This window comes from Mycobacterium sp. (assembly GCF_035314905.1).
Lineage (GTDB): Bacteria > Actinomycetota > Actinomycetes > Mycobacteriales > Mycobacteriaceae > Mycobacterium.
This window is the reverse complement of sequence record NZ_DATFYW010000099.1, coordinates 1-43,391: the sequence shown is the minus strand read 5'-3', so window position 1 is coordinate 43,391 and position 43,391 is coordinate 1. Positions and strand designations below refer to the sequence as shown.

31 protein-coding genes and 4 pseudogenes are annotated in these 43,391 nt (G+C 69.2%); 14 read left to right on the top strand and 21 right to left on the bottom strand.

Features of this window, described 5'->3' with window-relative positions; genetic code table 11:
• Positions 1-6: 6 nt before the first annotated feature.
• Positions 7-563: pseudogene (locus VKG81_RS08355) on the top strand (pentapeptide repeat-containing protein).
• Between the two features lie 160 nt (positions 564-723).
• Here VKG81_RS08355 and VKG81_RS08350 read toward each other — a convergent pair.
• Positions 724-1,116, bottom strand: coding sequence for a hypothetical protein (locus tag VKG81_RS08350; protein WP_324395378.1), 393 nt, complete (start codon positions 1,114-1,116; stop codon positions 724-726).
• Positions 1,117-1,296: 180 nt separating this feature from the next.
• Here VKG81_RS08350 and mobF point away from each other — a divergent pair, with 180 nt between their 5' ends.
• A complete protein-coding gene (gene mobF, locus VKG81_RS08345; protein WP_324395376.1) occupies positions 1,297-5,475 on the top strand; it encodes a MobF family relaxase in 4,179 nt (1,392 codons plus the stop codon).
• A 91-nt stretch (positions 5,476-5,566) separates the two neighbouring features.
• Here the strand turns inward: mobF and VKG81_RS08340 are convergent, their stop codons facing one another.
• Positions 5,567-5,953, bottom strand: a complete 387-nt coding sequence (locus VKG81_RS08340; RefSeq protein WP_414685199.1) for a hypothetical protein — start codon at positions 5,951-5,953, stop codon at positions 5,567-5,569.
• A gap of 127 nt (positions 5,954-6,080) precedes the next feature.
• Between VKG81_RS08340 and VKG81_RS08335 the strand changes: the two genes are divergently transcribed.
• Positions 6,081-7,475: a type IV secretory system conjugative DNA transfer family protein gene (locus tag VKG81_RS08335; RefSeq protein WP_324395374.1), complete on the top strand. Its 1,395-nt coding sequence runs from the start codon at positions 6,081-6,083 to the stop codon at positions 7,473-7,475.
• 239 nt (positions 7,476-7,714) lie between these two features.
• On the opposite strand, the gene VKG81_RS08330 is transcribed toward VKG81_RS08335, so the two are convergent.
• Genes VKG81_RS08330 through VKG81_RS08320 form a run of 3 tightly spaced genes read right to left on the bottom strand, consistent with a single transcriptional unit; the run spans position 7,715 to position 9,087 of the window.
• A complete protein-coding gene (locus VKG81_RS08330) occupies positions 7,715-7,918 on the bottom strand; it encodes a three-helix bundle dimerization domain-containing protein (RefSeq protein ID WP_324395372.1) in 204 nt (67 codons plus the stop codon).
• A 19-nt stretch (positions 7,919-7,937) separates the two neighbouring features.
• Positions 7,938-8,708: a hypothetical protein gene (locus tag VKG81_RS08325; RefSeq protein WP_324395370.1), complete on the bottom strand. Its 771-nt coding sequence runs from the start codon at positions 8,706-8,708 to the stop codon at positions 7,938-7,940.
• A complete protein-coding gene (locus VKG81_RS08320) occupies positions 8,698-9,087 on the bottom strand; it encodes a helix-turn-helix transcriptional regulator (RefSeq protein WP_324395369.1) in 390 nt (129 codons plus the stop codon). Before VKG81_RS08320 ends, VKG81_RS08325 begins: the two co-directional genes overlap by 11 nt.
• 184 nt (positions 9,088-9,271) lie before the next feature.
• On the opposite strand from VKG81_RS08320, the gene VKG81_RS08315 reads away from it, so the two are divergent.
• The 9 genes from VKG81_RS08315 (at position 9,272) to VKG81_RS08275 (ending at position 19,331) form a co-directional block, all read left to right on the top strand.
• Positions 9,272-10,183, top strand: a complete 912-nt coding sequence (locus tag VKG81_RS08315) for a hypothetical protein (RefSeq protein WP_324395367.1) — start codon at positions 9,272-9,274, stop codon at positions 10,181-10,183.
• A complete protein-coding gene (locus VKG81_RS08310; RefSeq protein ID WP_324395365.1) occupies positions 10,183-11,094 on the top strand; it encodes a conjugal transfer protein in 912 nt (303 codons plus the stop codon). Before VKG81_RS08315 ends, VKG81_RS08310 begins: the two co-directional genes overlap by 1 nt.
• A 2-nt stretch (positions 11,095-11,096) precedes the next feature.
• Complete coding sequence (locus VKG81_RS08305) at positions 11,097-11,378, top strand: hypothetical protein (RefSeq protein WP_324395363.1); 282 nt, start codon at positions 11,097-11,099, stop codon at positions 11,376-11,378.
• Positions 11,379-11,384: 6 nt separating this feature from the next.
• Entirely contained in the window at positions 11,385-11,762 is a 378-nt protein-coding gene (locus VKG81_RS08300; protein WP_324395360.1) for a hypothetical protein, read from the top strand.
• Positions 11,752-14,268 carry an ATP-binding protein gene (locus tag VKG81_RS08295; RefSeq protein ID WP_324395358.1) on the top strand — a complete coding sequence of 839 codons (2,517 nt, stop codon included), beginning with the start codon at positions 11,752-11,754 and terminating at the stop codon, positions 14,266-14,268. The genes VKG81_RS08300 and VKG81_RS08295 overlap by 11 nt, the downstream gene beginning before the upstream one ends.
• Entirely contained in the window at positions 14,265-16,220 is a 1,956-nt protein-coding gene (locus tag VKG81_RS08290) for a hypothetical protein (protein WP_324395357.1), read from the top strand. Before VKG81_RS08295 ends, VKG81_RS08290 begins: the two co-directional genes overlap by 4 nt.
• Positions 16,217-17,995 (top strand): AAA family ATPase, encoded by a 1,779-nt coding sequence (locus VKG81_RS08285; protein ID WP_324395355.1) that lies wholly within the window; start codon positions 16,217-16,219, stop codon positions 17,993-17,995. Before VKG81_RS08290 ends, VKG81_RS08285 begins: the two co-directional genes overlap by 4 nt.
• Positions 17,992-18,693: a DUF2637 domain-containing protein gene (locus VKG81_RS08280; RefSeq protein WP_324395354.1), complete on the top strand. Its 702-nt coding sequence runs from the start codon at positions 17,992-17,994 to the stop codon at positions 18,691-18,693. The genes VKG81_RS08285 and VKG81_RS08280 overlap by 4 nt, the downstream gene beginning before the upstream one ends.
• A gap of 149 nt (positions 18,694-18,842) precedes the next feature.
• Positions 18,843-19,331 carry an SRPBCC family protein gene (locus VKG81_RS08275; RefSeq protein WP_324395353.1) on the top strand — a complete coding sequence of 163 codons (489 nt, stop codon included), beginning with the start codon at positions 18,843-18,845 and terminating at the stop codon, positions 19,329-19,331.
• Positions 19,332-19,754: 423 nt separating this feature from the next.
• Here VKG81_RS08275 and VKG81_RS08270 read toward each other — a convergent pair.
• The 3 genes and pseudogenes from VKG81_RS08270 to VKG81_RS08265 form a co-directional block, all read right to left on the bottom strand.
• Positions 19,755-22,223: pseudogene (locus VKG81_RS08270) on the bottom strand (ATP-binding protein); the annotation flags it as partial.
• 72 nt (positions 22,224-22,295) lie between these two features.
• A pseudogene (locus tag VKG81_RS21500) lies at positions 22,296-22,874 on the bottom strand (adenylate/guanylate cyclase domain-containing protein); the annotation flags it as partial.
• Between the two features lie 344 nt (positions 22,875-23,218).
• Positions 23,219-23,422 carry a hypothetical protein gene (locus VKG81_RS08265; RefSeq protein ID WP_324395351.1) on the bottom strand — a complete coding sequence of 68 codons (204 nt, stop codon included), beginning with the start codon at positions 23,420-23,422 and terminating at the stop codon, positions 23,219-23,221.
• Positions 23,423-23,832: 410 nt separating this feature from the next.
• On the opposite strand from VKG81_RS08265, the gene VKG81_RS08260 reads away from it, so the two are divergent.
• On the top strand, positions 23,833-24,318 hold the full coding sequence (locus tag VKG81_RS08260) for a hypothetical protein (protein WP_324395350.1): 486 nt from the start codon (positions 23,833-23,835) through the stop codon (positions 24,316-24,318).
• Between the two features lie 109 nt (positions 24,319-24,427).
• Here the strand turns inward: VKG81_RS08260 and VKG81_RS08255 are convergent, their stop codons facing one another.
• Positions 24,428-25,348 carry a universal stress protein gene (locus VKG81_RS08255; RefSeq protein WP_324395380.1) on the bottom strand — a complete coding sequence of 307 codons (921 nt, stop codon included), beginning with the start codon at positions 25,346-25,348 and terminating at the stop codon, positions 24,428-24,430.
• Positions 25,349-25,534: 186 nt separating this feature from the next.
• On the opposite strand from VKG81_RS08255, the pseudogene VKG81_RS08250 reads away from it, so the two are divergent.
• Positions 25,535-26,436: pseudogene (locus VKG81_RS08250) on the top strand (NAD-dependent epimerase/dehydratase family protein).
• Between the two features lie 49 nt (positions 26,437-26,485).
• Here VKG81_RS08250 and VKG81_RS08245 read toward each other — a convergent pair.
• The 12 genes from VKG81_RS08245 to eccB all read right to left on the bottom strand — a co-directional run bounded on the left by VKG81_RS08245 (position 26,486) and on the right by eccB (position 42,890).
• The gene (locus VKG81_RS08245) at positions 26,486-27,025 is read right to left on the bottom strand and encodes an XRE family transcriptional regulator (RefSeq protein ID WP_324395349.1); all 540 of its coding nucleotides are present in this window, start codon (positions 27,023-27,025) and stop codon (positions 26,486-26,488) included.
• A gap of 191 nt (positions 27,026-27,216) precedes the next feature.
• On the bottom strand, positions 27,217-28,761 hold the full coding sequence (eccE, locus tag VKG81_RS08240) for a type VII secretion protein EccE (RefSeq protein ID WP_324395348.1): 1,545 nt from the start codon (positions 28,759-28,761) through the stop codon (positions 27,217-27,219).
• Positions 28,758-30,413, bottom strand: a complete 1,656-nt coding sequence (locus VKG81_RS08235; RefSeq protein WP_324395347.1) for a S8 family serine peptidase — start codon at positions 30,411-30,413, stop codon at positions 28,758-28,760. Before VKG81_RS08235 ends, eccE begins: the two co-directional genes overlap by 4 nt.
• Entirely contained in the window at positions 30,413-31,933 is a 1,521-nt protein-coding gene (gene eccD, locus VKG81_RS08230; RefSeq protein WP_324395346.1) for a type VII secretion integral membrane protein EccD, read from the bottom strand. Before eccD ends, VKG81_RS08235 begins: the two co-directional genes overlap by 1 nt.
• A complete protein-coding gene (locus VKG81_RS08225; protein ID WP_324395345.1) occupies positions 31,930-33,417 on the bottom strand; it encodes an AAA family ATPase in 1,488 nt (495 codons plus the stop codon). Before VKG81_RS08225 ends, eccD begins: the two co-directional genes overlap by 4 nt.
• A gap of 109 nt (positions 33,418-33,526) precedes the next feature.
• Complete coding sequence (locus VKG81_RS08220; protein ID WP_324395344.1) at positions 33,527-34,465, bottom strand: ESX secretion-associated protein EspG; 939 nt, start codon at positions 34,463-34,465, stop codon at positions 33,527-33,529.
• A 14-nt stretch (positions 34,466-34,479) separates the two neighbouring features.
• Positions 34,480-34,776 carry a hypothetical protein gene (locus tag VKG81_RS08215; protein WP_324395343.1) on the bottom strand — a complete coding sequence of 99 codons (297 nt, stop codon included), beginning with the start codon at positions 34,774-34,776 and terminating at the stop codon, positions 34,480-34,482.
• Between the two features lie 40 nt (positions 34,777-34,816).
• The gene (locus VKG81_RS08210; protein WP_324395342.1) at positions 34,817-35,119 is read right to left on the bottom strand and encodes a hypothetical protein; all 303 of its coding nucleotides are present in this window, start codon (positions 35,117-35,119) and stop codon (positions 34,817-34,819) included.
• A 64-nt stretch (positions 35,120-35,183) separates the two neighbouring features.
• The gene (locus VKG81_RS08205; RefSeq protein ID WP_324395341.1) at positions 35,184-36,572 is read right to left on the bottom strand and encodes a PPE domain-containing protein; all 1,389 of its coding nucleotides are present in this window, start codon (positions 36,570-36,572) and stop codon (positions 35,184-35,186) included.
• 8 nt (positions 36,573-36,580) lie between these two features.
• Positions 36,581-36,877, bottom strand: a complete 297-nt coding sequence (locus tag VKG81_RS08200) for a PE domain-containing protein (RefSeq protein WP_324395340.1) — start codon at positions 36,875-36,877, stop codon at positions 36,581-36,583.
• A gap of 355 nt (positions 36,878-37,232) precedes the next feature.
• On the bottom strand, positions 37,233-41,393 hold the full coding sequence (gene eccCa / locus VKG81_RS08195) for a type VII secretion protein EccCa (RefSeq protein WP_324395339.1): 4,161 nt from the start codon (positions 41,391-41,393) through the stop codon (positions 37,233-37,235).
• Between the two features lie 6 nt (positions 41,394-41,399).
• Positions 41,400-42,890: a type VII secretion protein EccB gene (gene eccB, locus VKG81_RS08190; RefSeq protein WP_324395338.1), complete on the bottom strand. Its 1,491-nt coding sequence runs from the start codon at positions 42,888-42,890 to the stop codon at positions 41,400-41,402.
• Positions 42,891-43,391 lie beyond the last annotated feature (501 nt).

Below are 43,391 nucleotides of genomic sequence, written 5' to 3'. Positions count from 1 at the left end.
GATGACATCGATGGGAGGCTGTGGACTGATCGAGAATTCAATGGTCAGGACTTCCGGGATGCCGATCTTTCGCGGCTGCGCACCGAGCGCGCCGTGTTCAGCGAATGCAACTTCAGCGGGACGAACCTAGCCGAGTCCGAGCACATCGCGTCCGCTTTCCGTAACTGCAATTTTCGCGCGACGACACTGTGGCATAGCACTTTCCGCAATTGCAGCCTGCTCGGATCGGTGTTTTCACACTGCCGGCTGCGACCACTGACGTTGAGTGAAGTCGATTTCTCCCTGGCGGTCCTCGGCGGCTGTGATCTGCGCGGGTTGGACTTCAGTTCGTGTCGGCTGCGGGAGGCCAGCCTCGTGGAGTCGGATCTTCGCGAGGCCGTCTTGCGTGGTGCGGATCTGCGGGGAGCGAAAACAACTGATACACGGTTCGAGAAAGCAGATTTGCGCGGCGCTCTGACAGACCCGTCCTTGTGGACGAGCACAAAGCTCGCAGGCGCGAAGGTCGATATCGCCCAGGCGTTGGCTATGCGGGCGCTCATGGCCTCCAAGTCCATGGCCAATAGCCCCGGCGGTGGAGCAGCCGCTGAGTAGAGCGGGCCCTCCGCCACATCCAGCCGCCCCTCCGATTGCTGCGTCATCGGGAGCAGCGCCTCACGGCCCGGCGCGGTTCAGCACACGCGAGTCGATGCTGGGAACGTGCGACGTGCGACCCGGTGGCAACTATCATCGCGGTCCGTGGTCCGCCACGCCTAGGCTCGACCCTGCCGTTGGCGCCGCGCCGTCGGGGCGCGCCAGCTTCAGGTACGAGCGCACCTCCGTTTCGGTCGTCTCGGCCAGCTCGGCGAGCGCACTCACCGTCTCACCGCGCGCACGCATCCGCGCCAACGCCGACGCGGCCGCGAGGCGGTGCTCGTCTCGCCGGCGCGCCGCCTCGGCTCCCACCTGCGAAACCCGTTCCGCCTCCCACACATCCACACTGGCCAGCCGGGTGCGCGCCACCAGAAACGTCGCCATGTCCTCGAGGTTGTGCCGTTCCCGCCGGGCCCGCTCCTCTTGTGCTTTCACCTGCGCTTCACGCACCTTGCGGCGCGCCGCGGCCATCGACTGAGTGTTCATCCCCGGACCCTAGAACCGGCCGCGGGATAGCAGCCACCACCACACCCGACTCCGCCACCGCCGCCTAACCCCACACACCTCTTGCATTCAGGGTCACGATTCGGTCACGACCGCCGGCGCGGTGGAGGATTCGACGGCCGTCGACTGTCTAACGTGCGGCCCGAGAGGGGTTTGGCCGTGATGAGCCTGCACAAACTGACCGCCGGCGACGGCTATCTGTACCTGGTCCGCCAGGTCGCCGCCGCCGACACCACCGAGCGTGGCCGCAGCAGCTTGTCGGACTTCTACTCAGCCAAAGGCGAATCGCCCGGCCGCTGGGTCGGCAAGGGTCTCGCCGCACTCGCCGACCCCGGGCCCTACCCGGTCGACCCCGCCACCGCCGAAAATCTGTGGCAGGTTCCGGCGGGCTCACAGGTCACCGAACAGCAGATGGCGGCCCTGTTCGGGGAGGGTCTGCACCCCAATGCCGAGGCGATCACCGCCCACTTCACCGCCTGCGGGGCACCCGCACGCGCGGCGATCGACGCCGCCCGGCTGGGCCGGCGCTTCCACATCCCCGACGGCGAAACCGCTTTCATGCGCGCTCTCGCGGTGGCGTACCGCGAGCACAACAGCGCTGTCGGGCAGGCGTTGAACGCGCCCATCGACGCGCCCACCCGCGCCGCCATCCGCACCGCGGTGGCGCGCGAAAAATTCGCCGAGCACTACGGACGCGCGCCCGCCGATGAGCGCGAGCTGTCGGGTTTCATCGCACGCAACACCAGAGCCCGCGCCACCGCCGTCGCCGGATACGACCTCACCTTCTCGCCGGTGAAATCGGTCAGCGCCCTGTGGGCGGCCGCCCCGATGCCGATCTCCAAGAGGATCGAAGAGGCCCACGACGCCGCGGTCGCCGACGTCCTTGACTACCTGGAAAGCGCTGCGGCGTTCACCCGCTCGGGCACCAACGGCGTCGCCCAGGTCGACACGCACGGGCTGATCGCCGCGGCGTTCACCCACCGCGACAGCCGTGCCGGCGACCCCGACCTGCACACGCACGTAGCGATTTCGAACAAGGTCGCCACCACCGACAGTGACGGCCCCACGCGTTGGCTCGCCCTTGACGGGCAGCCGCTGCACCGGGTGGCCGTTGCCGCCTCCGAGCTCTACAACACCCGGCTCGAGGCCCACCTCGGCGCGCGCCTAGGGGTGCGGTTCGCCGACGTCACACCGTCCGGGCGGCCGGTGCGCGAAATCGTCGGTGTGCCGAACGAACTGCTCACCCGATGGTCATCGCGGCGCGCGGCCATCGAAGCGCGCACCGCCGAGCTGTCCAAACAGTTCCAGGCCGAACACGGTCGCGAACCCACCAACATCGAAGCGATCGCCCTGGCCCAGCAGGCCACCCTCGAATCGAGAGAGGCCAAGCACGAGCCCCGCAGCATGGCCGAGCAGAGAGCCGCCTGGCGCATTGAAGCCGTCGAGCTCCTCGGCCGCAAGGGGCTGGCGACGATGCTCGGGGCGGCGCTCACGTCGCACCCACCCCCACTCCCCCGGCCCACACCGCAATGGGTCGCCACACAGGCCGCCCGCGTTGTCGACATCGTCTCCGCCGCCCGCGCCAGCTGGCAACGCCACCACGTGCTCGCCGAGGCCCAGCGTGTCGTCCGTGCCAGCGGGCACGCCGCCAACCCCACACTGGCCCAGGCGATCACCGAGGCCGCACTCGCTGAGCCACTTTCCATCCCGCACGCCCGTATCGCCGACTACGAGCAAGGCGAGCCAGTCGTGCTGCGCCGCCGCGACGGTGCCAGCGTCTACACCCGCCACGGCACCGCCAGGTACACCTCGGCGAAAACCCTTGCCGCCGAGCGCCGTATCCTCGCCGCCGCTACCCGTGTCGGCGGCCGCAGGGCGTCCCGGCACGATGTCGACCTCGCCTTCGCCGACGCCGCCGCCCGCGGCCGCACCCTCAACCCCGGCCAAGCCGCTCTGGTAGCCGACATGGCTACCAGCAGCCGGCGGGTCGCTCTCGCTTTGGCGCCTGCGGGCACCGGCAAGACCACCGCGATGGCCGCCCTGTCACACGCCTGGCGCTCCTCCGGCGGCACCGTCCTCGGCTTGGCGCCGACCGCTTCCGCCGCCATCGAACTCGGCACCGACCTGAGCGCCCCCACCGACACCGTCGCCAAATACGTCCACCTCGCCCACACGGCCTCCCGGCCAAAACCCGGCTGGTTCGCCCGCATCGACGACAAGACGCTGATCATCATCGACGAAGCCGGCAAAACCGGCACCCACGACCTCGACGCGGTCATCGGCCATGCTCTCGCCAGCGGCGCCAGCGTGCGCCTCGTCGGCGACGACGGCCAGCTCGCCTCGATCTCCGCGGGCGGGGTGCTGCGCGACATCGCCGCCGAAACCGACGCGCTGACCCTCTCGCAACTGGTGCGATTCACCTCCCCCGCCGAGGGCGCCGCCTCCCTCGCGCTGCGCGCCGGCGACCCGGCCGGCATCGGCTGCTACATCGACCACCACCGCGTCCATGTCGGCGCCACCGCCACCGCCGCCGACATGGCCTACACGGCATGGCGCGCCGACCTGGCCGCCGGGCGGGACAGCCTGCTGCTGGCCCCGACCAACGACACCGTCGACGCGCTCAACGCGCGCGCCCGCCTCGAACGCCTCACCATCGAAAACCGCACCGCAATAACGGAAGTGGTCCTTGCCGACCAGCTCAGGGCCTCCGCGGGTGACATGGTGCGCGCCCGGCGCAACGCGCGCTGGCTTCCGCTGGGACGCACCGACTTTGTCAGAAACGGCTACCGCTTCACCATCACCGAGGTCCTCAACGGCGGCGCGCTGCGCGTCCGCCACGTCGCAACCGGCGGGCGGCTCGTGCTGCCCGCCGACTACGTCGCCGCCCACGTCACGTTGGGCTACGCCGCAACCATCGACAACGCGCAAGGCCTGACCGCGCAATACAGTTGCCACGTCGTCGGCGGCGACCACCTCACCCGTCAACGGCTCTACGTCGCCCTCACCCGCGGGAGGACCGAAAATCACATCTACCTGTCCACCGCCGAAACCGACGCCCATCGCATCATCACCCCGAAAGCCACCCACCCCGATACCGCCGTCGACGTGCTCACCCGCGCCCTGGCCCGCGACGACGCCCAAGTCTCGGCCCTCAGCGCCCAGCGCGACGCCCACGACCCGTTCACCCGGCTCCGTGCCGCCGCCGACATGTATCACGACGCCCTGGGCACCGCCGCCGAACACCAACTCGGTCGCCACCGGCTCGCCGGGATCGCCACCGCCGCGGAGCTTTTCGCACCCGGAGTCACCGCGGCCGAGGGGTGGGCTGTGCTGCGCAAGCACCTCGCGGTGCTGGCCGCCGCCGGGGACGACCCCGCCACCGTCCTGGCCGCCACGGTCAGCCAAGCCCCCCTCGACGACGCCACCGACCCCGCTGCGGTGCTCGACTGGCGCATCGACCCCACCGGCGGGCACTCCACCCGCATCGGGCCGCTGCGCTGGCTGCCCGCCATCCCCGCAAGCCTGCGCGGCGACGCGCAATGGGGCCCTTACCTTGCGCGGCGGGAAAGGCTCGTCACCCAGCTGGCCGACCAGATCCGCGCCACCACCCGCGAGTGGACCGATGCCACCGCGCCGCTGTGGGCCAAACCGGTGATGGCCACCGACCCGGCGCTGGCCGCCGAGATCGCGGTCTTCCGCGCCGCCGTCGGAGTCCCGCCCCAAGACTCCCGGCCCTTGGGCGCCAAGCAGTACCCGGCGCGCACCCGTGCGGTGCAGGCGCTGCTGGAAACCCACGCCGCCAAGGCGATCGGGCGCCGCCACGCCGACACCAGGCGATGGCATCACCTCATCGACTCCATCGACCCCCGCATCCGTACCGACGGCTACTGGCCGCAGCTGGCCACCCGCCTCGCCGACGCCGCACGCGGCCGCCCCGACCTCGCCCGGCTGGTCAAAGCCGCCGCCGCCCAAGCGCCACTACCGGACGAAATGCCCGCTGCCGCGCTGTGGTGGCGACTCGCCGCGGAACTGTCCCCGGTTACCCTCGACACCCCCCGCGCCCATCTGCGCCCCGCCTGGATCTCCGACTTGCACGACGTCTTCGGCTCCGCGGTCGCCGAAACCATCGCCGCCGATCCCCCGCTGTCACCCGAGGACGAAGAACAACTCCCGCCAGACTCTCATCACCGGCCGGAGACGGGCGATGCGTCACGGCGCCACGACCCCATCCGCTCTGCCACCCCGCCCGCGTATCAGCGCCACCCCACCACCGGTCGCATCCGCGACCGGAGGAAGGACAACGGCATCGACCGCGGCCGCGATACCGGCATCGACATCTAGGCGCGACCCCAAGCGCGGGGCCGATCCACCGGTCCCGACGGCTCGGCGGAATACTCCGCTGCGACAACAGCGCGATGCGCGCCCGCGGGCATTAGCCCCAGAAGTCGCGACCGTGGTCGTTGCCGTCGATATCGCGGTGGTGGTCGTCGTGACACGTGCCGCCGTCCCAGTTGAAGCCCCACTCCGGTCGCCAGAAGTCGCCCGGGCACCAGTGATAGCGCGGCGCATACCCGGCAGGTCCGGCCCAGAAGTCGCGACTGTGGTCGTTGCCGTCGATGTCGCGGTGGTGGTCGTCGTGACAGGTGCCCCAGTCCCAGTTGTTGCCCCATCCCGGATCCCAACCGTCGCCGGGGCACCAGTGATAGGCCGGGAACGGCCCCGGATCCGCCTGGGCGCCCGTTGCGGCTCCCAAACCGGCGAGCCCCAACCCGGCAGTCATCACGAACGTCGCAGTCGCATAACGTCGCAAGCTCCTCATGCTGACAACGAAACCGCAACACGCTATGCGTCATGTAGGTGGACCCGCACAGCTTCCTGTCAGCCGGCTTCGTGAAAGGTGCCCGCGGTGGTGGACCGCGACAGCATCGCCGACCGATGATCACCCCGTGGCCCACCGCGAGACCTACACCCCGTATTGCGGGCTGACCTACAACGACCAGAACCGGCCGGTGCGCGCCGACAGCGCCCCACACATCGCCATCAGCGCTCCTACCCGCACCGGCAAGACGCGACGGATCCTGGCCCCCGCCGCGGTGCTGCACCCAGGGCCGGCGGTGTGTGTGTCATCGAAAGAGGACCTTGCCGAGCTGGTGCTGACCAAACGCTGCCTGGGCGTCACCGCCGTCATCGATCTGCGGCCGCAGAAGACGCTGGTCTGGCCCGCGGGCGTGCGCGCCATGGTCACCGACCCCACCCGATCCATCACCACACCGGGGGAGGCGTTGACCGTTGCCGAGGTGATGCTGGCCACCTCGGGTGTCGGATTCGGGGGCGCCGCCAACAGCACCGCCGTCGCCGCCGACGGGTTGTGGGAATCCAGTGCATCACGCCCGCTCGCCTGCTTGCTTTACGCCGCAAGCGATTTAGGCAACGGCCACGGCATGCCGTGGGTGCTGCAGGCGGTCGAGAACCTCGGCGTCGACAGCGACGACGACACCGCCGCGGCGCCGACCAAACCTTCCTGGCTGGCCGCCTACGGCTTGTGCCCGCACCCGATTCTCGCGGAACCGCTCATGCGGGTGCTGTCGATGAGCGACCGCCTGCGCGACAGCGTGGCCATCACCGTCGCCAAGGCGGTCACCCCCTGGGTGCGGCTGGCGCTGACCGCCGGCGACACCGGCCACCGGCTGCGCGCCGTTGAGCGGCTCAGCATCGACATCTTCGATCTGCACATGCTCGACGAACCCGATGCCACCCTGTTCGTGTTGGCGCCCAACACCGGAACCGTCGCCGGCGCCGCCGTGGCCCTCGTCGACTCCATCATCCAGTACTTCCGCAAGAAGACCGCCAACCATCAACTGACCCACCGCCTGCTGCTCGAGCTCGACGAAGTGTGCAACTCGTGCCCCCTGCCGACGCTGCTCAACTACGTCGGGGAATCGGCCGGACTGGGTGTCAACATCCTGGCCACCGTGCAGGCTTCCAGCCACTTCGACGTGGTATACGGGCCCAGGTACGCTGATGCGCTGCGCGACATCTTTCCCGGGACGCTGATCATGTACGGCGCCCACGAGCGTCACCTTCTCGAACAGGCCTCCCACTGGGCCGGACTGTCGACGCGGCGCACCGAATCCTACGAGCCCAACAGCGGTGGGCGGTCACAGTACACACAGTTCGGGGCGACCATCGAATGGCAGGAATTCCTCCCGCAGAACCGCGAAGAAGCCCAGCTGGTGCTGCGCGGAACTCCCGGGATCCGCGTGCACATCCCCGACTGGTCCCACTTCATTCCCATCTTCGACCGGGCGATCCAGCGACGCCTCGACAAGACCCGAGCTTGATCGCGGCTCTCCGCATCCCCATCGAGCTCCGCGGCGTTCCGGCACTCCGACGGTAGGATCGGGACAACGCTGCGCGACGCTGCGTGGCCCCGGCGGGCCGCACTCGGATGGCTGCAATACCGGTATCGGCGGCACCCGAATTGTTCGCGAAGGACGACATGGACGAGTCGGTCGCTCGCGCCGGGATCTTCACACGGCTGGAGCCACGGCCTTTGAGCTGACTCCTCGGCCGGCGCGGGCTACGCGTCGAGCTTGGCCAACTCCGCTTGCGCGTTTCGTTCGACGAACAGCGGCACGAAGTCGCGCAGCGGGCGCCCGTGAAACCTGGCGTGAACCTTGTGAACGACGTCGGCGACCGTCAACGGCGGCACCGTCGGGTGCTTGTGAGTGAGTCGCTGGACGACGTCCCCGATGGCCACCTGCTCGCTCTTCTTCTCGACCACCCGTACAGCGTGACACCGCTCAGGAAGCGATGGCAACGACGGGCTTGCTCGCCAATCCCACCAGCACGACCCCGCAGTACCACACGATCCCGACCCAGGCCACCGTCGCGCCGCTGAGCATCGGGAGCCAATGGATCTGCGGCGGGGTGCGCCGCCGGGCGATCGGCACCTGCTCGACCGGTTGTGGCGTCGGATCAAGCACGGTCGGCATCGCAACGTCGCCGGGACCCAGGATCAGATCGTCGTCCACATCGGGTGCCAGCGGCGTCATCGGCCACCAGTCGGTGGAACCGTCGACGGCCAACCAGCCCTCCACCACGCCGTAGCCGGCGGCCGCCAGAAAGGCGGCGGGGATCTGGGCCAACACCCAGGGTGTGACGACCGCCGATGACAGGTTCGGCTCTGGATCGAAGAGCCCCGGCAACGGTAACCCGCAGGCCACAGCGGTCCACAGCAACGCAGGAATCGGATACGCGCGCAGCCGATCTGGGATCAGCCAGGTGATCCAGCCATACAGCGCCCGCCCGAGCGGCCAGCCCAGCGGCGCGGCGATCGCCACCGCGGCGACCAGCGCCGACTCCAGCGCCCCCGTCGCGGTGGAGGCGGTCCGAAACGCCAACGGTGCGGTGACCTGGTCATCGTGAGGATCGGGCCGCACACCGATGCGGTCACGATCGCGGGCGCGAATCCTCTTGCCCAGCAACTCCGCCCGGCGCTTCTGGAACAGGAAGATCCCCGCGTGTGCGGCGATCCAGGCGCGGCGCTGCTCGTCGAGGACCTCAGCCGACACGGCTGTTGGTCTGCGTCGACAGCAGCTCGCTCACCAGCTCGCGGCAGTCACCGAGCATGTCCTCCAAGGTGTGCAGGACCTTGAGCACATGAGCGTGCTCGGCGCTGCATACATCGCCGGCCCTGGTGCGCGGCAACCGGGCCGAGGGGGTGCCCCCGCGCAGGATCGCCGTCGCCGATCCGGGCGCCCAACCCAGTGAGGCGTCCAGGCGCATGAGCGTGGCGGCCGATAGCGGGCGCGCGCCGGTGATGGCCTTGTTCAAGGTGGAGCGGCTCGGGCCGCCGCGCCGCGCCAGCTCCCCGCGGCTGATTCGCAGCATCGCCAGGCGCCTGGCGACGAAGTAGTCGAGTCGTGCCACTCCGGAATCAGGTGCATTCACGATTACCTACCCAACCATAACCAACTGTAATCGTCTACAGATGTTGGACAGGTTCGGCATCTCCCCAGTACGGTCTGAAACGAAGACGACCATCCATGAGTGTTTGGAGGGGCTCGATGAAGGCACCGACCCTGTCGGCGACCACGCCACGCGCCACCGGAACCAGGCGGGGAAGCACCCGGCCGTGAACCCCCAACCCGACGACCTGCACTGGCTGCGGCGCATCGGCGTCACCACCGCCGCCACCGACCGCGCCGACCCTGCCGGCGACGGCACCGACATCATCGACCTCGACGCCGACCCCACCGACCTCGACGCCACAGCCAATGACGACTCACCCGCGCCCACCCCTGAACGCTTCACCCGCTGGGTGGCGGCCGTTTTCGGTGCCGTGGCGCTGGTTGCCACCGCCGCCACCGCCGGGGCCGCGGCCCTGACCGCGCGCGACCCCGCCCCCGCTGGCGCGGCCGAGCCCAGCCTCATGGCCCACCCACCGGTGGCCGCCCTGCCAACAAACACTCCCCAAAGCGCCGACTCCCCGATCCCGTTCACCGCCTCCGCCGACTGCCCCCCGGGATCGACCGCCGCCCAATCGGTAGCCGACCCCCGCGCAACGGCCGCGTGGATCTGCGCCCGATCCGTCGACGGCCAAGTCCTGCGCATCGACCTTGGCCGCGCCTACGTCATCACCGCGGTGTCGATCGTGCCCGGCGCCATCACAGGCAGCGACGACCAATCCGACCCGTGGTCGCAGCACCGCGTCGTCACCCGAATCCAGTGGCAGTTCAACGACGTCGACAAAACCGTGCGCAACCAAAACACCGGCGACGTCCGCGGCGAGGCCGTGCTGGGCGTGCCCAACGTGCTGGCCTCGGCCATCACCGTGATCATCCAGCAGACCAGCCGACCCCCCGCCATCGCACCCACCACCACACCCGCGCAGCCCCCTGCCGACGGCGTGCTCGGCCCCATCCTCGGCTCGGCGCCCACCGAAGCACCATCGGTGCAACTGCCAGACGAGCCTCCACCACCCGACCCCAGCGACGGCACCTTCGCGGTCACCACAATCAAAGTCATTGGGCACAAGGCCATCTGATGCCCGCCCTGAGCAACACCTGGAAACGGCGGCTGGCGGCCGGCGCGCACGGCGGCGGGCGCATCGTCGTGATCATCCTGGTGGCGAGTGCCGCCCTCAACGGCCTCGCCCTGATATGGCATGCCGTCTTTCCACAAGCACCGCCGCCGATAGCCGGCACCGCCCGCACCGTGGTCAACCAATCCGACCTTGTCAAGGCCTTCGCCGTCGACTGCGTCAGCAGCTGGCTGACCGCCGCCACCACCGAGCAGCCCGACCTGGGCCGCTGCTATCCCGGCACCGACAAAATCACCCTGCCCACCACCCCCGCGCTGATTGTCACCGCACCCCTCGCCCAGGCAACGGCGCAGGGCCCCAGCCACAACGACATCAGCACCTACGGCGTCATCGTGGGCGTCACCGAGCGGCCCTACCCCACCGCCCCCCCGACCCGCGCCTACTACCAGCTCTCCGTCAGCGTGTACGACGGCGCCGGCCCGCGCGCCCTGACCACCCCCGCCCGCATCGACCCTCCACCGCCCGGGGCCGACGTCGACCTGGGCTACCCGCACACCGTGACCACCAACAGTCCCCTGGCCGGCATGCTCGGCGGGTTCATCACGTGCTACCTGACCGGCGCCCCCGGCCTGGAGCGGTTCATCACCCCCGACTCCGGGCTTACCGCGCTGCACGCCTACGCCGCGGCCGCCGTGCGCGCAATCCAGGCCGCCGCCAACCCACCCGACAACCCTGCCGACCACACCGAAATCCACGTGCTCCTCACCGTTTCGGCCCGCAGCGCCGGCTACACCCCCTACGACCTGACCTACCCACTCACCGTGCGCGCCGATGCGGGCAGCTGGTCGGTCGCCGCCATCGACCCCGTCCCGCAACTCGCCGACGCCACCGCCGGCCCTGATAAGGAGAAATAACGATGCCCATCACCCTGCACGCCGCCGCCGACATCGTCTCGATCTCACATGAGCTCTACTACGTCGTGGCCGCCGTCGCCGGCGTGGCGTTCATCGCCGGCGGGATCATCAAAGCCCTCCACAAACAACACAAGATCGGCACCGGCGCGGCCGTCGCCGCCTTCATCGGCGGGCTGGTGCTGTCGATCATGGTCGGATCGGCGATCAGCCTGCGCGACATCGGCGCCAACGAACTCGACAAGCGCACCGGCATCCACCAAGAGTCCGGCTACTACGGCCAATAGCCGCCCATGACCACCCCCACCGGGGACAACGCCAAGGTCTACACCGGCATCCGCGACGTGCCCATCTACGCCGGGGAAACCTCGCCCGGCAACCGGCTGCCCGGCGGCCCCTATCGGCGGCCCGAACTGTTCGCCATCGCCGCGATCACCATTCCCACCATCTGGTGGGTGCGCGGCCACGTCGACTCCGGCTGCGCCCTGCCCGTGCTGCTGGGCGGCGCCGCCCTGGCCGTCGCGGTCACCGCCGCGCTGCGGCTGGCACTGCCCAAACGCCGCCCCGCCCTGACAACCCGCGCCCAGTTCCTCTACCGCACCATCAGGCCCCCGCACCGCGCCGCCACCGCCCACGGCGCCGAAGCAGACAGCACCAAACATGCGCATTGATCCCCGCTTTGACCCACCCCGCAAAGTGATCGGAAATCTGCGATTCACCCGTGGCGGCGTCTACGCCGACTACCTGCTCGACGGGCTGGCCGTCACCATGCGGTCGCTTCCCACCCACGAACGCGCCGCCCGGCTGACCCGCAATCTCGGCCGAAACCTGCCCTCCGGCAGCCTCATCAGCGGTCTGCTCGTCGCCGACGACCAGCACCAGATCCTGCGCACCATCGTCGGAAGCCACGCCCAAAAGCCCGACTGGGTCACCCAATGCCGGCGGTGGGAACCCGTCATCGCGGCCCCCGCACCGGCCATCACCACCGGCTACACCGGGCCGGTGCAGCGCCGCTACTGGCTCACCGTCCCCGTCGACGCCGGACGTGCCGGGCGCACCACCGCCGGGCAGGGAAAACGGCTGTGGGACTGGGTCGCCGGGCGCGATCAAGACTGCGGGCACTCGATCACTCGCTACGCGAGAGTCGCCGGCGACATCATCTCCGCTCTGCCCGACGAATTCCACATCACCCCCGCCAGCCCCGCCCGAATCCTGTGGCATCACCGCCACAACGTGTTCCGCGGCGTCTGCCACGATCCCCTCCCCATCGACAGCACCGGCCCCGACGCGCTCACCACAGAAGACTTCGACCGCGCCGCATTCGACGAGGGCGCCAACGCGATCCGCACCACCCGCTGGCCGACCAGACGGCCCGTAGTGCGCGTCCACAACCCCGACCACCCCGACAAACCCGCCAGCTACCAAACCTTCCTCACCGTCACCCACTTCCCCGAAGCCGGCCTCAAATTCCCGAGAGCCGCCTACCTGCACGCCCTGGACAACGTGCCGACGACCGCCACCATCGACTGGATCCAGCACCTGACCATCCGCACCCCCGACCTGGCCTTGGCACTCAACCACTGCACCGCCAAGAACCTCAAAGACCAAGACCGCCAACGCGGCCCCGCCGCCGACGAAGATGACGAACTACTCACCAAACTCGTGGGCACGCGCTGCTACAGCAGCGAACTCAAGGCCAACCCCGCCGAACGCGAAATCGACCACAGCGTCGTCATCGCCGTCGGCGCGCCCGACCCCGACACCCTCGACGACGCCGTCAAACACGTCCGCCTCCAGCTCGACGCCGCCGGCATCGCGTTCGACCGCTGGACCGGCGGCCAGGGGCAGCTGTGGAAGGCCTTCAACCCCGGCAGCGAAAACAGCAGCCCCATCAACGAATTCCGCAACCCCACCACCTCGCACCGCTGGTCACGGTTCATGCCGCTGATCTCCGATGCCGTCGGAAACGCCACGGGCAGCCCACTGGCTGTCAACCAGACCACGCTGAGACCGGCCATCGTCCTGCACGACCCCGAAGGCGCCGCCCGGCGCAACCACAACACCGGCCTGGCGCTCGTCGGCGAGCCCGGCGGCGGAAAATCCAACCGCGCCAAGCTCTCCGGGCGGGAGGTCGTCCTCAGAGGCGGGCGTGTTGTCGCGTTCGACCCAGGCACGCTCGGCGAATGGGCCAAAGCCCTTTGCGGCCTCCGCGGCCTGCAGGTCATCGACCCCGCGACCGCCGGATTCTCCGTCGACCCGCTGCGCATCTTCCCCCACGAGTCCGCTGCCGGCGCCGCCGCCGACCACATCCTGCCGATGCTGGGCATCGACGCCGACAGCCTCGCCGCGATGGCCTACACCCAGGCAATCCGCCCCGACCGGCGTGCCGGCTACGGCATCACCAGCCACCGCACCCTCATCAACCACCTACGCGCGCAACCCCACCCGCACACCGACGAGCTGCTGCTGCGCCTGGAGGCCTGGGCCGCAATGGACTACACCCGGGTCCTGTTCGACGACACGCTCCCGCCCTACTGCCCCACCGACGCGCCGGCCACCGTGTGGCTCACCCGCAACCTGTCGCTACCCGACGCCGCCGAGGTCGCCAACCCCCACCTGTACTCCAAACTCGAACGCCGCCAGAAAGCCGGCATGGCCCTCTACGGGCTGCTCATCGACACCGAACAACAACATATGTTTGCCCACCCCGAACGCTTTGACGTGATGATCTTCGAAGAATGCGCCGAACTGCTCGCCTACCCCGCCGGCGCGAAAACCGCGCACCGCATCACCCGCCAAGGACGCAAACACGCCACCGGCATCTGGCTGATCACCCAGGACTTCCATGACCTGGCCCCGATGGGCGACAAGTTCGTCACCCAGAAATGGCTCTTCCGTATCTCCGACCGCACCCTGGCCGCCGAAACCCTCGCCTGGGCCGGCATCGACCCGGGCCTCTATCCCGACCTGGTCGCCGCCTACGCCGAAGACACCAGCCCCGCCAACACGCGCGAAACCAGCGACGGCCGAATCGAACCCGGCGCCGTCGACCCGTGGCGGCGCGGCGAAGGATTCATGGTCGACGAATTCGGCCGCGCCGCGCGCGTCCAATTCCTCGGCGCCCCCACCCGACAACTGGCCGCCGCCCTCGACACCACCCCTCCGATCAGCGCATGACCCCCACCGGCGCCGCCGCCGCCTGGCTGGCCGAACACCCCGCCGCGCGCCGCGCGCTCACCACCGTGCTCGCCGCACACACCCTGGCCCTGTGGTCGATCACCGCCGCCCCCCGAGCCGCCGCCGCCACCGGCGCGACCGCCCTGGGCTGGACCGGGCTCAAAGACACAGACGGCGTTCCGCTCGGCGACTACTTCCTGTCGGTGGTCGACACCCCCGAAGCGGTCACCAACAACGGCCAGGGCCTGTCCGTCCTCGACCCCTCCGCCCTCCTCAAGTGGAGCGCCCAGGCAGCCCAAACCGCCGCCATCCACGCCACCGCCGCCTGGTGGCTCACCAACGAAGCCGCCGCGTTCATCTTCACCGTCGCCCTCTCGCTGTGGTTCCTGCGGTTCACCATGTCCAGCTCATGGCTGGTCGGCCTGGCCCAGATCGGCCGGCCCATCTACAGCGCCTTCAGCAGCCTGGTCGACCAGATCTGGCTCGGGCCACTGGCCGTCACCGTGTGCGTGTGTGTCGGCGGGTTTCACATGATGCGCGGCCGGCGCGGCCGCGGCTGGGCCGTGATCGGCTCCGGCGCGCTGCTCACGGTGCTGCTGGCCACCGTGTTCCGCGACCCGATCACCGACCTGTTCAGCGACAACGGCCTGTTGGCCGTCGGCCGGGCCACCGGCTTCCAGCTCGCCGAAGCCACCCGCAACAGCTCCTACGCACCGGGCCGATCTCTCGACGTGCAGCTTGACGCGCTGCTCTCAGAACTGATCACCGCCGCGGCGCGCGAGCCGCTGCAGGTGTTCAACTTCGGCACCGTCGTCGACACCATCGGCAGCTGCCGCACCGCCTGGTCGGCCGCCGTCGTGGCCGCCGGCGGTCACGGAGCCGGACCCGCGCACGCAATGGCCACCTGCGGCGCGCCCCAAGCACTGGCCCACGCCCAACACCTCGGCGCCAACGACTTCATCCTCGGAGTGTTCTTCCTGTTGATCGCCGCGCTGATAGGGCTGTTCCTGTGGTACGTCGGGATCACCGTACTGCTGGTCGGGCTCAAAGCGCTGTTCTTCGGCGTCGTCGTCGGCCCGGCGTTGCTCGTCGGCATCACCGGACTGCCCCGCGCCGCCGCCTACGCCAAACACAGTGGCTGGCAATTGTTCCTGCACGCCCTGCAGATGACCGCGTTCACCGCCTACCTCGGTATCGCCACGATCGCCATCAGCTGGGTGCTGACTACGGGCTCGGTCGCCGTGGTGCCGAGGATGCTGCTGCTCGGGCTCGCGGCCGTCGCCGCCTTGCTGCTGTTCCGCTTCATCGATCGGTCGTTTCACACCGACGGCATCGGCACCATCGGCCACCAGATCCGCAGCGCCGCCCACGCCGGCGCCACCACCGCACGCCGGCACTACGACGACGAGCGCCAACACCTCGAACGCGTCCGCCGCCTCACCTCACGTTCCGATGTCACCGATGAAGATGACGAAAATAACGACGCGGCCCGCGGCTCCGGCGCGGAGTTCCCCACCGTCACACCCCGCCCCACACGCAGGCCGGCCGCGGCAGCCGCCGAGAGTGAAGCCGCGACCGCAGAAGCCGGCGCCGACGCCGCTGCCACCACCGGAGCAGCGACCGCCGGTTCCGCCGTCGCACCGGAAGTCGTCATCCCCGTCGCCGCCGCCGCGGCCGAGGTCAAACACGCCCGCAGCCACCACAACCAGGCGCGGCCCAGCCTGCAGGTCCGGCGTCGGGCACCCGGCGCCGCGCCGGTGACCACCCCCCAGGGCGCCCCGCCGCCCGAGCCGCACGGCCACGCCACCGTCGGGATCCGCACCGCCACCGACCCGGCCGCAGCCCCATCACCGGCGGGGACGGCCGAGCCGGCGACCGACGAGCAGCCCCTAGAATTCCCCTCGACTGCGCCCCGACAGCGGCCCCGCACGCCAGAAGGTGAACCTACGTGACCGCACGCAACTACCTCGACACCGGCATCGCCGCGCTCGGACTGCTGGGCGGGGCCGAAAATCGCCCCGCCGCGCGCGAAGCCTTCCGGCAGGCCGCCGAACTGGACCCCGCCATGTGCGACGCCTGGATGGGTCTGGCCGCCGCCGGGGACATCGGCACCGAAACCCTGCGCCGCGCCCACCAAACCAGCACCACCCTGCACCGCGAAACCCGCCGACTCGGCCTGCGCGACGACGAACTCGCCCCCACCGTGCCCGCGCCCGCCTTCCTCGAGCTCTACCCGTACACCCCCGCGGGGCTGGCCCTTGCCTACATCGCCGCGCTCATCCGCGACGGCGACTACGACACGGCCGAAAAGCTCCTCGACGACATCGACCTGAGCCGCGAACCCGCACAAACCCAGATCCACCGATTCCTCGGCGCCGCACTGCATTACCTCACCCACCGCTGGACCGACGTGCTGGACTGGACCAACAGGCCCGTCACCGCCCACAACGAGATTGTCGACGCCGCCACCACCCTGTTGGCCGGGATCGCCCACACCGGGCTGGGCCAATTCGACACCGCCCTGGCCACATTGGCACCCATCAGCTTCGACATCCACCCCGCCCCGATCGCCGCCGAAGCAGCCCTCTACCGCGGGCTCTGCCAACGCGCGCTGGGGCACGAAACCGAGGCCCGCCGGGAGTTCAGCGCCGCTGCCCTCGACGGGGTTCTGCGGCCCGACGCCGCCGCCGCCCTGAATGACCCCACGTATGGGCCAACCGTCACCACCGCCGATGCGATCGCCGCGCGCACCAACCGCTGGGACCCCGGCTCCGGGCCGTCCCTTCACGAGCTGCGCCAGGAAGCCGAACGCCAGGCCGCCGAAGAGGTCCTGCAGGAAGCCCAGGACCGCCTCGACAAGTTCATCGGGCTAACCGCCGTCAAAGCCCACATCACCGAACTGAAGAACATCCAGATCTACGACCAGGCCATGGCCGCGCGTGGTATCGACGTCGGCCCCCGTGAAAGCCTGCACATGACCCTGGTGGGACCGCCGGGCACCGCCAAAACCTCCGTCGCGCGAATCATCTGCGAAATGTATTACGGCCTGGGCATTCTCGAATCCCGGGAGTTCATCGAAGTCTCCCGCAACGACCTCGTCGGGCAGCACATCGGCGAAACCGAAGCCAAGACTGCCGCCGTGCTCAACACCGCCGCCGGGCGTGCCCTGTTCGTCGACGAAGCCGGCGACCTCTATAAGCCGGACCTGGACCGCGACTTCGGGCGCAACGCGCTGGACACCATCATGAAATTCGCCGAAGACCACCGCCACGACACACTCATCACGCTGGCCGGCTACGCCAAACCAATGAACGCGCTGCTGTCGGCCAACCCGGGACTGCGCTCCCGATTCCCCTACCAGCTCGAGTTCGTCTCCAACACGCCCGACGAAGTCACCCAGATCGCCGAGCTTTTCGCCACGGGCACCTTCCGGGTCATCCTCGCCCCAGCGGCCCTCGAGCTGTTCCGCGACACCGCCGAATGGCTGTGCACCACCCCCGCCCACGACGAATACGGCCAAAACCTCATCGATATCGCCGGCAACGGCCGCTACGCTCGCAACGTCATCGCCGCTGCCACCGCGAAAATGAAGGCCCGCAACGCATCCACCCGCGGGCTCGACCTCGCCAACGCCGACCTCGACACCGTGCGAACCGTCACCGTCGACGACATGCGCGCCGCGATCGACACCATCCTGGCCAGCGCGAACATCGAAGCGCCCCAATGATGGACGCCCACCACCGGCACGCCGTGCGGTTCTTCTGGACGGTGCTCATCGCCGCCACCGCCGCGTCGCTCGCTGGCAACGCGGTCCACGCCACCCTGCACGCCACCAGCGCGCCCCTCGGTGTCGCAGCTCTGGTGGCCACCGCCCCACCCCTCGTGCTGTTGGCTTCTACAGAAGGGGTTTCGCTGCTGCTGCGGACCCGCCGGCGGGGCACGGCCACTCACTGGTGCGCCCTGGCCATGACCGTGCTGCTGGCGATGTGCGCGTTCGTGCTGTCCTTCGACGCGCTGCGCGACCTGGCCATCCGGTCCGGCATCCCCGCGCAGCTGGCGTGGCTGTGGCCCATCGCCGTCGACGTCACCATCGCCCAGTCCACCGTCGCGTTGCTGTCACTGTCCCGCACCCCGGCAGCCGGCAGCGCAAAGGGTATCGATCAGATCCGCGAGTCCCTCGAACTCTCAAGCGCTCCAACCAAAGCCGACCACAGTCGCACCGGCGCCGCGGTCGCCCTCATCGAAGATAAGGTCACCAAGAAAAGCCCCGAGCTCGTCGAGGCGGTGCTGCAACGCTACGCCGCTGGAGAGAAAGTCGGCACCATCGCCGCTGCGCTCGACGTCCACCACAGTACTGTCCGCCGCCTATTGGCCGCCCACCACCAGCGCACCCGCACTGCTAACCGCAGCTCAACATTTCAATAGCGGCCAATACCACGCCTACCTCAAGAAGTTGTGCCCGAGGCTGCCGCATACGGGGCCGGCGTATGCCCCCACCCCGGGGCTAACCAGTGGCCTGGTGCCGTTAGTCTCGGAGGTCTGGGCCGAATGGCCCTTGGATGTCCGATCACGGCGTGACAAAGCTGAAATGTCGCGGTGACAGGAAGGACATTCAAATGCCGGCATCAGAGGCGTCAGTCGTGATAGCCCGCCCAGTCGCCGAAGCCTGGGACTACATCATCAGCGCAGACCGTCTTGCCGTTTGGGAGCCTGCGGTCGTTGAAGCCGAACAGATCACACAGGGCCCTGTGGCGGTGGGCACGAGGTGGTCGGGAAAGAGCAGCCTGCTCGGCGTCAAGTTTTCATGGGTCGGCGAATTTACCGAAGTCGATGTCAACAAAGGGACCGCGTTCAGGTCCATCGAAAGCAAATTGGTGTTCAGCAACGCAACGAGATTCGAAGAAGCTGAAGGCGGCACCCGGTTTACCTACCGAATGGAAAGTGAGAGCGGCCTCGGCGGGATCTTCGGCAAGCTTGCTGACCCCTTGGTCAATATGGCCTACGGCCGAGCCCTTCGCGCAAGCCTGGAGAACCTCGCCGACATCCTTTCAGCCGGCCACTGATTAGTACCCCTACTCGTTATGGGTACACCGCCGTTTGGCTTGATTGGGTCCCGGCGGCGGCCTGAGTCGTGCGGCAGCGTAGACCAGACCGACCAACAGCGCCGCACCTCCTCTCTCCACAACCTGCCGTTGGCGCGCGTCGGCGAAACCGGCGACCCGTCCCTGTCGGGTGTCGGGCATTTCCAGGCAGTTATCGGATGCACGTACGGCCCGTAATCTTGCGCTCAGCACGTGCGTTGGCTTCCGGAAGGAGCGGCAGCGGCCACGAAGCATCCCCGGATCGGTGACAACAGCCACGCCATCCCCATTCGCACAGATGCGCAGCGTCGATAAGGAGTTGATGGCCGAGGCAGGCGTCGACAGGGTTCCTCTGGGGCCCCAGATGCACATCGTCTGCTTGAGCTGTCGTCAACCGCGGCCGAACTACCCGAGTTGCCGGTCGAATAACTCCACTGCGTCCCGCGCCTGTGCCAGTTCGGGAAACACGCTATCGGTGGGGAAGCGGCTGAGCGCATCACCGACCGCTGCACGGGCGGGCCCGCCACGAAAGTCGAAATCGTCAAGGGTGGCTCGCAATTCGAACAGTGTCGCGCCCTGGCGGCGGGCCAGATCCAGAGCGGCCCCGAGATCGGCTCGGCGGTTCTCAGAGTCGCTGTGGGTGCGTGCACGCAGCCGCAGCAGTTCGGCGTCATAGAAATGCATGCCTGTCTGACGGGCGAATTCCAAAGCGGCGTGCAGCCGAGCGCGGGCCTGCTCCGGTTCGCCGATGGCGGTCAACAGGCGACCGAGGATCCCATCGAAGAATGTGAGATAGGCGTTGAGCCCGGCCCGGCCCAAAATGTCGACGAGCCCTGTCATGGTCGCGATGTGATCCGACAGCGTGCGCGAGTTCAACTCTTCGGCGCTCAACGCGGCCACGGCCTTGACGGTGGCCTGCTGGGCACCGCCCCACAGGTGCCAGGCGTCAAAGCCGTGCCGCTCGGCCAGATCAATCAGGTCGGCGGCCAGCACCGCAGCCTTGTCGAGTTGGCCGGCTTCGATTCGCATCCAGGTCTCCACGAAACCCGCGAAGGCCCTGCTGAACGGGCCCTGTGGGAAGTCCAGCCCGTGGACCCGGCGTGCCACCTCCAACAGTTCGGCCTCGGCGCCGGCGAGATCACCCCGCACAAACCGGGTCAAGGCCAGGTGGGCGCCCGCCGTCGTGATGGGGTCGTTGGGCTGGTACCACACCATGTCGAGCTGGCCCGCCGCGGTCAGGCCGGGCATGGCGTGCTCGAGGCGCGAACTGGCAGCGAAGAACTCGCCGCGAAGCCACGCCACCACGCCGAAGGAGGCCTCGATCGCCGGGCCCAACCACTGCCGTCCCTGCTCGCGAGCGGCGCGCAATGATCTGAGGACCCGGACCACCCGGCGCAGGTCGGCGCGGGTGAAGTAGTAGACCATGAGGGCAACCATCGTCGCAACGAGTTCGTCGTCATGTAGGTCAGTCCCACCCAGCCGCAGGCACCGCTCGAAATCGCTGACGGCAGCACGGGTTTGGTTGCCCTCCACAGCAGCGGCGAGAAATCCCCGCTCCAGCCGCATGGCGATTTCGCGCCGGTTGCGGTCCGGGCCGGGTGTGGCGCTGTCGAGTTGGGCCAAAGCGAGGCTCAGGCAGGTGCGCGCCTCGGCCAGCGCGCCGCGACGGCGCGCAGCCCCGGAGGCCTTTTCGTAGGCCGATGCGGCGTCGTCGAAACGTTCCGCGTGCTCATAATGGGCGGCCACCAGCCGCCAGTCCGGGTCACCGCTTCCGACACCGCGCACCAGAGCATCGGCCACCTTGGCGTGCAGCGCGCGGCGCACGCTGGCCGGTGCCAACTCGCAGGCCACCTCGTGCAGCAGTTCGTGACGAAAGCGCCAGCTGTCGATTCCCGACGGCTCAACTACCAACGCATCCTCGAGCTTGTCGAGGACGTCGTCCACCTCGTCCTCGCTTTGCGTACACACCGAGTACAGCAGGCCCCGATCGAATTGGCGGCCGATGACGGCTGCCGCCTCCACAACCGGCACCACGTTGGCACTGGCGCGCAGCCGGGCGAACAACGGCTCATAAAGCGCATCGGGCACCAGCGCTTGGTCTTGGCGCCCATCACTCCTGTCGCCCTGCCCCCGGACCAGCTGCTCGATGTAGAACGGAATGCCGTCGCAACGGGCGCGCACCACCGCCCGGTCCTCGGCCGGCAGGCGTGGATTCAAGGCGGTAATCAGAGTGTCGGCCTGCTCGTCGGTCAACGGCGTGAGATCGAACACCTTGACCGGCCAACAAGCCGGCAGCCAGCCATCGTGCTGTCCGGTGATCACCACCAACAGTCGACCCCCGCTGGCATCCAGCAGACCGCCGAGAACCTCCACGGTGGACGGATCAAACCAATGCACATCCTTGGCCACCACCAAACCGGCACCGCTGCCCACACACGCCAGCAGATACTCCCGCACCGCCGCCGTGATCAGCTCGTAGAGCTTGCGCCCCTCGGCGGCCACCGGCTCATAGCCCGCCTCGGCGCCAATGCCCATCACCGGAGCCAACAACGGCACCAGCCGCACCGGATCCAGCGACTGGGCCACCACCTCCGCTTCCAACCGCCGCAGTCGTTCGGCCGGCTCGGTGAGGCGATCGATGCCGCAGCGACGTTCCAGGGAGGTCCGCACCGGATACAGGCCGGCGCCGCTGTGAAACGGCGACCCAATCAACTCCAGCACCGCGCCAGAACCCTCGACGAGCTCGACGGCCGCCGCCGCCAACCGAGACTTACCGATCCCGGGCTCACCGCGGAACACCACCCCCGGCATGCGCAGCGTGCCGGCGCATGCACGCTGCCAACACTTCTGCAGCCGGCCGAGTTCACGCTCGCGTCCCACCAGCCGACCACGGCCCACGCCGACCCGGGCCGCGTCCGCCCGCTCACCCAGAACCAGGTGATAGCTGATCGGTGCCTCGACACCCTTGACCGCGACGGGCGAGCGGGCCTCCAAATCGAACGCGTCACCGACCAGGGACGCAACCGCGTCGGAGACCACGATGGTCCCGGGGGGCGCCAGGCCCGACACCCGTTGGGCCAGATTGGCCGCCATTCCGTACACGTCATCCTGGGCGGTGTCCAGATACACCAGCCCGCGGTGCACCCCGACCCGCACCGCGATGTCCACTCCGAACCGACGTCTGGCTTGTTCCCCGAGCCTGGTCACCTCCCGGGTGATCTCCAGGGCCGCCAGCACGGCACGGCGCACATCGTTTTCATGGGCCGTGGGGTGACCGAACACCGCCAAGAGACCGTCACCCTTGGTAGAGCTGATATGCCCCTCGTAGCGGTGCACGACCGCCAGCACCACGTCGCGATATCGGCCCACGATAGTCCGGTAGGCTTCCGGCTCTACCCGCGCGGACAACACTGTCGAATCGACCAGATCAGCGAACAGAATCGTCAACCGGCGAATCTCACCCTCAGTGTCAGGAACGGCCAGCAGATCTTCGGCCTCGGCGTTTCCACGGTCGACGGCCAACACCTGTCCCGCCAACGTGGCCGCGGTCACCGCATCCCCACGGTTGATTGCCGCCACCGCCCGATCAAGCAACTCATCAACCGACGCGCCACGACCACCACTTTGGCCGCTACCCACACAGCCGTCCCGACCGTCGCTCACGTCAATATCGTGTCACCGCTGGTCAGACATTGTGTGTGATATCGCCCCTGCGATCCGGTCCGGATAGCCGGCCTGCGCAACCGGACACCCTCGCCACCCTCTCTGACGCGACAGAAATTGGTGGCTCTTACCGTGACCTATCGCCTCACCGGTGCCGCGGCTTAGGACGCTGCTGGGCGGTCGAGAGACGTCGCCCCCCAACACTGTCAAGAGACTTCTTCAGTTTCTGCCAGCTTGCCTACCAATTCCGTGAACTGGGCTTTGCCGCGATACGTGCCACTGACCTTGCTGTTGCCGGGATTGAACCACTCGATGCTGTCGTCCAAGATGCCGAAGGTCGTTTCGAGGTCGCCCGCGGCGAACGCGGCATACGCCTTTCTGGCTATCTCGACATTCTCCCTTGTAGACACGATCACCCCTTTGTGTCGGTTTTCTCTCGGGCCTGTTTTCCCGTAGAGGGGATTGATCTCCCGCTCTTGGCGGGACTGCCGGAGCATTTTGTTCGAACGAGTTGACGGAAGCGTAAAAACCGTAGGTCATCAGAGTTTTTTTAACTCGCCGGGTCCACCGGCTTGGAGAGTTCTGCACGCACCCCGCCACATGCAGATCGCTGTCCGCAAGGTCCTTACTGGCGTCAACCCCCACACCAGATGCCGGTCCAAAACCGGCGGCCGATTCAGTTACACCCGTCTTGCCGCCAACTCGGGCCTTCGCGCCGTGAAAGGCGTTGAGATGCCTACCCCCGATTAGCGGTTGTCTTTGTCGGTGCAAAGCGCTGACCGACTCTTGCGGCTGGCCCGATTGGTCGTACGGTGAGGGCATGACAGAACAGTCACCCGCGATCACGGTCTCGCATCCGCCCCCCGCGATACTCCGCGTCGTCAACCCAATCGTGCGGCTCCTGGTGCGCACTCCAATCATGGGCGCCGCGCGCGGGCAGCTGATGGTGGTGAGCTTCCACGGACGTAAGACGGGGCGCCCGTACACAATTCCGGTGAGTGCTCATCATATCGACAACGAACTCTATGCCCTGACCGCTGCTCCCTGGAAGGGGAACTTCCGCGGTGGCGCGCCCGCCGAGGTTCTCCACGGCGGGAAGACGGCGGCCATGCGCGCTGAACTCATCCAGGACCCTTCCGTCGTCGCCGAGCTCTACCGGCGCTGCTGCGAGTCCTATGGCGTCAAGGGCGCACAGCGCATGCTCGGATTGAAGTTCCGCGATCAGCGAATACCCACACTCGAGGAGTTCACCGTGGCGGTCGAACAAAACCATCTGGCCGCCATCCGCCTGACTCCAGCGGAGTAGCAGCGCCGAAATCACCAAACCGACTTCGCTGGGCGAAACGTCGGCTTGCGTGAGTGCACACCTGGGTGTCGGCGCGGTAGGCCGGGTGTCAAGCCGATGGTCGTGGCGGCTAGGGGTGGCGGGCGACGATCACCGGTGTGCGGGCAGCGTGGACGACGGCGGTGCTGACCGAGCCGAGCAGCATCCCGGCGAACCCGCCGCGGCCTCGACTGCCCACGACGACGAGTTGGGCGTCCTCGGACTGGGCGAGGAGGTGACGGGCCGGTTGATGGCGGACTACCACAGGGCGCACCGTGACATCGGGATGACGGTTGTGCCAACCCGCAAGCCACTCCGCCAGGGTTTCCTCCGCGTTGGATTCAATCGCGGACCAGTTCACGCCCGGGAAGTCGGGTACGACAACATCGCTCCACGCGTGTAGGGCCACCAAGTCGACCCCTCGCCACGAGGCTTCATCGAAGGCTATGCAGGTGGCCAACTCCGAAGCCGGTGAGCCGTCGATGCCCACCAACACCGGTGCCTGCGACGACTCGAGCCCGGCCGCGTCATCGTGGATCACCGCGACAGGACAGCGGGCGTGGTGGACCAGTCCGCTGCTGACAGATCCGAGCAGGCCGCGGACCAGCGCTCCGCCCTGACCTCGGGATCCGACCACGATCATCTGCGCCTCTGCGCTCAGCTCGACCAGGGCGGGGATGGCGGAAGTGAACACCTCCCCGGCGGACAACACTTCAGCTTCAACCTTTACGCCACCGCTGTCTCGGGCGTTGTCTTCGACAACGCTGATGGCTTCGTCGATGAGTTGCCGGGCCTGGTCGTCTTGCTGCCATTCGCCGAACTCCGCCGGCAGCGGCGCGGTCGAAAACGTCCACCCCAACCGGCTGGCGACTGGTGTGGTGAGCACGTGGACCAATGTGAGTGCGGCATTGCGCATCACCGACTCATGCGCGGCCCACCGCACCGCCATAGTGGCCCACGGTGACCCATCGACGCCAACAACTATTCCCCGCGCTGTTCTTCTATCGGCCATCTCGCTGCCGCTCTGCGTTTCCGCCAGCGACTCGGCCCGTTTCGATTCTGCGGTCATTTCCCTCGTTTCCTGCGGCCACGAAGATCGTGGCTTCTGGCTCCTTGCTGCGCAACTCGCTAACAGACCGGGCGCGATGGTCTATGGACAGATCTGATCACCCGTCAGAAGGTCGCCTACCATCAGCCCATGCGCGGCTTCAAGATCCTGATCACCGGTCCGACCGGTCAGGTCGCCACTCCCATCGCCCGGGCCCTGGCGGCGCACAACGAGGTGTGGGGCATCGCCCGCTTCACCGACGCCGCGGCGCGTGCCGGCCTCGAGAAGGCGGGGGTTCGGTGCGAGACGGTCAACCTGGCCGCTGGTGACTTCACCGCGCTTCCGTCCGACTTCGACTACGTCCTCAACTTGGCGGTGGCCAAGAGCGGCAACTGGGACACCGACCTCGGGGCCAACGCGGAGTCGGTCGGCCTCCTCATGGCCCACTGCCGCGGCGCAAAGGCCTTCCTCCACTGTTCCTCGACGGCCGTCTACGACCCCCCGGACGACGAACCCCGGACCGAGCACGCCGCCCTGGGCGACAACCACAAGGTGCTGTTCCCCACCTATTCCATCTCCAAGATCGCCGGGGAGGTCGTCGCCCGGTCGATGTCGCGCGCGCTCGGCGTGCCCACCACCATCGCCCGCCTCAACGTCCCATACGGCGACAACGGCGGGTGGCCGTACTTCCACATGGAGATGATCCTGGCCGGCTTGCCGATCCGGTGCCGCCCGGCGGACCGGCCCGCTACAACCCGATCCACGAATACGACATCATCGCGACAGTCCCGAAGCTGCTGGGGGTCGCGTCGGTCCCGGCGACGACGGTCAACTGGGCCGGCGACCAGACCGTCAGCGTCCAGGAGTGGTGCGCGTACCTCGGTTCGCTGGTCGGCCGGGAGCCTGCGTTGGAGGAGAGCGGGCAGACGCTGCGCGGGGTGCCCACCGACGTGACCCGGATGCGCGAGCTCCTCGGCGGCACCACGGTCGACTGGCACGATGGGATGCGCCGGATGGTGGCGAAATTCCACCCGGAGCTGGTCGGCAAATGACCTTCAACTTTCGGCCGGGCAGCCCAGCCGACGATCTAACGGATGTGACTCACTCCTGGCCGTGCCATGCCATCGACTCGTCGAACGATTCCATGTGAATCTCGTGCGAATCAGCGCCCGCGCCGTCCGGTGAACCACCAAGCGCCGCGAGCAGCTCTTTGATCTTCACCGCCTCTTCTTCGGTCGGTGTCTCGCCGGCCTCCAACTCATCGAGCACATCGGCGCGCAGCCCGATCCCGTTGGCTGCCTCCTGCGCCGACAGCCTCGCCTGCCGCCGCGCAACATAGAGCTGCTGGCCCAGTGTGGATCCCGGCGCGGCCGCTGCGCGAGCCATCAGGTCGTCGTAGTGGCGGCGCACGTCGCTCAGCGCGACGATGACCTCCGGCGTGGGCCGGCTTCGACCAGCCGCATCGGTCAACGTGCCCTGCAGTTTGCGTAGCCCGGAAAGAATCACCTCCGCCCGGGACGGGAACTCCATGTCGCCGTCATTGGGCAGCGAATCGATCGCGTTCCCGTACATGTGCATGGCCGCGTCGGCCATGCCGACGATGATGTTCGCTTCACCCTCATCCGGGTCTTTTTTGCCCACGTTCCATCAATTCCTCTGCAGTTGGCGGCTAACCGTAAACGTCGTCGGTTACGAACAACTCGGTTGAGGTTATTCGCCGGCAACGCCGATGTACACCGCGGGGGCGGATCACTTTCGTTGACTCAGCAGATCCTGGGAACGCGCTGAAAAACTCGGCCACCGAACGATATTCGGCTCAACCTGGGCCGTGGTTAATTCAGGTACGGTTGCTCGTTGCGGAAGCTCACCGCCTCCACGACGGTGTTGAAACGCTTGGTGCCCAGGTGGATGCGGTCCCCCCGCTGCTCGATCACGATGTCGGGCTCGCTGATGCTGCCGCCGTTGACAGCTATTGAAACCCACGCCCCCGGATAGGGGTCGGAATTGCCGTTGTGCACCACCAGGGTGGGCGGCCGCGGCGGCTGCGCGGTCAGATCGCGGCTGGTCCAGATGTGCGACGACGCCGACCGCATCGTCCACCGGCCGGTGCTGTCGTAGACGGCCACCAGCTCGCCGGCGGCCGCGGCGCGGCGGATCAGGCGCCGCACCGCGACGTCGTCGTCGGTGTGCATCGCGATGCGGGTCGGGCCTGACGGGTCCGACAGCGGCATCAGCAGAAGCCCATCACCGAGCTTGCCGATTATCACGCCGGACGGGCCTACCACCACCGCCGCGTTGAGGTCCTGATCCACCGGCGAGCTCGGCAGACCCGTCAACCGTGCACGCCTGGGCAGGGTGAGCGCCAGGGCATCCCACTGCCGGCCGGTGAATCGGTTGAGCACCAGCGACGGGGCGCTGGTCAACGGCTGCCCGGTCCGCAGCCGCACCACCACCGAGGCCCGCACAGCCGAGGCGTCCCGGCGCAGCGCCATCACCAGGGTGGTGTGCTCGGCCGGATACGACCACACCTCGTCGATCTGGCTGGCCCGCACATCATCAGCGGACAAGTAGTAGCTCGTCAGATACCCGCGGCCCGGCCGGTGCAGCGCCGACCACTCGTCGCGGTACACCTGGGAGGCGTCCTCGGGGCCGCCGAGGCTGGCGACGGTGGCCTCGTGCATCTGCGCCGCGGTCAAAATCTGCGCGCGGCAACCGGCCTGGCGCAGCGCGCGCACCATCCGCCGGGTGATGGCCGCGGCGGCCTCGGCGGTGTTGCGCCGCCACAGCAGCCCCCTGGTGGTGTCGGCGTCGCGGGTGTCCATCCGCAGCACCAGCGTGGTGGAGCGCTTGCCCGCCGCGGGCCTCGGCCCCAGAAACGTCGAGTACAGGCCCGCGTAGCTGTCCGTGCCGGTGCGGCGCCCCTCGCACACCACGTCGACATCCACGCCCAGCCCGAAGCGGTGCATGTGTTCGGCGATCACGGTGAGCGGCAACGTGTTCGGGGTCTCGGCGTGGCGGGCGTGCAGCAGCGTGGGGATGTACTGCCTGCCCCACACCGCGACCATCGTGATCACGGTGTGGCCGTCGATGATCACCCCGACCGGGGCGCCGTCGACCTCGATGTCGGTCCCGTCGGCCAGCGCGACCTTGCGCTGCCGATGGCGCACCCAGCGTGCGGCCAACCACATCCAGTGCCACAGCGCCAGCCCCGAGAATGTCAGCACGAGGCCCAGCACCGCGACGAGCACACCCACCGCCAGCGCCGGCCAGCCCGGGGTGCCCGCCGCCAGCAGGAGCGCGGTCACTGCCAGCGCGGTGACCTCGGCGGCGATCACCGTGGGCAGCCGGGCACGCACCCCCAGCAGCGGCTGTTTCATTGCTGCCTCCGCCGACGGGTCACCGTCACGATCCAGACCAGCGCCCCGACGAGCACCACCGCGCCCGCTGTTCCGGCGACCGCGACCCGCCTGGGCCACGGATCCGGCGGCGGGGGCGGCGGGGGAACCCTCAGCGGCGCCGCCTTCGCCCCCGACGCCAGCGGGTCACCGGGCGGCACATCCCAGGTCAGCGCGGCCACCGGGTCGACGACCCCGTAGCCGACGACGGTGTCACGGCCTCCGGCGGGCGGATGCGCGGTGGCCTGCAGCCGGTGGATCACCTGGTGCGCCGACAGGCCGGGATACTTCGCGCGCACCAGGGCGGCCACCCCGGCCACGAACGCCGACGAAAATGAGCTTCCGGCAATGGGTTTGAGGGTGTCGCCGCTGCCACCGGTGGTGTCGATCGAGGAGTTGATCACCTGCCCGTCGGTGGACAGCCCGACGATGTCGGCGCCGGGGGCCGCCAGCCCCACCCACGGCCCGTGCAGGGACGCGGCCTGCCCCGACAGCGGCACCCCCAGCGAGTCGGTCGCCGACACCGACAGCACGTAATCGTTGAACCACGCCGGGGTGGCGATGGTGGTCACCGAGTTCCAGCCCAGCGGGTCGGTCTGGCCGGCGGGCACCGGGTCGGGGTTCTGCTTGCAGCCCGACTCGCCGGCATTGCCGGCTGCGGTCACGATCACCACATCACGGTCCACCGCGGCGTAGCGCAGCGCGGCGCCCAGCGGGGCCTGATCGGCGGGGGCCGCGGCGGGCAGGCAGGCCACCACGCTGATGTTGATGACCTTGACCCCGAGGTTGGCCGCGTGCACGATCGCGCGGGCCAGCGAGTTGATGTCCCCGGCCCGCTGCGCGGCCTCCGGGTCGGCCTCGATGATCGGGTTGACCGGCCCGAAGGTGTGCGAGGACTGCCGGATCGACACGATCACCGCTTCGGGAGCGACGCCGATCAGCCCGTCCGGCCCTCCCCCGGGCGGCGGCTGCCGCGGCACCGGCATACCCGGCCCGCCGCGCGCTACACCAGACGATGTGATCCAGTTCGGAGCGTCGGGGGGTGGCGGGGGCGGCGGCGCCTGCACCGTGACCGGCGCCGGGGTGGCGGTCGAGGTCACCGTCACCGTGGGCGGCGGAGGCGGCGGCGGAATCGGCTGCGGCGGCGGCGCGGCCGGCGGCGGGGGCGCCGGCACCGCCCCGCGCGGGCGGCTGGCCAGCGCCGCCCCCGACGGGGCGGCCCCGATCAGCGACGCGATCACGGTGCCGTGCGCGTCGCAATCCTGCAAACCGTCGCCGTAGGGACCCATGACGTAGTCCCCGCCGGCCACCAGGTGCGGCAGCCGCGACGACGGGGCAACGCCGGTGTCGATCACCCCGATCACCACACCCGCGCCGGTCGACTGGTTCCAGGCCGCGGGCATGTTCATCAAGTCCAGCGCGGGCGGCAGATCCCGGAAGTCCGAGCCCGGGATGACGGCGGTGCGGGTGCAGCCGGCCACCTGGTGCATCGGCTGGTCCGGCGCCGGCGGCGGGTCCGGAGGCGCCGGCCCCGGCGGCACCGACGGGGGTTCCACCGCGGCCGCCAGCCCGGTGGAGGCGGCCAGCAGCGCGGTCACCGCCACGCACCCGGCCAACTTCTTCAATGCCTGCATCAGCCGTGCACCATGTTGCGCACCGCCGAGTAGGCGCCCAGCAGCCACAGCGCCCACGGAATCACCAGCGCCAAGAGCACGTATTCGCTGATTTCCACGGTGCGACGCACCGGGGCGGTGAACTTCGCCGACGGCACCACCAGCCCGGCCAACAGGCCCAGCACGACCACACCCACCGTGGCCGCCACGCACATCAGCGTCGTCGGCATCCGCGGGGGCGTGGCCGCCGCCGCGTAGCGCCCGATCACCATCGCCACCGCCAGCGTCGCCGCCACCACCAGTGCCGTCGACTGGTAGCGGTCGACGAACGAGCGCCCCCGCAGCAGCAGGATCAAACAGATGGCCAGGGTGAACACCAAAAACCGCCAGCCGCCGGGCCGGCCCGGGACCACCGCATAGCGGGCCGCCACCACCGCCACGACGCCGGCACCGATCAGCACCCCGGTGACGATCTGGTTGCCGCGCTGTGCCCACGCGGCGATCCGCTCCGGCGACTCGGCGCCCGACGGAGGAACCGGGGAGACCGTGTCCCGGGGAGCGCCGGGCGCTGTCTCGAACACGCCCCGCTCGGTCACCGACGGGAACACCGGCATCGGCACCCCCGAGCCGATCACTCCGAGGTTGGTGGCAAACGTGACGATAACCAGCACCACCAGCAGCGCCACCACCGCGATGCGTTCCGGTGCAAAATGCCAGCCCGACCCCTGCAGGGCCGCCACCACCGCCGCGAACCCCGCGACCGTGACGACCAGCGACACCGCGGCCAGGTGCCGATCGGTCAACAACGCCAGCATCACCACCCCGGCCAACAGCACGACGGTGCCGAGCACCACATGCCACCAACCGGGATGGCCGGGCACCGACATCGCACCTGCCGCGCCGGCGGGGATCAGCGCCGACCAGGCGAACGCGTCGGACGCGCGGCGTCGCTGCTCACCGCGGGCCCGTGAACACAGCCACGCGGTCAGCGCCAACACGGCGGTCAGCGTCCACGACACCGCCGCGGGCACCCATCCCCCGGAGTGCCACCACTGTCGGGCCATCATGACCTCGGCCCAGGTCACCAGCCCCGCCGTCAGCCAGCCCGCGACCCGCCGCGCGGTCGTTTCGTTCATCTCGTCGAATTGCTGGGCGGCCGCGCGGGCGATCGCCGTCGACACGTTCTCCACCACCGGCTCAAATGCTTCGGTCGCCTCGGTGGGCATCAGCCACAACAGATCGCCGTCGAGCACCCCCGATTCGTCCAGGGAGCGCTGCGGATCCAGTGCCCGCCCGTCCGGGCGGCACAGCTGATAGGTGCCGGCGGCGTCCAGCAGGGGGCGCCCGCGGCGGCGCAGCTGCTCGTTGATCCGCGGAACCAGATCTTCGGTGACCGCGATCAACGGCACCCCGGCCGGCAGGGTGTAGTCGATCTCGGCGTCCTGACCCACCAGCAGGGCCACCCGGCACAGCTGCACCGGGCTGACCGCGGCCGTTGTGCTGGCCGGTGCGCGGCGCTGGCCCCGGCTCGGTGCGCTCACCGGCGACCCTCGGTCGTGGCGGCGAACCCGGAGGCCAGCATCGCGGTGATCTCCAGGAACCGCCGACGGGTCTGCGGACGCAACTGGTCCAGGTCCAGCACGCCGGCGTTCGCGATGTGCTGGTCGAACGGCACCACGAACACCTTGTCCGGGCCCACCCAGTCACCGAACCGTTCCACCAGCGTCGCCACCAGCTGGTCGGATTGCTTCTTGTCACGGTGGCTCGAGAACGGTCGAATATGGTTGATCACCACCAGCATTCGCGAGGCCACCTGCCGGTAGCCCATCTCGGCAAGCCAGTCCATCGCCTTGGCCGCACCCTCGGCACCGTCGGGAACCGCCGAGGCCACCAGCACCACCGCATCCGCGCAACCCAGCACCCCGCCGGTCACCGGATGCTGCAGATCCACACCGGAGTCGACAATCAGCAAGCTGTAGAACCGCTCCAGGCGCCGATGGGCCTCGTTGTAGGTGGATGCATCCACAGGGCCGCGACCGGGCTGCGGGCTGGAAGCCAATACGTCCAGACCCGCCGAATTCTGGCCCACGTGCGAGCGCATGTCCGAGTACCGCGACAGCTGCTGATCGGCGATCACCTCGCCGAACGACGAGGACGCCCTTGGGTCGATCCGTGACGCCAGGTTGGCGGCCTGGGCGGGATCGGCGTCGATGGCCACGACCTTGTCGTTGCGCAGGAGCGCCAGCGTCGAGCCGATCGCCGCGACCGTGGTGGTCTTGCCGGCGCCGCCCTTACCACCGAGCACCACCACCGAATAGGTGCCCCGCAGCGGGGTGTCCACGGTTTCCTTCAGCGCGCGCAGCCGGCGCTCATCGGGCGACTCGCCTGGGTTGATGCGCCCAAATGAAGCGCTGTACAACCACTTTCGCCAACCTCGGGACGGCGGGATCTTGCGCACCGGGGTCAGGTTGGAGGCCCGAAGCTGATCGCGCATCAGCTCCCAGGAGGTGGCGCTCTTCTCCGCCGCCGCACTGCCCCACGGGCCCTCGGCCGGGGGCAGCAACTCGGTGTCCGCACCCCGGTCAGGGGCCGGAATCGGTCCCGAGGTCGGTCCGGAGGTAGGCGCGGAAATCGGTCCCGGGTTCGGCCCGGAGTACCGAGGGCCGCCGGCCTGCGAGCGGGGATCGGCGTCAGCGCCCGACGGGCGGCCCCCGCCCGGGGGCGCAGCGGGCGGCTGGTCGCGCAACTCGCCGGGGCGTTCGCCACGCGGCGCATTCGACGGCACCCACCGCGGCGCCTGACGTTGCGGCGGCGCTGACGGGCCGGCGTAGGGCACGTGGGCAGGACCCCGCGGCGGCGGGGAACCCGCCGGACCGGCTGAAGCCGAACCCGGCGGGACAGGCGCCCCCGGTGGTGGCTGCTCGGCTGGCGCGGCGTGCGGCTCCTGATCGCCTTCTGACTGCGGCGTGCTGGGCGCCCCGGCCTGCAAATGGTCGAAAAACTCGCGCTCGTCCGGTCCGGTCATGCGCCGCTCTCCCTGAAGGTCGCCAACGCGCCTGCACCGGCCACGCCGAAAATGCCTGTCACGTCGCGCCTCACACACTCGGAATACATACGTCTACGACGCGGCCACCCTAGCGCGTATCGAAGGGTCGGATCCGGGTGTGGGTGGTCCAGCCCCGCCCGCAGGGCAGGCTCTCGAGCAGCTCGGTCACCGCGGTGGCGATCCGATGGCCGGTACCTGGGAAAATCGTGGTCCACGGCCGCTGGTCGGGTCCGGCGACGGGGCTGACCAGCACGCGCCCTGAAAGTGTGTCGATCACGGAGATGCCGTGTGGCGCGAAATGCGGCCCCTCCACCGAATACTCGATGGCGGTGAGACTCGCCCGGGTGGCGGTGGCGTCGCCGGCCGCCGCGACGATGCGCGCCTGCGGCAGCGTCAGCCCCACGTCGACGAGCTCGGTCACCAGGTCCATGCCGGGGCGAGCCTGCCAGTCCGAAAGGATCGGGTTCAGCACCGCCGTCTCGATGTTGATGCCGTCGAAGTCCGCAGGCTGCCCTGGCCCGATGAGATCGTTGATCACCGCCCCGATCGCGGCCCGCCCGAGCGGGGACACCACGATCTCGTCCAGCGGTTCATCACCGACCTGCCACACCCGCGCGGCGGCGACCCAGGATCCGTCACGACGGCACACCGCCGCGGCGCGGCGGGCGGGCCCGTTCGCCCGCCACACCCGCAACGCCTCGGCGGCCTCCAGCGGGTCGGACGGCGCCTCGAACAGCGGCGGCGGCCCAGCCAGCCGGTCAGCTTGCCCATTGGGCCTCGACACGTCCAGCGCCACCTCGACATCGGGGCGCCCAAGCGTCGAAATCCATTCGGCGACATCGGGATCCAATGTGCCGCCACGGCACACGCCGGCGTCCTCCAGCACGGCCAGCCCCGGGTGGCCGGCCAGCATCTGCTCGACGTCGCCGACCGGGCGCACCCGCAACACCGCCGGCAACCGGCTCACACCGGCAAGCGCGGCCGTCAGCCACAAGCCCTCAGACGTGGTCGACAGCCGCGCTCCCACGGCCGACGCGCTGCTCAAATGTTTCCGAACCCCGCAGCCACGCCGTTGTCGCACACCCCTGCGTCGTTCGCGGCGCCGTGGATCGCCTGGGCGTGGAAGCCGATCGTCTCGAACACCTTCGCGAACGCCATGTCGACGTTGAAGTGCGCTTCCTGATAGGCGTTGGACCCGTGCTCGGTCCAGATGTGGGCGATGTGGTTGAGCACGTTGATCGCCTGTTGGCGCAGATCGGTCATGTAGTTGACCAGGTTGTTCTGTCCCGACACGTGATCGGCGATCATGCCCTGGTCGTAACGAATCGGTAGAGACATATCGAAAACTCCTCTTGTCGTCTGGTGATGCTCGATCCGGCTACGCCGGGCGGATGTTGGCCAGCCGGGCCCGGTTCTGCTCGTCCATGCTCTGGTAATCATGCGCGCCTTTGCGCATCATCTGGATCACGTGGTCGAACCGCGCCCCCACCTGCCGGCCGGTGTTCGTGATGTCCTCGCTGGTGGCCAGCGACGCGGTCGCCGCCGTCCCGTTCAGGCCCGGACCGGTCAGGTTCTGGTTCATCGTCAAGTACTGGCCCAGCGCGTTTACCACGTCCTGCTTGATCTGGTCGAGTTGGTTGGCCGCGGCGTACATGGCCTCGGCCTCGGTGTTCAACGCCATGTTGTTGACATCTCCTTCTGAATCTCAGTGTTGCCGTATCTGTTCTCATTGCGTTGTGGTGCCGTCACACCCCCTGCCCTTGGGCGTAGACGACCCCGTCGTCGGTCAGCACCGGCACTCCCGCGCCGGCGCCGGTGAGCAGCACCGATTTGTCCGGATCGGCCGCCTCGCGGGTGGATCGCCGCTCACGCGCCGACGCCGCCCCCGGCATCCCGTACATCCCCGGACCCATCGCCCCGCCCGGCGCGGCGGCGCCGCGAACCCCCGCCGGCGCCTTCTCCTCGGCGGCCCCCGCACCCGGGCTGGCCCACCAGGATGTCGGCACGCCGACCGGCCCGGCCATCGCGCTCGATCCAGCCGACGGCTTGGTCAGCGCGGCGCTGATCGCCGATCCGCCGCCGCCGGCGGCGAAACCGCCGTTGGCGCCGCCGAGCCCGCCGGCCGCGGCCGCGGGCCCGTTGAGCGCAAGGTCACTCAGCGGCGGCGCGCCGCCGAGGCCTCCGCCGGCCATCGACGACATCATCGGGCCCATCAGCGATCCGAGCTGCCCGCCGATCATCCCCGGCGCCTGGCCGAGCTGCGACAGCGGCTGGGTCGCGCCCTGCAGCAGCGACGACGGCGCCGACGTCATCGGCCCGGCCATACCCTGCGCGGACTGCAGCATCTGGGCCTCGGCCTGGCCCTGCTGACCGGCGGCGGCCGGCTCACCGGTCGACGACCCCGCCTGCCCGCCCTGGGAAGCCGAACCGGAGGCCGCGCTGGCCGCCCCCGCGACACCCGACGCCACCCCGGCGGCGACACCGGCGCCGGTGTCTGCCGTCGTCGAGCCCGCCGTGGCGGCCTGCTGCAGCACATTGCCCATGCCCTGCACCCCCGCCTCGGTGCCGGTCACGGCCAGCGAGGCGACCTCAGCGGCCATGCCGGCGGGGTTGGCGCCCAGCGGGGACGGCGCCAACGGCACCGACAGCGCCTGGATCAGCGGAACGGCCGCCGACAGGTATCCCATCATCGCGCCGGCGTTCTGGGCCCAGTACTCGCCGTACTCGAAGTTGGCCTCGGCGATCGCCGGACTGTTCTGGCCGATCACGTTGGTGGACTCCAGCGCGGTCTCGCGTACGCGGTTGGCGATCACCGTCGGGTAGGGAATGCTCGATGCCACCGCCCCGCTGTGGGCCTGCCCGGCTGCGTTGATCGTCTGGGCCGCGGTCTGGGCGTGCGCCCCCACGACGTCGATGTAGGCCGCCATCGGCAGCGACGTCTCGTTCATCGCCATGTCGCCGGCGCCGATCCACGACGAATTGGTCGCCATGGTCGTCGCCACCATCTGCTGCGCCTGCTCGAGGTGAACGGCCGAAGCCTCTTCATAGGCAAGAATGTGCGGGATCACCGCTGCCGCGCCCGGGCCGGTGCGCAGCCGAAAGTCGTTGGTTTCTGGCGGAATTCCCCAATACATGCCGACGCCTACAGCGTCAGCGGATTGGCCGCCAGCGCATCGGAAGCCGCGGCCACCGCCGCCGATGTGCCGACCTGGGCGGCGAACTGCCCCCGCTGGGCGACCGCGAGCCCGGTCATCGACAGAAAGTTGGCGGTGTGCGCGGCGATCGCGTTGGACAGCGCCGCCGACACCTCCTCACTGCCCATCGGCACCACCGCGGACATCTCCGGCGCCGCGCCGGCGAGCATCGCGCCGGTCACCGCGGTCCCCACCGCCTCACTGGCCGACTGTGCCGCCACCACCGGCGTCTCGATGAAATACATCGGCAAAACCCTCCTCGACCCAGATGCCACTGCGGGCATTTGTTCGGCCGAGCCTAAGCTGCTGGCAAACATTTACGCAACCGCTGGAGCCGATATTCGCCGCAGATCGTCAGTCTCCGGCGCCCAGTCGCCACCTCGGCGTTTGTGTCACGGTTTGTGCCTCAACCTGAGCTTGACCTCCAACGATGAAGCCGCACGCCGGATTTACTTTACGGTGCCGAAAATTATGAGCCGGCGGGTGGCGTCGCGCAGCTAAATCCCCTCCGCGGCGCCACCGAACTCGGTGCCGCGTTTACGTCCTGGTTTGAGTGGCTAGCAAATCCCGAGAGTCAAGGTGAGCGGGCTTCGCCGCATCTCATCGCCCGGCCGCTACCGCGATCTGCACCGGGGCCGCCAGCCTGTCGGTGACATAGATCCCCCGCCCCGGCGGCTGCGAGGCGGCCTTCACCCCGCCCAGGATGTCGCCCTGGCTGCGCGGGCCGTCCATCACCACGCCCGGGGTCGTCAGCTGCAACATCCGGCCCACCAGCGGCGAGGCCACCGCCCGCCCCCAGTTGCCGATCCGGCGCGACACCACGAAGTGCAGCCCCACCTCCTTGCCGCGATCCATGAACGCCAACAGCGGCTCCAACGGATAACCCGCCGCGCCGGGGGCGAAGCTCATCCCCGAATCCCAGGACTGGATGGTTTCCTCGTTGTCGACGAACACGAACACCTGCGGCCCGCTCCAGCGCACCCCGGCGGCCAGCTCGGCCTGGGTGGCGTGCTCCGGCGGCAGCCGCGTCTCCAGAAGCCGCGCCACCTCGGCGGCCATGTCGCGCACCTGCTGCTGGCGGTAGACGTAGCCGCCCAGATGCGCGCCCTCCACCACCTGCAGCAGCGAGTTGTGCGGATCCACCACGAAGATGCGGGCCTGATCGGGCCGGTAGGCCCGCATCACCGCCTGTGCCAGGGTGGCGAGCGCGTTGGACTTGCCGCAGTCGGGGTTGCCGACCACCAGAAAGTGCGGACTGGAAGCGAAATCGGCCACCGCCGGTAGCAGCCCCACCTCCGAGATGCCGAACGGCACCTGCCCGGGCGTGCCGCCGCCGCGGCGCGCCCACAGCTCCTCGACCTCGTCGATCGACACACTTTCCGGCAGGATCCGCACCTCGGCGGCCCCGCCGCCGGTTCCCGCCACCTGCGCCACCGCCGCCGCAGCCTCGCGCACACCCACCACCTGGCCGCCGACGGTCAGCTGCGGCAGCGCGGTCTGGAAGTGATAGCCCGCCATCGACGTGCCCCGGCCGCGTACCCGCAGCTTCTTGGTCTCCTTCTCCTCGCCGCGCGCGCCGGCCTCACCGGCATCGTCGTCGTCTTCGCCGAGGACCTCCTTGTCCCCGTAGGGCACCTTCCTGGCCACGTCCCGGTTGTTGCGATGCAGGTCGTCGTTCTCGGAAAGCCGCAACTCCACATTCGCCCCGAACTCCGGGGTCATGCCCGAGGTGAGCTTGCCCGCGATCCAGCCGCTGGCCGACACGATCGTGTGCACCCCGTACGCGGGGCCGCGCCGCAGGATCGCCTCCACGTCACCGACATAACGGTCAAACCCGCCCTGGGAGAACTGCGCCCACCCGTCGATCACCAGGAACACATCGCCGAACGGATCGTCGGGAACCGGGCCGGCGCGCCCCCCGAACTTGCGTTCCCGGAAGTCCTCCACGGTCAGCTTCAGCTCGCTGAACGCGCGTTCGCGCTCGTCGATCAGGGTGGTCATCTCGGCGATGGTGCGGCCTACCCGCTCGCTTTCGGCCGCGCGGGCCAGCGAGCCCACGTGCGGCAACCCCTCCACGTCGTTGAGTTGCGGTCCGCCCAGCGCCAACACGTAGAACTGGATCCGCTCCGGCGTGTACATCAACGCCGCGCCGGTGATCATCGTGGCCAGAGCGGTGGTCTTGCCGGCGCCCTGCATCCCGATCACCGCGCAGTTCGCCCCGGCCAGATCCACCGCGTACACCCGCTGCGCATGCTGAAACGGCCTGTCCTCCACCCCGACCGGGAACCGCAGACCCCGGTTCTCGCCGTAGCCGTCCTGCCAGGGCCGCCCTCGCAGCCGGCGCACCAGCTCGTCGACGCGCAGCGGCTCCAGCGGCGGCAGCCACATCCGGTGCACGGGGCGGCTATAGCGCCGCCGCAGCGACGCCGACGCGGCCTGGACCTGGCGCAGCGGACGCCCGTCGGGCCCCATCACCGTCCGCGCATCCTGCTGCGGCGCGGCCGCAGCAGCCGTCAGAGCAGGCAGCGCCAGCGGTTCCATCCCGGCGGCGGCGAACTCCCGCGGCGGCACATAACCCACCTGCGCGCGCACCGCGGCGGCCTCAGCGTGGCGCGGCGGGGTGTAGTTCTTCTGCACATACGCGGTCTGGAAGCGGGTCAGCCGCGGGCGCCCAGACACCCGCAGATAGCCCGCCCCCGCCGGCTTGAGCGGAAGGTACTTGGCCTCGTCGGTGCCGATCACCGCGCGCGAGTCCACGTCATCGAGGGTGCGCAGCGCCACCCGGATCGGGATGTTGCCCATCACCCCGGTCTGCATCTCATGGCCCAGCCGCTGGCTGCCCATGATCATCTTGACGTGCAAAGCCCTTCCCTGGCGACCGATCTCGTCGATGATCGCCTTGGCCGGGGGATGCTCCACGAACATCTGGGTGAACTCGTCGATGATGATCAGAAGCGCCGGCATCGGCTCCAGCCGCTCCCCGCGGTGGATGCGCAGATACTCGTACTCGGCGGCGTCAGACACCCGCGCCCGGTCCAGCATCCGTTTGCGCCGCTCCAGCTCGCCGTAGATCACGTCGCCCATCCGCTCCACCCACAGCGAGTCGTTGCGCAGGTTGTTCATCGCGGCCACCACATGCGGCAAGTCGGCGATCGCGTGCGCGGTCGTGGAGCCCTTCCAGTCGAAAAACGCGATGTTCAATGTCTCGGGGGAATGCGTCAGCGCCGCCGAGAGGATCAGCGTCGTCAGAAGCGACGACTTCCCGGCGCCGGTGGTGCCCACCAGGATCATGTGGTGGCCCATGCCGCCCTCGTGGGTTTCCTTGAAGTCCAACACCATCGGCGCGCCGCCGTCCTCGGCGCCGATCGTGACCTTGAGCCAGTCCGCCCCCCAGCTGTTGTCTTCGTAGGGCGGCCCCGAGCGGGTGGCTGCCCAGGTGCGGTCCACATCGACGTCGGCGGCATCGGCGATGTCCAAAATGTCGAATAGGTCGATCATGTCCGGGCGCGTGGTGGTGGTGTTGGCGCCCACCGGTCCCTGCGGGCGGTAGCGCGCCATCTTGCGTGCGATCGCCCGGGCGCAGGACTCCTCGAGTCGGTCGGGCACGGCCACCTTGCCGTGCCGGTCCCGGATTTCAGAAGATGTAACGAAAAGCGTTGTGTCCGGCGAGAACCCCACCCCACTGCCCGTCTCGGGCACCAGCCGCACAAAGGTCACCCCGGCCACACCGCCCTTGCGGGTCAATGTTTCCCACTCCGCACCCACCCGGGCCTGATCGTTGAACACCAGCCAGTGCGGCAGCACCGCACCCTCGGCTTGGCCGAATCCCTTGCGCTCCTGGTGCAATTCCATGCCCACCGCGGCGTCCATGTCCTCGGCGGAGGTCCACACCATGCGCGGCGGATCGACATTGTCGGGGCTGGCGGCCCGCTCGGTGTGCGGCAGCCACTTCAGCCAATCCCAGCGCGACACATCGTCGGTGACCACCATGACCTTGAAGTCGCGCGGGGAATGAAACACCGCCGCCTGGCAGATCATCGCCCGCGCCAGCGCGTAGACCGGCTCCATGCCCGCCTCGCCGACCAGCGCCCAGCCCGGCACCGAGGTCAGCGACACCGGTTTGGCGATCCCGCGCACCGCGGACTGCTCCAGCAGAAACGCCGACAGCGCCTCGTAGGTGATCGGCTCGTAGTCCTCGGAGCGCCCCAGTAGCGGGGTTTCGAATTTCATCGCCAGCTCGGTCTTGCCCAACCCGATGCGCGCCCAGCCGAAGTGCGGATGCCCGCGGCCGCGTTCCCACATCCGCGGCGAGCCCACCAGCCCGCGGAGCAGCGCAGGCTCGGGGTGAAACCACTGGAACTGGCGGAACTGCGCCTCGGCGGCCGCGGTGACCTCGTCGCGCTTCTCGTCCAGCCCCATCAGATAGTCGCGGCGCTCGGCCTCCATCTGCGCCGGGGTCAGCTGCTTGTCACCGCCGCCGGAATAGCGGCCCATCGTCAGCATCCCGCCGAGCGACATCAGCATCATGAACGGGAAGAACAGGCTGAAGTACCCCACCGGGCCTGAGCGCAGCCCCGGCTGGGAGAACATCAGCGCGAGCATGCCCAGGAACGCCACCCCCATCACCGCGGGGAAGATGATCTGCATCTTGGTGCGCGGGATCGGGCGCGGCGCGGTCAGCGCCTCTTTGAGCGCGATGCGACCCCCGGGGGCCTTCGGCGCCTCCGGCGCCTTACCCGGCGTGAACCGAACCGTCGACATGGGTCGTCACCTTCCCTGCAGCGCTGGCTGCTGTGTCGTCACCGGGGCCGCCGGACCCACCGCCGAGTCGTGCACCGTCAGCGCCGCCGCCCGCGACAGCTCGGGGCCCTCCGGCCACACCTGAAGCATCGCCCACGGCGCGGGCCGGTTCTGCGAGGTCGCCAGGCCCAGCGCCTGCAGCGCCTGCTCGTCGAACGGCACCCCGTAGCGGACCCCGGACTCGCCGATCAGCCACATCGTCTCCCGCTGCGGTGAATCCGGCGCCGACCCGGTCGTCGACACGAAGGTTGCCGCCTGGTCGGCCAGCAGCACCTGACCGGCCTGCACGCCGCTGCCACCGCCGACCAGCGGCACCAGCTTCTGATGCTGGTCGGAGGCGATCGGCAGGTCACGCCCGGTGAGCACGCTGATCCGGGCCTGCCGGTCGTTGACGCCGCGCTCCCACCCGACACAGGTCACCGGCTGCGTCCGCTGATCGACCATCTTGAGCGGCTGCGCCGGGTAGTAATCCACGTCCAAAACGTGACGGACCGGGACCTGCGCCAATCGGTCCGGCGACACCCGCGGCGGTGTGGAGGTGCCATACGAGTCGCGTTGGCGCAGCATCGCGGCGACCACCGGCGACACCGGCTGCACCCCGTCACCGACCACGGCGTAGAACTTGTCGGCGTGGGTGGCCACGTCCTGGGTCACCACCACCGAGCCGATCACCACCCCCGGACCCCAGTCGAACGGAGCCGGCGCGCCGGCGTTCGGCACGGTCGGGACCACCAGCGGGCCGCCCGCCGGCAGCGCGTCGAACATCGCCTGCGACATCGCTGGCACCGGCGCGCCCGGATCCACCCCCAGCGCGCCGGTCAACGCCCGATCGGTCAGATCCAGCGGCATCCGCACCCCGCCGGTCACCAGATAGTTCTGCTGCTGATAGGCCAACAGCAGCCCGCGCCCGTCCCCCAGTGCGTCGGCGCTGCTGCTGCCCAGCGTCAACGCCCCGTCGATGCCGGTGACCAGCGGCGCAGCCCCCACCGCCTCGCCGGCGGTGTCGCATACCGCCCACCGCGACATGTCTGGCGCCGACACCGCCGGGGCCTCCACCGGGGCGCCGACGATGCCGACCACCGGGCCCTTCGGCCACTTGGCGATGTCACCGGAGCTGACGAACGTCGGAGCGTCCGGCTGGCCCGAAATCAGCTGCGCCGAGACCAGATTCAGCGCCGGATGCAGCCGTCCGTCCACCGATACATACAGCGCGCCGGTCTTGCGGTCGGCGACGATCTTGGACTGCCCCACCACCCCGGCCGGGCGCATCCAGCCGATCACAAACGCCAGGATCAGCAGCACCGCCCCGACCACGCCCGACAGCATCAGCATCACCCGCTGCCAGCGCACCGGATCGACCTGCATGCGCACCGAGCGCCGCAAAAGCGCAAACTGCAGCCGGCGGCGCAAAAAGTAATGCCCAGACACTTGCGTGCGCGACGCCAAATTCAACGGCACAGCCGCACCGTACTGGCATACACAACACAGCCGCCACCGGCCCCTCCAAAATGACCCGCCACGTGGTCCTCACCAGCGGCAAACGACGCAATACCAGGGCCGTGCTGTTCACGGTTATATCCGGGCTGTTTGCGTCGGCGGGCGACTAACTGCGCACCTCCGCGACCACATCGACGGGTGGGTTGATAGCGGCCAGAGCTCGATCCGGCGGTGTAACCCTCCGGCGTATCTAAAGACGCAGCATCTGAGCCGATGTGAACCTTACTGCGGCGGCGCTCGTTACCCAGGTTGTGGGTGCTGTGAAAGGGCTTACAGCGATGTGGAATAAGCGCAACGTGATTCTGCGCGGGAGGCTATTCCTTAACGCACAGCCGTCGGCGTCGGTATTGGTCGGCGGTGAGACCGGCCGCAGCCGTTCTGCGCGACGAGCACTTTCTGCTGCTGGTGAGCTGGCATCCCAGACACCGCACCAGCCTGTCGCTGCGATGCGTGATCGACGCA

Coding starts and splice junctions, on each gene's coding strand:
- VKG81_RS08350 (WP_324395378.1), bottom strand. CDS start 1,116: ATGAACACTCAGTCGATGGCCGCGGCGCGCCGCAAGGTGCGTGAAGCG.
- mobF (WP_324395376.1), top strand. CDS start 1,297: ATGAGCCTGCACAAACTGACCGCCGGCGACGGCTATCTGTACCTGGTC.
- VKG81_RS08340 (WP_414685199.1), bottom strand. CDS start 5,953: ATGAGGAGCTTGCGACGTTATGCGACTGCGACGTTCGTGATGACTGCC.
- VKG81_RS08310 (WP_324395365.1), top strand. CDS start 10,183: ATGCCCGCCCTGAGCAACACCTGGAAACGGCGGCTGGCGGCCGGCGCG.
- VKG81_RS08305 (WP_324395363.1), top strand. CDS start 11,097: ATGCCCATCACCCTGCACGCCGCCGCCGACATCGTCTCGATCTCACAT.
- VKG81_RS08300 (WP_324395360.1), top strand. CDS start 11,385: ATGACCACCCCCACCGGGGACAACGCCAAGGTCTACACCGGCATCCGC.
- VKG81_RS08295 (WP_324395358.1), top strand. CDS start 11,752: ATGCGCATTGATCCCCGCTTTGACCCACCCCGCAAAGTGATCGGAAAT.
- VKG81_RS08290 (WP_324395357.1), top strand. CDS start 14,265: ATGACCCCCACCGGCGCCGCCGCCGCCTGGCTGGCCGAACACCCCGCC.
- VKG81_RS08280 (WP_324395354.1), top strand. CDS start 17,992: ATGATGGACGCCCACCACCGGCACGCCGTGCGGTTCTTCTGGACGGTG.
- VKG81_RS08260 (WP_324395350.1), top strand. CDS start 23,833: ATGACAGAACAGTCACCCGCGATCACGGTCTCGCATCCGCCCCCCGCG.
- VKG81_RS08255 (WP_324395380.1), bottom strand. CDS start 25,348: ATGGCCGATAGAAGAACAGCGCGGGGAATAGTTGTTGGCGTCGATGGG.
- eccE (WP_324395348.1), bottom strand. CDS start 28,761: ATGAAACAGCCGCTGCTGGGGGTGCGTGCCCGGCTGCCCACGGTGATC.
- VKG81_RS08235 (WP_324395347.1), bottom strand. CDS start 30,413: ATGCAGGCATTGAAGAAGTTGGCCGGGTGCGTGGCGGTGACCGCGCTG.
- VKG81_RS08225 (WP_324395345.1), bottom strand. CDS start 33,417: ATGACCGGACCGGACGAGCGCGAGTTTTTCGACCATTTGCAGGCCGGG.
- VKG81_RS08215 (WP_324395343.1), bottom strand. CDS start 34,776: ATGTCTCTACCGATTCGTTACGACCAGGGCATGATCGCCGATCACGTG.
- VKG81_RS08210 (WP_324395342.1), bottom strand. CDS start 35,119: ATGGCGTTGAACACCGAGGCCGAGGCCATGTACGCCGCGGCCAACCAA.
- VKG81_RS08205 (WP_324395341.1), bottom strand. CDS start 36,572: ATGTATTGGGGAATTCCGCCAGAAACCAACGACTTTCGGCTGCGCACC.
- VKG81_RS08200 (WP_324395340.1), bottom strand. CDS start 36,877: ATGTATTTCATCGAGACGCCGGTGGTGGCGGCACAGTCGGCCAGTGAG.
- eccCa (WP_324395339.1), bottom strand. CDS start 41,393: ATGTCGACGGTTCGGTTCACGCCGGGTAAGGCGCCGGAGGCGCCGAAG.